This window comes from Lentzea pudingi (genome assembly GCF_014646255.1).
Lineage (GTDB): Bacteria > Actinomycetota > Actinomycetes > Mycobacteriales > Pseudonocardiaceae > Lentzea > Lentzea pudingi.
In genome coordinates this window covers 1-55,478 of the sequence record NZ_BMNC01000015.1, presented here as the reverse complement: position 1 = coordinate 55,478, position 55,478 = coordinate 1, and the positions used below count along the sequence as shown (strand labels likewise).

Annotated in this window: 60 protein-coding genes (1 of these 60 running past the window's edge); 32 read left to right on the top strand and 28 right to left on the bottom strand. The window is 69.8% G+C overall.

Going from position 1 to position 55,478, the window contains the following annotated elements; translation table 11 throughout:
• Positions 1-399: the final stretch of an LLM class F420-dependent oxidoreductase gene (locus tag IEY88_RS35035; protein WP_189159204.1), read on the top strand. The gene continues 531 nt to the left of window position 1, outside the view; only the last 399 of its 930 coding nucleotides appear in the window; its start codon lies off the left edge, out of view; it ends in the stop codon at positions 397-399.
• A 27-nt stretch (positions 400-426) separates the two neighbouring features.
• Here the strand turns inward: IEY88_RS35035 and IEY88_RS35030 are convergent, their stop codons facing one another.
• The 6 genes from IEY88_RS35030 to lpdA form a co-directional block, all read right to left on the bottom strand.
• A complete protein-coding gene (locus IEY88_RS35030) occupies positions 427-921 on the bottom strand; it encodes a hypothetical protein (RefSeq protein WP_189159203.1) in 495 nt (164 codons plus the stop codon).
• A gap of 43 nt (positions 922-964) precedes the next feature.
• Positions 965-1,705, bottom strand: coding sequence for a lipoyl(octanoyl) transferase LipB (lipB, locus tag IEY88_RS35025; RefSeq protein ID WP_189159202.1), 741 nt, complete (start codon positions 1,703-1,705; stop codon positions 965-967).
• Positions 1,662-2,240, bottom strand: coding sequence for a phosphatase PAP2 family protein (locus IEY88_RS35020; protein ID WP_189159201.1), 579 nt, complete (start codon positions 2,238-2,240; stop codon positions 1,662-1,664). Before IEY88_RS35020 ends, lipB begins: the two co-directional genes overlap by 44 nt.
• Positions 2,237-3,127 (bottom strand): TIGR01777 family oxidoreductase, encoded by an 891-nt coding sequence (locus tag IEY88_RS35015; RefSeq protein ID WP_189159200.1) that lies wholly within the window; start codon positions 3,125-3,127, stop codon positions 2,237-2,239. The genes IEY88_RS35020 and IEY88_RS35015 overlap by 4 nt, the downstream gene beginning before the upstream one ends.
• Positions 3,128-3,249: 122 nt before the next feature.
• Entirely contained in the window at positions 3,250-4,998 is a 1,749-nt protein-coding gene (gene sucB / locus IEY88_RS35010) for a 2-oxoglutarate dehydrogenase, E2 component, dihydrolipoamide succinyltransferase (RefSeq protein ID WP_189159199.1), read from the bottom strand.
• A gap of 51 nt (positions 4,999-5,049) precedes the next feature.
• The gene (gene lpdA / locus IEY88_RS35005; RefSeq protein WP_229694062.1) at positions 5,050-6,438 is read right to left on the bottom strand and encodes a dihydrolipoyl dehydrogenase; all 1,389 of its coding nucleotides are present in this window, start codon (positions 6,436-6,438) and stop codon (positions 5,050-5,052) included.
• A 179-nt stretch (positions 6,439-6,617) separates the two neighbouring features.
• Here lpdA and IEY88_RS35000 point away from each other — a divergent pair, with 179 nt between their 5' ends.
• Positions 6,618-6,944 (top strand): oxidoreductase, encoded by a 327-nt coding sequence (locus IEY88_RS35000; RefSeq protein ID WP_189159198.1) that lies wholly within the window; start codon positions 6,618-6,620, stop codon positions 6,942-6,944.
• A gap of 27 nt (positions 6,945-6,971) precedes the next feature.
• Here IEY88_RS35000 and IEY88_RS34995 read toward each other — a convergent pair whose 3' ends face one another.
• On the bottom strand, positions 6,972-7,433 hold the full coding sequence (locus tag IEY88_RS34995; RefSeq protein WP_189159197.1) for an OsmC family protein: 462 nt from the start codon (positions 7,431-7,433) through the stop codon (positions 6,972-6,974).
• A gap of 286 nt (positions 7,434-7,719) precedes the next feature.
• On the opposite strand from IEY88_RS34995, the gene IEY88_RS34990 reads away from it, so the two are divergent.
• Entirely contained in the window at positions 7,720-8,316 is a 597-nt protein-coding gene (locus IEY88_RS34990) for a nucleotidyltransferase family protein (RefSeq protein ID WP_229694061.1), read from the top strand.
• Between the two features lie 56 nt (positions 8,317-8,372).
• Here the strand turns inward: IEY88_RS34990 and IEY88_RS34985 are convergent, their stop codons facing one another.
• Positions 8,373-9,845, bottom strand: coding sequence for a leucyl aminopeptidase (locus IEY88_RS34985; protein WP_189159195.1), 1,473 nt, complete (start codon positions 9,843-9,845; stop codon positions 8,373-8,375).
• Between the two features lie 199 nt (positions 9,846-10,044).
• On the opposite strand from IEY88_RS34985, the gene IEY88_RS34980 reads away from it, so the two are divergent.
• Positions 10,045-11,280, top strand: a complete 1,236-nt coding sequence (locus IEY88_RS34980; protein WP_189159194.1) for an APC family permease — start codon at positions 10,045-10,047, stop codon at positions 11,278-11,280.
• Here the strand turns inward: IEY88_RS34980 and IEY88_RS34975 are convergent.
• Entirely contained in the window at positions 11,219-11,491 is a 273-nt protein-coding gene (locus IEY88_RS34975; RefSeq protein WP_189159193.1) for a hypothetical protein, read from the bottom strand. The two genes, IEY88_RS34980 and IEY88_RS34975, sit on opposite strands and share 62 nt — an antisense overlap.
• 92 nt (positions 11,492-11,583) lie before the next feature.
• On the opposite strand from IEY88_RS34975, the gene IEY88_RS34970 reads away from it, so the two are divergent.
• Complete coding sequence (locus IEY88_RS34970; RefSeq protein ID WP_189159192.1) at positions 11,584-12,675, top strand: branched-chain amino acid aminotransferase; 1,092 nt, start codon at positions 11,584-11,586, stop codon at positions 12,673-12,675.
• Here IEY88_RS34970 and cobS read toward each other — a convergent pair.
• The 3 genes from cobS to cobU are packed head-to-tail and all read right to left on the bottom strand — an operon-like array spanning position 12,672 to position 15,015.
• Positions 12,672-13,373 (bottom strand): adenosylcobinamide-GDP ribazoletransferase, encoded by a 702-nt coding sequence (cobS, locus tag IEY88_RS34965; protein ID WP_189159191.1) that lies wholly within the window; start codon positions 13,371-13,373, stop codon positions 12,672-12,674. The genes IEY88_RS34970 and cobS overlap by 4 nt on opposite strands.
• Positions 13,370-14,464 (bottom strand): nicotinate-nucleotide--dimethylbenzimidazole phosphoribosyltransferase, encoded by a 1,095-nt coding sequence (cobT, locus tag IEY88_RS34960; RefSeq protein WP_189159190.1) that lies wholly within the window; start codon positions 14,462-14,464, stop codon positions 13,370-13,372. The genes cobS and cobT overlap by 4 nt, the downstream gene beginning before the upstream one ends.
• A gap of 11 nt (positions 14,465-14,475) precedes the next feature.
• Positions 14,476-15,015 (bottom strand): bifunctional adenosylcobinamide kinase/adenosylcobinamide-phosphate guanylyltransferase, encoded by a 540-nt coding sequence (gene cobU, locus IEY88_RS34955; protein WP_189159189.1) that lies wholly within the window; start codon positions 15,013-15,015, stop codon positions 14,476-14,478.
• 18 nt (positions 15,016-15,033) lie between these two features.
• Here cobU and IEY88_RS34950 point away from each other — a divergent pair, with 18 nt between their 5' ends.
• Positions 15,034-15,234, top strand: a complete 201-nt coding sequence (locus IEY88_RS34950) for a hypothetical protein (protein ID WP_189159188.1) — start codon at positions 15,034-15,036, stop codon at positions 15,232-15,234.
• 17 nt (positions 15,235-15,251) lie between these two features.
• Here IEY88_RS34950 and IEY88_RS34945 read toward each other — a convergent pair whose 3' ends face one another.
• Genes IEY88_RS34945 through IEY88_RS34935 form a run of 3 tightly spaced genes read right to left on the bottom strand, consistent with a single transcriptional unit; the run spans position 15,252 to position 17,559 of the window.
• The gene (locus IEY88_RS34945; RefSeq protein WP_189159187.1) at positions 15,252-16,238 is read right to left on the bottom strand and encodes an aldo/keto reductase family protein; all 987 of its coding nucleotides are present in this window, start codon (positions 16,236-16,238) and stop codon (positions 15,252-15,254) included.
• Between the two features lie 33 nt (positions 16,239-16,271).
• Complete coding sequence (locus IEY88_RS34940; protein ID WP_189159186.1) at positions 16,272-16,904, bottom strand: class I SAM-dependent methyltransferase; 633 nt, start codon at positions 16,902-16,904, stop codon at positions 16,272-16,274.
• A gap of 4 nt (positions 16,905-16,908) precedes the next feature.
• Complete coding sequence (locus IEY88_RS34935) at positions 16,909-17,559, bottom strand: DUF3043 domain-containing protein (protein ID WP_189159185.1); 651 nt, start codon at positions 17,557-17,559, stop codon at positions 16,909-16,911.
• 42 nt (positions 17,560-17,601) lie between these two features.
• Here IEY88_RS34935 and IEY88_RS34930 point away from each other — a divergent pair, with 42 nt between their 5' ends.
• Entirely contained in the window at positions 17,602-18,636 is a 1,035-nt protein-coding gene (locus IEY88_RS34930; protein WP_189159184.1) for a glycerate kinase family protein, read from the top strand.
• Positions 18,637-19,295: 659 nt separating this feature from the next.
• Complete coding sequence (locus tag IEY88_RS34925) at positions 19,296-19,670, top strand: HesB/IscA family protein (protein ID WP_189159183.1); 375 nt, start codon at positions 19,296-19,298, stop codon at positions 19,668-19,670.
• A 109-nt stretch (positions 19,671-19,779) separates the two neighbouring features.
• Here IEY88_RS34925 and IEY88_RS34920 read toward each other — a convergent pair whose 3' ends face one another.
• Positions 19,780-19,953 (bottom strand): hypothetical protein, encoded by a 174-nt coding sequence (locus IEY88_RS34920; RefSeq protein WP_157512842.1) that lies wholly within the window; start codon positions 19,951-19,953, stop codon positions 19,780-19,782.
• Positions 19,954-20,110: 157 nt separating this feature from the next.
• Between IEY88_RS34920 and IEY88_RS34915 the strand changes: the two genes are divergently transcribed.
• Both IEY88_RS34915 and IEY88_RS34910 read left to right on the top strand, forming a co-directional pair.
• Entirely contained in the window at positions 20,111-21,043 is a 933-nt protein-coding gene (locus IEY88_RS34915) for a carbohydrate kinase family protein (RefSeq protein ID WP_189159324.1), read from the top strand.
• Between the two features lie 7 nt (positions 21,044-21,050).
• Positions 21,051-21,815: a class I SAM-dependent methyltransferase gene (locus tag IEY88_RS34910; RefSeq protein WP_189159182.1), complete on the top strand. Its 765-nt coding sequence runs from the start codon at positions 21,051-21,053 to the stop codon at positions 21,813-21,815.
• A gap of 39 nt (positions 21,816-21,854) precedes the next feature.
• Here IEY88_RS34910 and asnB read toward each other — a convergent pair whose 3' ends face one another.
• Positions 21,855-23,783 carry an asparagine synthase (glutamine-hydrolyzing) gene (gene asnB / locus IEY88_RS34905; protein ID WP_189159181.1) on the bottom strand — a complete coding sequence of 643 codons (1,929 nt, stop codon included), beginning with the start codon at positions 23,781-23,783 and terminating at the stop codon, positions 21,855-21,857.
• A 193-nt stretch (positions 23,784-23,976) separates the two neighbouring features.
• On the opposite strand from asnB, the gene ctaC reads away from it, so the two are divergent.
• Together ctaC and IEY88_RS34895 are read left to right on the top strand one after the other, a co-directional pair.
• Positions 23,977-24,909 carry an aa3-type cytochrome oxidase subunit II gene (gene ctaC / locus IEY88_RS34900; protein WP_229694060.1) on the top strand — a complete coding sequence of 311 codons (933 nt, stop codon included), beginning with the start codon at positions 23,977-23,979 and terminating at the stop codon, positions 24,907-24,909.
• A gap of 14 nt (positions 24,910-24,923) precedes the next feature.
• The gene (locus IEY88_RS34895; RefSeq protein WP_189159179.1) at positions 24,924-25,340 is read left to right on the top strand and encodes a cytochrome c oxidase subunit 4; all 417 of its coding nucleotides are present in this window, start codon (positions 24,924-24,926) and stop codon (positions 25,338-25,340) included.
• A 123-nt stretch (positions 25,341-25,463) separates the two neighbouring features.
• Here the strand turns inward: IEY88_RS34895 and IEY88_RS34890 are convergent, their stop codons facing one another.
• The 4 genes from IEY88_RS34890 to IEY88_RS34875 all read right to left on the bottom strand — a co-directional run bounded on the left by IEY88_RS34890 (position 25,464) and on the right by IEY88_RS34875 (position 28,224).
• On the bottom strand, positions 25,464-26,156 hold the full coding sequence (locus IEY88_RS34890; protein WP_189159178.1) for a lysophospholipid acyltransferase family protein: 693 nt from the start codon (positions 26,154-26,156) through the stop codon (positions 25,464-25,466).
• 143 nt (positions 26,157-26,299) lie between these two features.
• Positions 26,300-27,340: an anthranilate phosphoribosyltransferase gene (gene trpD, locus IEY88_RS34885; protein ID WP_189159177.1), complete on the bottom strand. Its 1,041-nt coding sequence runs from the start codon at positions 27,338-27,340 to the stop codon at positions 26,300-26,302.
• A 6-nt stretch (positions 27,341-27,346) separates the two neighbouring features.
• Complete coding sequence (locus tag IEY88_RS34880; RefSeq protein WP_189159176.1) at positions 27,347-27,757, bottom strand: hypothetical protein; 411 nt, start codon at positions 27,755-27,757, stop codon at positions 27,347-27,349.
• Positions 27,758-27,822: 65 nt separating this feature from the next.
• Positions 27,823-28,224 carry a hypothetical protein gene (locus IEY88_RS34875; RefSeq protein ID WP_189159175.1) on the bottom strand — a complete coding sequence of 134 codons (402 nt, stop codon included), beginning with the start codon at positions 28,222-28,224 and terminating at the stop codon, positions 27,823-27,825.
• Between the two features lie 82 nt (positions 28,225-28,306).
• Here IEY88_RS34875 and ctaE point away from each other — a divergent pair, with 82 nt between their 5' ends.
• From ctaE to qcrB, 4 genes are read left to right on the top strand one after another with little or no spacing between them, the layout of a single operon-like run.
• A complete protein-coding gene (gene ctaE / locus IEY88_RS34870) occupies positions 28,307-28,915 on the top strand; it encodes an aa3-type cytochrome oxidase subunit III (RefSeq protein ID WP_189159174.1) in 609 nt (202 codons plus the stop codon).
• A 51-nt stretch (positions 28,916-28,966) separates the two neighbouring features.
• Complete coding sequence (gene qcrC, locus IEY88_RS34865; RefSeq protein WP_189159173.1) at positions 28,967-29,779, top strand: cytochrome bc1 complex diheme cytochrome c subunit; 813 nt, start codon at positions 28,967-28,969, stop codon at positions 29,777-29,779.
• Positions 29,776-30,903: a cytochrome bc1 complex Rieske iron-sulfur subunit gene (gene qcrA, locus IEY88_RS34860; protein WP_189159172.1), complete on the top strand. Its 1,128-nt coding sequence runs from the start codon at positions 29,776-29,778 to the stop codon at positions 30,901-30,903. Before qcrC ends, qcrA begins: the two co-directional genes overlap by 4 nt.
• Positions 30,900-32,564, top strand: a complete 1,665-nt coding sequence (gene qcrB / locus IEY88_RS34855; protein ID WP_189159171.1) for a cytochrome bc1 complex cytochrome b subunit — start codon at positions 30,900-30,902, stop codon at positions 32,562-32,564. Before qcrA ends, qcrB begins: the two co-directional genes overlap by 4 nt.
• A gap of 86 nt (positions 32,565-32,650) precedes the next feature.
• On the opposite strand, the gene IEY88_RS34850 is transcribed toward qcrB, so the two are convergent.
• Positions 32,651-32,938, bottom strand: a complete 288-nt coding sequence (locus IEY88_RS34850) for an Lrp/AsnC family transcriptional regulator (RefSeq protein WP_045309335.1) — start codon at positions 32,936-32,938, stop codon at positions 32,651-32,653.
• A gap of 283 nt (positions 32,939-33,221) precedes the next feature.
• Positions 33,222-34,919, bottom strand: coding sequence for a DEDD exonuclease domain-containing protein (locus IEY88_RS34845; RefSeq protein WP_229694059.1), 1,698 nt, complete (start codon positions 34,917-34,919; stop codon positions 33,222-33,224).
• 183 nt (positions 34,920-35,102) lie between these two features.
• Between IEY88_RS34845 and IEY88_RS34840 the strand changes: the two genes are divergently transcribed.
• From IEY88_RS34840 to IEY88_RS34825, 4 genes are all read left to right on the top strand, one after another.
• Positions 35,103-36,461 (top strand): NYN domain-containing protein, encoded by a 1,359-nt coding sequence (locus IEY88_RS34840; protein ID WP_189159169.1) that lies wholly within the window; start codon positions 35,103-35,105, stop codon positions 36,459-36,461.
• 65 nt (positions 36,462-36,526) lie between these two features.
• Positions 36,527-37,531, top strand: a complete 1,005-nt coding sequence (locus IEY88_RS34835; protein WP_189159168.1) for a C40 family peptidase — start codon at positions 36,527-36,529, stop codon at positions 37,529-37,531.
• A 10-nt stretch (positions 37,532-37,541) separates the two neighbouring features.
• Complete coding sequence (locus tag IEY88_RS34830; protein WP_189159167.1) at positions 37,542-38,309, top strand: basic secretory protein-like protein; 768 nt, start codon at positions 37,542-37,544, stop codon at positions 38,307-38,309.
• A gap of 10 nt (positions 38,310-38,319) precedes the next feature.
• Positions 38,320-39,423, top strand: a complete 1,104-nt coding sequence (locus IEY88_RS34825; protein WP_189159166.1) for a glycosyltransferase family 4 protein — start codon at positions 38,320-38,322, stop codon at positions 39,421-39,423.
• A gap of 308 nt (positions 39,424-39,731) precedes the next feature.
• Here IEY88_RS34825 and IEY88_RS34820 read toward each other — a convergent pair whose 3' ends face one another.
• Both IEY88_RS34820 and IEY88_RS34815 read right to left on the bottom strand, forming a co-directional pair.
• A complete protein-coding gene (locus tag IEY88_RS34820; RefSeq protein WP_189159165.1) occupies positions 39,732-42,599 on the bottom strand; it encodes an AfsR/SARP family transcriptional regulator in 2,868 nt (955 codons plus the stop codon).
• Positions 42,600-42,848: 249 nt separating this feature from the next.
• Complete coding sequence (locus tag IEY88_RS34815) at positions 42,849-44,645, bottom strand: AMP-dependent synthetase/ligase (protein ID WP_189159164.1); 1,797 nt, start codon at positions 44,643-44,645, stop codon at positions 42,849-42,851.
• A gap of 98 nt (positions 44,646-44,743) precedes the next feature.
• On the opposite strand from IEY88_RS34815, the gene IEY88_RS34810 reads away from it, so the two are divergent.
• The 6 genes from IEY88_RS34810 to IEY88_RS34785 are packed head-to-tail and all read left to right on the top strand — an operon-like array spanning position 44,744 to position 49,004.
• Entirely contained in the window at positions 44,744-45,124 is a 381-nt protein-coding gene (locus tag IEY88_RS34810; protein ID WP_189159163.1) for a polyketide cyclase / dehydrase and lipid transport, read from the top strand.
• Between the two features lie 58 nt (positions 45,125-45,182).
• Positions 45,183-45,971 carry a metallophosphoesterase family protein gene (locus IEY88_RS34805; protein ID WP_189159162.1) on the top strand — a complete coding sequence of 263 codons (789 nt, stop codon included), beginning with the start codon at positions 45,183-45,185 and terminating at the stop codon, positions 45,969-45,971.
• Between the two features lie 23 nt (positions 45,972-45,994).
• Positions 45,995-46,435, top strand: coding sequence for an SRPBCC family protein (locus tag IEY88_RS34800; protein ID WP_189159161.1), 441 nt, complete (start codon positions 45,995-45,997; stop codon positions 46,433-46,435).
• Positions 46,432-47,652 carry an ArsA family ATPase gene (locus IEY88_RS34795; RefSeq protein ID WP_189159160.1) on the top strand — a complete coding sequence of 407 codons (1,221 nt, stop codon included), beginning with the start codon at positions 46,432-46,434 and terminating at the stop codon, positions 47,650-47,652. Before IEY88_RS34800 ends, IEY88_RS34795 begins: the two co-directional genes overlap by 4 nt.
• 15 nt (positions 47,653-47,667) lie before the next feature.
• Positions 47,668-48,018 carry a hypothetical protein gene (locus tag IEY88_RS34790; RefSeq protein ID WP_189159159.1) on the top strand — a complete coding sequence of 117 codons (351 nt, stop codon included), beginning with the start codon at positions 47,668-47,670 and terminating at the stop codon, positions 48,016-48,018.
• Positions 48,018-49,004 (top strand): ROK family glucokinase, encoded by a 987-nt coding sequence (locus IEY88_RS34785; RefSeq protein WP_189159158.1) that lies wholly within the window; start codon positions 48,018-48,020, stop codon positions 49,002-49,004. Before IEY88_RS34790 ends, IEY88_RS34785 begins: the two co-directional genes overlap by 1 nt.
• 22 nt (positions 49,005-49,026) lie before the next feature.
• Here IEY88_RS34785 and IEY88_RS34780 read toward each other — a convergent pair whose 3' ends face one another.
• Complete coding sequence (locus IEY88_RS34780) at positions 49,027-49,359, bottom strand: DUF3140 domain-containing protein (protein ID WP_189159157.1); 333 nt, start codon at positions 49,357-49,359, stop codon at positions 49,027-49,029.
• Positions 49,360-49,409: 50 nt separating this feature from the next.
• Here IEY88_RS34780 and IEY88_RS34775 point away from each other — a divergent pair, with 50 nt between their 5' ends.
• Positions 49,410-49,628: a hypervirulence associated TUDOR domain-containing protein gene (locus IEY88_RS34775; RefSeq protein ID WP_189159156.1), complete on the top strand. Its 219-nt coding sequence runs from the start codon at positions 49,410-49,412 to the stop codon at positions 49,626-49,628.
• 187 nt (positions 49,629-49,815) lie between these two features.
• Here IEY88_RS34775 and IEY88_RS45180 read toward each other — a convergent pair whose 3' ends face one another.
• Positions 49,816-49,941, bottom strand: coding sequence for a hypothetical protein (locus IEY88_RS45180; protein ID WP_268241278.1), 126 nt, complete (start codon positions 49,939-49,941; stop codon positions 49,816-49,818).
• 44 nt (positions 49,942-49,985) lie between these two features.
• Entirely contained in the window at positions 49,986-50,453 is a 468-nt protein-coding gene (locus IEY88_RS34770) for a hypothetical protein (protein ID WP_189159155.1), read from the bottom strand.
• A gap of 221 nt (positions 50,454-50,674) precedes the next feature.
• On the opposite strand from IEY88_RS34770, the gene IEY88_RS34765 reads away from it, so the two are divergent.
• The 5 genes from IEY88_RS34765 to IEY88_RS34745 all read left to right on the top strand — a co-directional run bounded on the left by IEY88_RS34765 (position 50,675) and on the right by IEY88_RS34745 (position 55,395).
• Positions 50,675-51,406, top strand: coding sequence for a lysophospholipid acyltransferase family protein (locus tag IEY88_RS34765; RefSeq protein WP_189159154.1), 732 nt, complete (start codon positions 50,675-50,677; stop codon positions 51,404-51,406).
• Between the two features lie 21 nt (positions 51,407-51,427).
• Positions 51,428-51,940: a polyadenylate-specific 3'-exoribonuclease AS gene (locus IEY88_RS34760; protein WP_189159153.1), complete on the top strand. Its 513-nt coding sequence runs from the start codon at positions 51,428-51,430 to the stop codon at positions 51,938-51,940.
• A gap of 75 nt (positions 51,941-52,015) precedes the next feature.
• On the top strand, positions 52,016-53,044 hold the full coding sequence (locus tag IEY88_RS34755) for a 6-phosphofructokinase (protein ID WP_189159323.1): 1,029 nt from the start codon (positions 52,016-52,018) through the stop codon (positions 53,042-53,044).
• Between the two features lie 195 nt (positions 53,045-53,239).
• A complete protein-coding gene (locus IEY88_RS34750; RefSeq protein WP_189159152.1) occupies positions 53,240-53,596 on the top strand; it encodes a putative quinol monooxygenase in 357 nt (118 codons plus the stop codon).
• A gap of 2 nt (positions 53,597-53,598) precedes the next feature.
• Positions 53,599-55,395 (top strand): FAD-dependent oxidoreductase, encoded by a 1,797-nt coding sequence (locus tag IEY88_RS34745; protein ID WP_189159151.1) that lies wholly within the window; start codon positions 53,599-53,601, stop codon positions 55,393-55,395.
• Positions 55,396-55,478 lie beyond the last annotated feature (83 nt).

The window sequence follows — 55,478 nt, the reverse complement described above, 5'->3', positions numbered from 1 at the left end:
GGCATGGGCGCTCGCCGCACCCCGGCGCTGGCCGCGTCCTACGCGACCGAGTTCAACCTGCCGTTCGTTCGCATCGACGCCGCCGTCGAGCAGTTCGCCCGCGTCGACGCCGCGTGCGAGGAGATCGGCCGCGACCCTAAGGAGCTCATCCGCTCCGTCGCCCTCGTCGCGTGTGTCGGCCGCACCGACGCCGACGTCGCCCGCCGTGCCGCCGCGATCGGCCGCGACGCCGCCGAGCTGCGGGAGAACGGTCTGGCCGGCACCCCCGCCGAGGTCGTCGACCGCATCGCGTCCTGGCGGGATGCGACCGGTGTACAGCGCGTGTACCTGCAGGTTCTCGACCTGTCCGACCTCGACCACATCACCGAGATCGCGTCGGACGTCGCTCCCCAGCTCTGATTTGTCGCAGCTCTGATCTGTCGGACATCAGGCGAGTGCTTTGCGGACCGCGGCCGGCATCGGCAGGACGTGGTTCGCGAAGCGCCGCCGATGTCCGATGTAGCGCAGCTGCAGTCCCGGGTCGTCGAGGTAGCGCTTCTCCAGCCCGTCCCGCCCGAGCACCAGCCTGAGCCCGCGTCCGAGCATCGACGGCGAGTCGAGGCCGAACCGGGCCCGCAGCACGTCGGCCGCCGCGTGGTCACCGAACTCCAGCGCGGCCCGCCGCACGGACTCGACCGGCACCATCAGGTACTGCTCGTCGGCGTGCACCCCGTCGCGGTGGGCGATGCCCAGCGCGACGAGTGCTTTCTGGTGCGCTCCACCGTCGAGCCCGAGGTGGTACTGCTCCCAGTCGCTGACCTGGATCTCACCGGACCACGTGCGGACAGGTGCGGCCACCGCCACCGAACCTGTCGCCAGTCCTGTGGACGCTAGTGCCGTGACTCCGGCAGCCGTGAACAACTGGCGTCGGGACAACCTCACGACGCACCCTCCTCCGAATGTCCGCGGGTTCCCCGCCGCGGAGCTACGGCATGCTAGCGAAGGTGATCCCCGGCGCGACGGGTCCAGAGCGGGTCAAAGTGCGGTCCGTCAGGGGGAGCGTTCCGTCGAGCGCCGCGAGCACAGCGTCACGGGCGAGCGGCAGGACCTCGGCGACGGTGACGTCGCGCCCCAGCTCGTGCGAGAGAGAAGCGACGCCCGCGTCCTTGATGCCGCACGGGATGATGTCGCCGAACGCGTCGAGGCTCGCGTTGCAGTTGATCTCGAAGCCGTGCATCGTCACGCCGCGCTGCACGCGGATGCCGATGGCGGCGACCTTGCGCTCCGGGCCGCGGTCGTCGGCGGGCAGCCACACGCCGCTGCGGCCCTCGATCCGGCCGGTGTGCACGCCCAGCTGGTCGCACACGTCGATCAGGCCCTGCTCGACGCGCCGCACGTACTCCACGACGTCGATGGGGTCGGCGAGCTTGACGATCGGGTACCCGACCAGCTGGCCGGGGCCGTGCCAGGTGATCTTGCCGCCGCGGTCGACGTCGATGACCGGGGTGCTGCCCCCGCGCGGGCGCTCCTCGTCGAGGGTGCGCTTGCCGCAGGTGTAGACGGGCGGGTGCTCCAGCAGCAGGAGGGTGTCGGGGCCGGTGCCGTCACCATCTTTGGCGGCACGCGCCTCCGCGATCTCCTTCTGGAGGTCCCACGCCGCCGTGTACTCGATGAGCCCCAGCTCACGGATGACGACGGGGTCTGACGAGGTCCGGCACGAGTTCACGACCCGACGTTACCAACCCCAGAGCCATGGCCGCCAAGAGCCCGACGCCCGTCACACCCAGCACGGCGCCGACGACGTCGGTGACCCAGTGCATCTGCAGCACGATCCTCGCGAACCCCGCCACGAGCACCGCGAGCACCGCCCACAGCACGCCTCGCCTCAGCAGGACGACCAGCGTGAAACCGGTCGACGCGACCGCCACCGTGTGCCCGCTCGGATAGCTCGGCAGGTGGTACTCGATGGGCCGGACCCGGTCGAACAGGAACCTCGTCAGCAGCGTCGCGCAGCACAGGCCGTGCAGTGCGAGCGCCTTCCACAACCGCGGGTCGCGCCGTTTCCACGCGAGCACGAACAACACGGCCGCGAACGTCCAGCCGATCGTCGGCCCGAGCACCAGGCTCACCGCGAACGCCGTCGCCCGCAGCCACTCCGGCCGTGGCAGCTCGTCGTGCACCCACACGTCGAGTCCGGTCACCTCGGGGAGTCCCACCAGGATCCACGAGACGACCAGCACCGCCGCCACCGCTCGCGTCATGCGACCGCCGCGTTCAGTGCGGCCGGCAGCGTGGGGTGCAGGAAGTGGAACCCGTGGCTCTCCAACGCCTTCGGCGTGAGCCCCGGACCGCTGAGCAGCAGTTCCTGAGCCATCTCGCCGCCGAGCAACGCCTTCAGCGCGAACGCGGGCACCACCCACGGCGTCGGCCGGCCCAGTGCCGTGCCGACGGCCTTGGTGAACTCGGAGTTCGTCACCGGCGCCGGACCCGCGACGTTGACCGGCCCGCGGATGTCCTCGTGCTCGACGACGAACCGGTACGCCGACACGATGTCGTCCAGCGACACCCACGGGAAGAACTGCTCACCGGTGCCGAGCTTGCCGCCCAGGAAGAACTGGAACACCGGCTTCAACCGGCCGAACACACCGCCCGACGGAGAGATGACGACAGCGGTGCGCATGAGCACGACCCGCACGCCGCCTTCCTGCGCCACGGACGTCGCCGCCTCCCAGTCCTGGGTCAGTCGCGACATGTAGGTGTGGCCACCCGGTGCGTCCTCGTCCGCGAGGCGCGAACCGGTGTCGCCGTAGAAGTGGGCGCCCGACGAGCTCACCAGCGTCGGCACGCCGTGCTCGACGCACGCCGCCGACAGCACCTCGGCCGGCACGATCCGGCTGTCGTGCAGCACCTGCTTGCGGGCGTCGTCCCAGCGCTTGTCGCCGATGCCCGCGCCGCAGAGGTTGATGACGGCGTCGACACCGTCGAACGTGCCGTCGTCGATGCGACCGGCGTACGGGTCCCAGCCGCGTTCGTCCGGCGCGACCGCTTTGCGGCGCACCAGCCGCAGCACCTCGTGGCCGGCGGCGCGCATGGACGCCACCAGGCTCGTGCCGATCAGTCCCGACGATCCCGCGATGACGACTCGCATACGTAGATCGTTCCCCACTGTGTCATTGCGTGCACAGCCACAGCACACATATCGGACCCAGGATGTGCCGAAGGCCACCCCGGCAAACCGGGGTGGCCTTCAGATCACACTCTTCGGTGCTGTCAGAGACCGAGGTCGGCCTCGAACGCGCCCTCCTCGAGACGGTTCTTGACCGTCGTGAGGAAGCGGCCCGCGTCGGCACCGTCGACCAGGCGGTGGTCGTAGGTGAGCGCGAGGTACATCATCGAACGGATCGCGATGGTGTCGTTGCCGTCCTCGTCGGTCATGACGACCGCGCGCTTCTTCACGACGCCGACGCCCAGGATGCCGACCTGCGGCTGCTGGATGATCGGGGTGTCGAAGAGGGCGCCGTTGCTGCCGAGGTTGGTCAGCGAGAACGTGCCACCGGCGAGCTCGTCCGGCGTGAGCTTGTTCGAGCGGGCGCGCGCCGCCAGGTCGCCGATCTTGTGGGCGATGCCCGACAGGTTCAGGTCACCGGCGTTGTGGATCACGGCGTTGAGCAGGCCGCGCTCCGTGTCGATCGCCAGACCGAGGTGCTCGGCACCGTGGTAGGTGACCTCCTTGCGCTCCTCGTCGATCGACGCGTTGAGCACCGGGTGGGCCTTGAGCGCCTCGATGGCGGCCTTGGCGAAGAACGGCAGGAACGTGAGCTTCGCGCCCTCACGAGCCTCGAACGCCTTCTTGGCCTGGTTGCGCAGCCGGGCGATCTTGGTCACGTCGACCTCGAACACCTGGGTGAGCTGGGCCGAGCCCTGCAGCGACTCACGCGTGCGCTGCGCGACGATCTGACGCAGGCGCGGGAGCTTCTGCACGGTGCCGCGCTTGCCCGAGTTGTCGACCGAGGCCGGGGCGGCGGTGCGAGCTGCGGGCGCCGAGGCGGCCTGCGCGGCAGGGGCGGCCGGTGCCGGAGCCGGGGCCTTCTTGGCCTCGACGGCGGCGAGCACGTCCTGCTTGCGGATGCGGCCACCGACGCCGGTGCCCTTGAGCGAGCCCAGGTCGATGCCGTTCTCCGACGCGAGCTTGCGCACGAGCGGAGTGACGTACGGCGTGCCGTTGGCGTCGTCCGAGGAGGAGGCGGCCGGAGTCTGCTGCTGCGGCGCGGCCTGCTGGGCAGGAGCCGGAGCGGCCTGCGCCGGGGCCTGCTGCTGCGGGGCCGGTGCCTGCTGGGGAGCCGGCGCCGGGGCGGACTGCTGCGGCTCGGGCTTCTTCTCCGGGGCCGGGGCGGACTGCGCGGGGCTGCCCGAACCGATGACGGCGAGCTTGCCGCCGACCTCGACGGTCTCGTCCTCGCCGGCGCTGATCTCGAGCAGCGTGCCCGCGACCGGCGACGGGATCTCGGTGTCGACCTTGTCGGTCGAGACCTCGAGCAGCGGCTCGTCGACCTCGACGCTGTCGCCGACCTGCTTGAGCCAGCGGGTCACGGTGCCCTCGGTGACGGACTCACCGAGCGCGGGCATCGTGACGTCGGTGCCCTCGGCCGAACCACCGGACTGCGCGGGGGCCGGAGCCTCCTGCGCCTCCTCGGCGGGCTGCTGCGTCTGCTGCGGCTGCGCCGGTTCCTCGGGAGCGGACTCCTGGGCCGGGGCGGGCGCGGGCTCGGACGGAGCGGCGTCGCCGTCACCGATGACCGCGAGCTCGCCACCGACCTCGACGGTGTCGTCCTCCTGCGCGACGATCTTCTGCAGGACGCCGGCCGCCGGGGACGGGATCTCGGTGTCGACCTTGTCGGTGGACACCTCGAGCAACGGCTCGTCCACCTCCACCCGGTCGCCTTCCTGCTTCAACCACCGGGTGACCGTGCCCTCGGTGACACTCTCACCGAGTGCGGGCATCTGGACGGAGAAGGCCATTGTTCGCTGACTCCTCGTGCTCTCGTGTGGCTGACTTTGTGTGGGGATCGGTCAGCCGTGCACGTGCAGCGGCTTGCCGGCCAGGGCGAGGAACGCCTCGCCAAGGGCTTCAGTCTGGGTCGGGTGGGCGTGGATCAGCGGAGCCACGTCCTCCGGGAAAGCCTCCCAGCTGTAGATCAGCTGTGCTTCACCGATGAGTTCGCCGACGCGCTCGCCGACCATGGTGATGCCGACGACCGGGCCGTCGGGAGCCTTGACGAGTTTCACGCCACCGGCCGTCTTGAGGATCTGGCTCTTGCCGTTACCCGCGAGGTCGTAGACGAAAACCTCGGCGGAGCCGTACTTCTCCTTCGCGGCGGCCTCGGTGAGACCGACGGAGGCGACCTCGGGCTTGCAGTAGGTGACGCGCGGGATGCCCGCCTCGTCGATCACCTTCGGGTTCTGGCCCGCGATCTCCTCGGCCACGAAGATGCCCTGCTGGAAACCGCGGTGCGCGAGCTGCAGACCGGGGACGATGTCGCCGACGGCGTAAACGTTCGGCAGGTTCGTGCGCAGGCGCTCGTCGGTGACGACGAAGCCGCGGTCGATCTTGACGCCGGCCTCCTCGTAGCCGTGACCCGCGCTGTTCGGGCCGCGGCCGACCGCGACGAGCAGCAGGTCGGCGTCGAGGACGTCGCCGTTCTCCAGCGTGACCGAGACGCCCGAGTCCGACTGGGTGGCGCCGGTGAACTTCACGCCGGTCTTGAACTTGATGCCGCGCTTGCGGAACGCGCGCTCCAGCTGCTTGGACGCGTACTCGTCCTCGGCCGGGACCAGGCGGGGCAGGGCCTCGACGATGGTCACGTCGGCGCCGAACGAACGCCACACGCTGGCGAACTCCACACCGATGACGCCGCCGCCGAGGACGACGACCTTCTCCGGGATGAAGTCCAGGTTGAGCGCCTGGTCACTGGTGACGACCCGGCCGCCGATCTCCAGGCCGGGCAGGCTGCGGGCGTACGAACCGGTCGCGAGGACCACGTTCTTGCCCGTGTACCGCTGGCCGTTCACCTCGACGGTGTTCGGGCCGACGAACGTGCCCGCACCCTCGACGAACGTGACCTTGTTGGCCTTCGCGAGACCCTGCAGACCCTTGTAGAGCCGCGAGACGACGCCGTCCTTGTACGAGTTGACGCCGGCGATGTCGATGCCCTCGAGCGAGCTCTTCACACCGAACTGGTCGCCCTCGCGGGCGTTGTCCGCGACCTCGGCCGCGTGCAGCAGCGCCTTGGTCGGGATGCAGCCGCGGTGCAGGCAGGTGCCACCCAGCTTGTCCTTCTCGACCAGGACGACGGACAGGCCGAGCTCGGCCGCGCGGAACGCGCAGGCGTAGCCACCTGAACCACCGCCGAGGATGACGAGATCGGCGTTGGTGGCCGACTCCAGTTCCGGCGAAGTCACTTCGGATCTCCTCGGGATTACTTACTACGCGCGGGTGCGCGCGAGGTACGCGGCCATCTTGTCACTAGTTGCCGAAGCGCGGTGATCCGGCATGGGACACCACCTCCGAAACTGATCATTCACCTACTCATAACACCCTTACCTGGCACCATGGTGGAGGGAAGCACAGGAGGTGCTCGATGGGGCTGTTCGACCGTTTCCGCAGGAAGCCGCGCCCAGGTGTGCTGCGTACCGCCTCGAACCAGGACACGAGTCACCTCGAACAGTGGGTGAAGAGCCGCCACGGCGTCGAGGCCTATGTGGAGCCGAAGACGACGGTGACCGAGACCACTGTGGTCCTGGTCGCCCACGACGGCGAGTGGACCCGCCGCCGGGTCGCGTCACCGGACGCCGCGAGGTCGTTCGCGCGCAAGCTCGGCATGCCGATCTACGACGCGGGCATCGTCGGTTACCCGAAGCGCATGCGCGACTACACGGCGCGGCAGAAGAAGCTCGGCAACGGCTAGGTCCTCTTCGGACACTGCGGCCTGCTTTCAGGCAACGGTCGGTTCGTGCCGCACGGGGAAGTTGACGCTCGCCGCGATGAAGCACATCGAGTGCGCTTTCTCGTGCAACGCCTGCGCCGTCTCCCGGGTCTCCGGATCGGCGACGGTCACGACGGGGTTGAGCACCACCCCGGTCATCCGCCCGGACCCGTCGGGGTGCTCGGCCATCGTGCCGGTCGCGTGGTCGCGGTAGCCGGTGACGACGACGCCGTTGACCGAGGCGAGGTGCAGGAACCAGAGCATGTGGCACTGCGAGAGCGACGCGACGAGCAACTCCTCCGGGTTGTACCGGCTCGGATCACCCCGGAACGACGGATCGGACGACCCGAGGATCGTCTCCTTGCCCTCGATCCGCACCTCGTGCGCGCGTTCGTAGGAGTTGTAACCGGAAGTCCCGTTCCCGGTGTTCCCGGTCCAAATGACATCGGCCTCGTAGTGATGCGTCCCCATGTGGAAATACTCCTCTTCCCGGGCCCGAACACCTAGCCCGCCGAGACGTGCTTCACAGCGCGACCGTCGCCCGTTCGTGCCCGGCCAACCGATATATCAGTTCGGTCGGACCCTCTGACCTGCGCCCTAGCAATGACTCTTTGGACTTCGTCTGCAAAACACTCGTTGCAAAGGCGTTGGCGGCCCGGAGCGGGAGAATTTCGGCGGGTGCGGCCGTGGCGGTTTTCGAGAAGATTTCCCAGCGTGCGGCGGAGGCCGTGGGAATCGCGGAGAAATGGGTGGGGACGTGGAACTGGGACGATTGTTCATCGACGACCAGGTGGAGGCGTTGCGCGACATACTCAGCCGCAACGAGGTGCTGACCGACGTCCTGGCCGGAGCGTCCGAACTGCGCCTGCCGGGCTGGAACCTGACGGCGGGATGCGTGTTCCAGACGGTGTGGAACGTCGTCACCGGCAGGCCCGCGACCGAGGGCGTCCTCGACTACGACCTGTTCTACTTCGACGCGTCGGACCTGTCCTGGGAAGCGGAGGACGCGGTCATCCAGGCCGGCCGGGCCCGGTTCGCCGACGTGCCCGCGACCGTCGAGATCCGCAACGAGGCCCGCGTCCACCTCTGGTACGAGGAGAAGTTCGGGGTCCCGTGCCCGCCCCACAGCTCCACCGAGTCGGCCATCGACTCGTTCGCCGCCACCACGTGCTGCGTCGGCGTCCGGACGGACCCCGACGGGCGGTGGCGGGTCTACGCGCCGCACGGCCTGTCCGACGTGTTCAACCTCGTCGTCCGGCCGAACCCGGTGCTCGCGCCCCGCGACGTCTACGAGACCAAGACGGCCAGGTGGCGCACGCAGTGGCCGTCGCTCACGGTCCTTCCCTGGCCCTGACAGCGGAACGGGCGGAGACCCCGAAGGATCCCCGCCCGTTCCCAGGAGTCAGCGGCTCAGCCGTTGGCCGCGATGTCCGCCAGCACGGCCGCGATGGTCCGCACCGGAACACCAGTGCCGCCCTTCGAGGTGTAGCCGTACGGCCCGCCCGTGTGGAACGCCGGACCGGCGATGTCGATGTGCGCCCACTGCACGCCCTCGGCCACGAACTCGCGCAGGAACAGACCGGCCGCGAGCATGCCGCCCCAGCGGTGGCCCGTGACGTTCGCGAGGTCGGCCAGGCGCGAGTCGAGGTCCGCGCGGAGCTCCTCGGGCAGCGGCATCGGCCACGCCGACTCGCCGACGGCGGTGCCGATGGCGGCCACGCGGTCGCGGAACTCGTCGGAGCCCATGACGCCCGAGGTGCGCTTGCCCAGGGCGACGACCTGCGCGCCGGTCAGGGTCGCGGTCTCGATCAGGTAGTCCGGGCCGTCCTCGCACGCGCGCACGATGGCGTCGGACAGGATCAGGCGGCCCTCGGCGTCGGTGTTGAGCACCTCGACGGTCTTGCCGCCGTACATGGTCAGCACGTCGCCGGGGCGGTACGCGTCGCCGGACGGCATGTTCTCCGCCATCGGGATCGACGCGATGATCTCCAGCGGGTACTTGAGCTTCGCGGCGAGCACCATCGTGGCGACGATCGCGGCGGCACCCGACATGTCCGAGGTCATCTCGTCCATGCCCGCGGCCGGCTTGATCGAGATGCCGCCGGTGTCGAACGTGATGCCCTTGCCGACCAGGGCGACCTTCTTGACGGCCTTCGCGCCCTTGTACGAGATGCGCACGAGGCGCGGCTGGCGGGTCGAGCCCACGCCGACGCCGAGGATGCCGCCGAAGCCCTGCTTCTTCAGCGCCTTCTCGTCGAGGATCTCGACGTCGAGACCGGCGGCGGTGGCGAGCTTCTCCGCGCGGGCGGCGAACGAGGCGGGGTAGAGGTCGTTCGGCGGCGTGTTGATGAAGTCACGCGCGATGGCGACGGACTCGGCGATCGCGACGGCGGCCTTCAGCGCGGCCTTGTTCTCCTTGGAACCGGCGGCGTGCAGGTCGACCTTGACGACCGCGCCCTCGCCCTTGTCCGACTTGTACTCGGTGAACGAGTACGCGCCGAGCAGCGTGCCCTCGGCCGCGGCACCGACGTGCAGCGCGGCGAGCGTGTTGATCGCGCGCTTCTTGCCGGCCAGGGCGCGGGCGGCGACACCGGACGCGCGGCGCACCTGCTCCTCGCCCGCCGTCTTGCCGAGGCCGACGGCCAGCACGAGCGGGGCGGCGATCTTGCCGAAGGTCGGCACCTTCACCAGTTCGTCGGCCTTGCCGGACGCGCGCAGCGTGCCGAGCACGTCGAGCAGTGCGCCGTCGAACGCGGCGGCGACAGCTTCGGCACCGGGGGCGAGCTCCAGCCCGTCCGCACCCTGCAGGGTGCCCACGACGACTGCGTCCGCGGCGGTGGTGCTCAGGTCACCTTCGGTGAGGGCCAGCTTCGGGGCTGTCACGTGCTGCTCCAGGGTTGTTGCGGGCGGGGCTCGGAATCGTGACCCATGCTAAAGGTCGGACTGTCCCACCAATGCCCAGCCCCGCCACGTTCGCCGCAATCCGTGACGTTGACAGTTGCGCACAGTGGCGATTCGCCCGTTTCACGCATCAGTCGACCGGGTGGTTACGGCCGGATGCCGCATCTGAGAACGTGTACCGGTGACCCACACGCCTCGCGAGATCGTCACTACGGTCGCGCTCGGTCTTCCCGCGGTGCTCGGAGCAGGGGTCTTCGCCGGATTCGCCCCAGCGGCAAGCCTTGCCGGCTGGTGGGTGCTCCCGGCGCTGGCCATTTCCGCGCTCGCCGCCCTGTGCTCGGCCTTCTCCACGGCGGACCAGTCCCGGGCCTACCCGGACGTCGGCGGCGGTTACGGATACGTACGAGCGCAACTCGGCGTGTGGCCCGCAAGGATGACAGCGAGTGCGCACCTGCTCGGCCGGTTCGCCATGGCGGCGGCGGTGGCGTTGATGTTCGGCGCGTACGTCGTGCCCGGCCAGCCGATGGCCGGCGCGCTCATCCTCGTCGTCACGACGGCGTTGCTCGGCGCGGCCGGGTTCCGCTTCACCGCCGGTGTCAGCGCGCTGGTGTCGGTGGTCGTCCTCGTCGTGCTGGGGCTGGTCGTCGCGGCGAGCTTCTCGATCGCGCCCGTGCCGTCGGCAGGCGAGGCCGGCACCGTCAACGAACTCGTCGGCGTCGCCGGACTGATGTTCATGGCGTTCGCGGGCTTCGAACGCATCACCGCCCCGGCCCGCGGTGAGAAGCCGCACCCGGTGGCCGTGCTGAGGGTCGCGATCCCAGTCCTGATCGGACTGTCGTTCCTCGTCTACCTGGCCGTGGGCGCCGGAGTGCTCCGTCAGCTCGGCAGCGCGCGCCTCGCGTTGTCGCCGGCGCCGCTGCGGGACGCGCTCGTCGCGGCGGACTCGGCCGCGCTCGTGCCTCTGGTGCAGATCGCCGCCGCGGTGGCCGGTGTGGCCGCGCTGCACTTCGTCCTCGCGTCCGCGCACCGCACGCTGACCGGCCTGACCGAGGACGGTGACCTGCCGACCCGGCTCAGGCCCGGTGCGTTGTCGCTGGTCGTGGTGCTCGCTTCCGCGCTCGCCGTCGTGCTGATGCCGCTGGGGACGGCGCTGGGAGTGGCGGCCTGCGGGACGTTGTTCTACTACGCCTTCACGAACGCGTCGGCCAGGGTGCTGCTGCAGAACGACCGCACGTGGCCCATGCGCACCGCGTGTCTCGGGCTCGGGCTCTCGGTGCTGCTCGCCATGAGCCTGCCGATCCCCGCGATGCTGATCTCCATCGCGGGGCTCGGCGCCGGCACCGGGCTCATCGGCCTCACGTCTGCGTTGAGAGGAAGACGAGCAGCGTCACGCCAACGCCAACCGCAAGGCCGATGATCCTGCCGTTGGTGATGTCGGGCTTCTCCCTGGTGAGCGCCCAGTAGACGAACAGGAAGGTCCCGGCGGTGAACACGGCGGCCACGATGCCGCCGCCACCCCACAGCGACCAGCCGTCCAGAAACGTCATGCCGGTGCCCAGAACGAGCAGCGCGGCCTGTAAGACGGTGCGGACGTCGGAACCTCTGGAAGATCTTTTCGGCTCGGTCATGGCCGGGGACTCTATCGAGCTTCACTTAGTAGGACGTCCGAGTTTTGGGAAGAGGATTTTCCGTATCCCGACCAGCGGGTTACCGTGCTCACATGACGAGCGAGTTGCCTTTCACCCGGACTTCCCACCCGCACCCGGCGACCCCGGAACGCGTAGCGGAAGTACTTGCCAAGCCGGGCTTCGGGCAGCACTTCACCGACCACATGGTGACGATCCGCTGGAACCGCGAGAAGGGCTGGCACGACGCTGAAGTCGGCCCGTACTCCACCCTCGCACTGGACCCCGCGGCAATGGTGCTGCACTACGGCCAGGCGATCTTCGAAGGGCTCAAGGCCTACCGGCAGCCCGACGGTTCGATCGCGTCCTTCCGCCCCGAGGCGAACGCCGAGCGCTTCCGCGCGTCGGCCCGCCGCATGGCGATGCCCGAACTCCCCGACGAGCTCTTCCTGGAGTCCGTGCGGCAGATCCTCGCGGTCGACGACCGCTGGGTGCCCTCGGCCGAGGAGGAGTCCCTCTACCTGCGGCCGTTCATGATCTCCACGGAGAAGGGCCTCGGCGTGCGACCCGCGACCGAGTACCTCTACGTGCTGATCGCCTCTCCCGCCGGCTCCTACTTCGCGGGCGGCGTCCGCCCCGTGAGCGTGTGGCTCTCGACCGAGTACGTCCGCGCGGCCCCCGGTGGCACCGGCGCGGCCAAGTTCGCGGGCAACTACGCCGCGTCCCTCGTGGCGCAGGCGCAGGCCGCCGAGAAGGGCTGCGACCAGGTCGTCTGGCTCGACGCGGTGGAACGCCGCTGGGTCGAGGAGATGGGCGGGATGAACCTGTTCTTCGTCTTCGGGGACAAGGTGATCACGCCCGAGCTGACCGGCACGCTGCTTCCCGGCATCACCCGGAACTCGTTGCTGGCGCTGGCCTCCGACCTCGGCCTGTCCGTGGAGGAGCGCCGCATCTCGACCGAGGAGTGGGAGAAGGCCAACGCCTCCGGTGAGCTCACCGAGGTCTTCGCCTGTGGCACGGCGGCGGTCATCACGCCGGTCGGCCACGTCAAGCACGCCGGTGGCGAGTTCGACATCGCCGACGGCGGCACCGGACCGGTGACGAAGAAGCTGCGCGAGAGCCTGACCGGCCTCCAGCACGGCCACGTCGCCGACACCCACGGCTGGATGACGACGCTGAAGTCCTAAGCGATCACCAGCACGGCCAGGAGCGCGATTTCGGCGGCAGCACCGAGCACATCACCGGTGATGCCGCCGAAACGCTTTCCGGTGTGCTTCACCAGCAGCCACACGAGCGCGAACGCGACGACGACGGCGACAACCGCACGCCACCCGAGCGGAATCGCCGCAGCAGCGAGCACCACCCACGTGCCGATGACCAACCACGGATGCTGTGTGCCCGCAACGAGCGCACCAAGCCCCTCAGACCGTGCCGCGGGCACGCCGCGCATGCAGCAGATCCCGAACGCCGCCCGGCTCGTCGCGAACGCGAGCAGCACCACGCCCCAGTGAGCGTGGGGGAGTGCGGCGGCCTGCGCGCCGAGCACCACGATCAGCGAGACGACGCCGAAAGGCCCCGCGCCGCCGTCCTTCATGACCTCGAGCGCGCGCTCCGGCGGTCCGTAACACCCGAGCCCGTCGGCGACGTCGGCCAGCCCGTCGAGGTGCATACCGCGTGTGGACAGCGCGACGACGCCGACGACCAGGAACCCGGCCACGAGCGCCGGTGTGTTGGACATCGCCAGAAGCTCGAGCACGCCGACGACGAAGGCGCCGAGCACGACGCCGACGACGGGTGTCCACGCGATGGCCCGCCCCGCCGCTTTGCGGTCTACGTGGTCAACGCGCAGCGGCAGGACCGTCAGCCAGGAGAAAGCGAGCTTCACGCAGTCGTGTCTTCTTCGGGTTCAGGCGCTGTGTTGTCGCGGTTCGTGTCTTCCCGGTTGGTGACACCGGCGCTCTCGAACGTCGCCATCTCCGCGAGCACCTTCACCGCCGAGATCAGCAACGGCAGCGCCGCCACGGCACCAGACCCCTCACCGAGCCGCATCCCGAACTCGAGCAGCGGCTTCAGGTTGAGGTGTCCGAGAGCGATCGCGTGCGCGGGCTCGGCCGACTCGTGCCCGGCCACCCACCACTCCCGCGCACCCGGTGCCAACTCCTCAGCGACGACAGCGGCCGCACCGACGACGACGCCGTCGAGCACGACGGGCGTCTTGCGCACCGCGGCCTGCGCCACGAACCCGGCCATCGCGGCGATGTCGGCGCCACCGGCCGTGGCCAGCAACGACACCGGGTCGCTGATCACCAGGCGGGCCCGGCGCAGCGCGTCCCGGATCGCCGCCGTCTTGCGCATCCACGCCTGGTCGTCGATGCCGGTGCCGCGCCCGACGACCGCGACGGGCTCCGACCCGGTCAGCGACGCGATGAGCACGGCGGCGGGCGTCGTGTTGCCGATGCCCATGTCGCCCGCGACGAGCACGTCGGCGCCCGCGTCGACCTCCTCGTCGGCGATGGCGCGACCGGCCGCGATCGCGAGTTCGCACTGCTCACGGGTGAGCGCGTCCTCGCGGTCGATCGAGCCGGACGAACGCCTGACCTTGTGCTGGCTGACCGCCGCCGGGGTGTCCGCGTCGACGGCCATGTCGACGACGCGGACCGTGGCACCGGCGACCTGCGCGAGCACGTTGACCGCGGCGCCACCGGTCAGGAAGTTCGCGACCATCTGGCCGGTCACCTCGCTCGGGAACGCCGACACGCCCTGCGCGGTGATGCCGTGGTCGCCCGCGAACACGACGACCCGCGGCCGCACGAACGGCTTCGGCGGCACGACGCCCTGGCAGGCGGCGATCCAGTTGCCCAGCTCCTCGAGCCTGCCGAGCGAGCCGACCGGCTTGGTCAGCACCGCGTGCCGGGCCTCGGCCTCGCGCAGAACGGTCTCGTCCGGCGGTTCAACCGACGGGAACTCGGTGCTCACCTGGTCGCTCCTTAACGCAGTGTCAACGGGATGCCGGCGACGAGCAGGGTGACGTCGTCGCACACCTCGGCGACGCGCGCGTTGAGCGCACCGAGGTGATCGCGGAAGAGCCTGCCAGAGCGCGTCGACGGAATGACGCCGAGGCCGACCTCCGCCGTCACGAGCACCAGCCGGGCCCGGCACGTGGCGACCGAACGCACGAGCTGGTCGACGGCGCGCGTGATCGCGTCGGTGCCGTCGCCGTCCCAGGCTCCGGCGTCGTCGAGCACGCCGACCAGCCAGGTCGAGAGGTCGTCGACCAGGATCGGCGGGTCCTCGTACTGCGTCGCGGTGAGCAACGCGGGCAGGTCGTCCGGCGTGGACGCCTCGACCGTGTGCCAGGTGGACGGGCGTCGCGCGACGTGCAGCGCGATGCGGGCGTCCCAGTCGGGGTCGTCCGGGTAGCGGCGGGCGGTGGCGACGTAGGTCACGATCGGCTCGGTGAGCAGACCTTCCGCATGCGCTGACTTGCCCGAACGTGCTCCACCGAGCACGAGCGTGCGACGTGACAAGAGAGTTAGCCTTCGTCCGTGGAATACCGCTGGCGCTACCAGGATGCACAGGGACGCGACGTCGCGGGCCCGGATGTGATGTTCGCCGACCAGTCCGAGGCCGAGGAGTGGTTGAGCAACGAGTGGCGTGACCTGCCCGACGCCGGGGTCGAGCAGGTCACGCTGCTGAACTCGGGGACCGAGGTCTACGGCCCGATGAGCCTGCGCCCTGCTCAATGAGAACAGGGCCGAGTGGCTCAGCCCTGGGCGGTGAGCCTCGGGTCGTCGGTGATGACGCCTTCCAGCACGCCGTCGATCCGCTTGAGGACGTCGTCGCCGAGCTCGACGTCGATCGCCTTGACGTTCTCGACGACCTGCTCCGGACGGGACGCGCCGATGATCGCGGACGCGACGTTCGGGTTCTTCAGCACCCACGCGACGGCGAGCTGCGCCAGCGTGATGCCGGCCTCGTCCGCGATCGGCTTGAGCTGCTGAACGGCGTTGAGCACGTCGTCCCGCATCCAGCGCGAGATCATCTGTGAACCCCGCGCGTCGGCCAGGCGTGAGCCCTCCGGCGCCTCGGCGCCCGGCAGGTACTTGCCGGTCAGGATGCCCTGGGCGATGGGCGAGAAGACGATCTGGCTGATGCCCTCGCGCTCGCACGCGGGGACGACCTGCGGCTCGATGACGCGCCACAGCATCGAGTACTGCGGCTGGTGCGACACGAACGGCACGTTCAGCTCGCGGGCCAGCGCGGCACCGCGGGTGATCTGGTCTGCGGTCCACTCGGACACGCCGACGTAGAGGACCTTGCCCTGGCGGACCAGGTCGGCGAACGCCAGCATCGTCTCCTCGAGCGGGACGCTGTGGTCGTACCGGTGCGCCTGGTAGAGGTCGACGTAGTCGGTCTGCAGGCGCTTGAGCGACGCGTTGGCCGACTCCATGATGTGCTTGCGGCCGAGCCCGCGGTCGTTGGGACCGCCGGGGCCGGTCGGCCAGTAGACCTTGGTGAGGATCTCGAGCGACTCGCGCCGCTGCCCCTGCAGCGCCCGGCCGAGCACCGACTCCGCGGCCGTGTTGGCGTAGACGTCGGCGGTGTCGAAGGTGGTGATCCCCGACTCCAGCGCCGCCTTCACACAGGCGTGAGCCTGCTCCTCCTCGACCTGGGAACCGTGCGTGAGCCAGTTGCCGTACGAGATCTCACTGATGGACAGGCCGCTGCGGCCGAGTCGACGGAACTTCATACATCCGAGCTTAAACCGAAATCGTTCGTGCTGCTAATGAACTTCGGGCGCGTGCCACACCATGGAATACCGCCAGAACAGGCGCCTGCGCACCCGCACCCCGGGCAGAACCTCCCGCGCCGCCACCCGGATCTCGGGCAACGTCGGAGCGGTCATCACGACGAGCATCTCGGGGTCGTGCGGCCTCTCGCTCCGGCCGCTCACGGCCTTCACGAGACCGACGAGTGCGTTCGCGGGCAACGTCACGAGCTCCATCGCCCTGTCCGCCCACGTCGCCGTCATGTAGAGCCCGACGACGATGAGCCGCCCGCCGGGCCTGGTGAGTTCCGCGAGCCGCGTTAGACCCTCTCGCAACGGCAAGTGGTGCAAGCTCGCCTCGGCGGTGACGACGTCGTACTGCCCGAGGTCGTGGGTGAGCACGTCGCCGTGGATCCATCGGACCTCGTCGCTCGTCGAGGCGGCCCGTTCGATCATGCGCGCGCTGGCGTCGATGGCGGTGACCTCGCGGGCGCCGAGCGACCGCGCCAGGTCACCGAGCCCGCACCCGACGTCGAGCGCCGAACTGGCCTCAGACGGCAACTGCCGGAGCAGCCACCGGCGGTACCACGCGTTGTGGTCCCATCGGAGCCTCTCCGGCAGCTGAAGCCTGCGCTGCTTCTCGCGCACCCGCTTACTTGATCGCGTCGCCCGGCTTCACGCGCGGCTTGGGCACGCGGAGCTTGCGGATCTGGCTCGCGCGGATGAACGAGTACCAGCCGATCGACAGGCCCTTGATCGGCTCGGTCGGGAACTTCGCCCGCACCTTCCTCGTGACGAGGCGGCCGAGCACGATGCCCTCGATGACCATCGCGATCAGCATGAACGTCGTCGCGAGCGTCGCGTACCGCTGCACGGCCAGCGACGGCGTCAGCAGCGCCACGAACACCAGGATCGCGAGCGGCATGAACAGGCCCATGAGGTTGCGCCGCGAGTCGACCAGGTCGCGGATGTACGCCTTGACCGGACCGCGGTCGCGCGGCAGCAGGTACTTGTCCTCGCCCGCCATCATGCGCTGACGGCGCTCGGTGGCCGCGGCACGGCGCTCTTCCTTGCTCACCTTGTTGCCGCGCATGCGCTTGAACGCCTCGCGCTGCGTCTGGGGAGGCGGCGGGACCGGACCGGTGCGCCGCCCCTGCGCCTCACGCCGCTTGGGCGTCGCCTTGCCCTTGGCCGCCGTGCGCGCCCTGTCGAGCGGCTCGACGAGCTCGGCACCGGACTCGGGTGCCGACGCGTCTTTGGTGGCCGTGGCGGTGTCGTCGGAGTTGCGGCGCAAGAACCTCACACCACCAGGGTAGGGCAGCGGGTTTTCTGTACCTTTCGCGAGGTGCGCGTACTCATCGCTCCGGACTGCTTCGGCGGCACCCTGACCGCCCGCGAGGCCGCCGACGCCATCGCCACCGGCTGGCGCGAGGCCAAGCCCGACGACGTCGTCACCCAACGCCCGCTGGCCGACGGAGGCCCCGGCTTCATCGACGTCCTGCACGCGGCCATAGGCGGTGATATCCGATATATCAGTGTCACCGGCCCGCTAGGTGACCTGGTCGAAGCCCGCTGGCTCAGCGTGCACACCGACGGTGTACGAGTTGCATACATCGAGTCCGCGGAGGCCTGCGGCCTCCACCTCATCCCTGCCGACCTCCGCCCGCAAACCTGCGAGACGGCGACAACGCAAGGCGTCGGTGAGCTCATCGCGGCAGCCGCGGGTGACAACGATGTCATCACGGTCGGCCTAGGCGGCTCCGGCACGACCGACGGCGGCGCCGGCATGCTCGCCGCACTGACGGACGCGGGCGTCGACCTGACCGGCACCTCACTGGTGGCCGCCTCCGACGTCGAGAACCCGCTCCTCGGCCCGCACGGCGCCGCGCACACGTTCGGCCCGCAGAAGGGCGCGTCCCCGGAAGCCGTCGAACGCCTCGAAGCCAAGCTCGCCGCGATGGACGTCCTCAAGCCCGTGTTCGACACACCGGGTGCCGGAGCGGCAGGCGGCCTGGGCGCGGCACTCCTCTCGCTGGGAGCGACGGTGACGTCAGGCGCGGGCCTGGTCCGCGCACTCACCGGACTCGACACCGCCCTCGACGAAGCCGACGTCGTCATCACCGGCGAGGGCAGCTTCGACTGGCAGTCACTCCGAGGCAAGCTCATCACCGCCGTAGCGGGCGGCGCCGCCGAACGCGGCATCCCGTGCCTCGCCATCGCGGGCCAGGTCACCGTCGGCCGCCGCGAGATGGGCGCTGCGGGGGTGCACGCCGCCTACTCGGTGTCCGAACACGTGGGCTCTGTGCACAAGTCGATTGCGGACGCCCGCAAAAGTGTCATTGCAACGGCAGGCCACGTCGCCCGGCAGTGGTCGCGTTAGACCCTCTAACCAGAGGTCCACCGAGGCAGCCGCCCGCCCACCCGCCTGGCGTTCGCCCAGCCACCCGCCACGACATCCGCTTGGCGTTCGCCCAACCGACCGTCTGGCTGTTCGCCCAACCAGCCGTCTGGCTGTCCGCCAAGACAGCCGCCCGGTCACTTACCAAGCCACCCGCCCGCCAATCGCCGAGCCACCCGCCCGCCGAGCCACCCGCCCGCCGAGCCACCCGCCCGCCGAGCCACCCGCCCGCCGAGCCACCCGCCTGGCGAGCCACCCGCCTGGCGATTGCCCAGCCACGTGTCCAGCCGCCGTCCAGCACCCCCGCCCCAGCACCCCTGCCCCAGCACCCCTGCCCCAGCACCCCTGCCCCAGCACCCCTGCCCCAGCACCCCTGCCCCAGCACCCCTGCCCCAGCGACCCCGCCTAGCCACCCTGCCCAGCGACCGCCCCGACGATCACCAGCAACACTCCCGGCGATCACCAGCAGCGCCCCCCAAAGCGCGCACCGACATATCGGCCGGCCCGAAGGTGGTCTACGTGACAGTCGACACCCAGGGCGTCATGAGGTGCCGTTGTGGGACCATGGGTGGTGGAACAAGGCGGGGCACGCCCGTGTTGTTGATGGGTGAACCGCCCGCAAAGGACCTCTTAGGAGAGCCATGACGACCGCTCAGGATGCCGCTTCGACCTCCGAGTCCGAGGCGCCCAGCCACGGCGTGACGCTGACCGATGCGGCCGCCGTCAAGGCCAAGGCGCTGCTCGACCAGGAGGGCCGCGACGACATGCACCTGCGCATCGCCGTCCAGCCCGGTGGGTGCGCCGGCCTTCGCTACCAGCTGTTCTTCGACGAGCGCGCGCTCGACGGTGACGCGATGGTCGACTTCAACGGCATGAAGGTCGCCGTCGACCGCATGAGCGCCCCGTACGTCGAGGGCGCTGTCATCGACTTCGTGGACACGATCGAGAAGCAGGGCTTCACGATCGACAACCCGAACGCTGGCGGGTCTTGCGCCTGCGGCGACTCGTTCCACTAAGGCGAACACGCGGAGAGGCCGCGTTCCCGCATCGATGGGAACGCGGCCTCTCCGCGTGCGGACCACAAAATCCGTCAGGTATGAACCGGACGAACCGGGAATCCGGAAGCTAGACGCCGTATTCGGCGAGGCCCTCGACCTGGTGGGCGCACCGCTCGTCGACCTGCCAGGGCGCGGCGGCGCGCGGGGCGGGGAGAGGGTGCTCGGGGTGGGTCAGAGCGAAGGGGAGCTGCGCGCAGTCCTCGATCAGTTCACTCATCGTGGTGGCCTCTGGAATCGTCACTTCCTGACCGTATGACGGCGGTCTGACCTGCGGTAGCCCTACCAAACAGTAGTCTTCTCGGCGGTACTCGTCCGGGTGAGTTGTCACCTAGCGCAACAAGAAAAGAGGAGCCGACGTGCCCCTAGCCGTGTGCGGCAGCATCGCGACCGACCATCTGATGCACTTCCCGGGTCGTTTCGCGGACCAGCTGGTCGCGGAGCGTCTCGACCGTGTGTCGCTGAGCTTCCTGGTCGACGACCTCGTGGTCCGCCGCGGTGGCATCGGCGCGAACATCGCGTTCGGCCTCGGTGTGCTCGGGGTCCGGCCGGTGCTCGTCGGTGCCGTCGGCAAGGACTTCGACGACTACCGCTCGTGGCTCGAGCGGCACGGTGTCGACACGTCCGGCGTGTACGTGTCCGACGTCGCGCACACCGCGCGGTTCGTCTGCACGACCGACGACGACATGTGCCAGATCGCGTCCTTCTACGCGGGTGCGATGGCCGAGGCGCGCAACATCGAGCTCGCGCCGATCGCGGACCGCGTCGAGAACCTCGAGCTCGTGGTCATCAGCCCCGACGACCCCGCGGCCATGCTCCGGCACGCCGAGGAGTGCCGTCAGCGCGGCTACAAGTTCGCCGTCGACCCGTCGCAGCAGCTCGCCCGCATGGACGGCGACCAGGCGCGCGCGTTCGTCGAGGGCGCCGAGTACCTCTTCAGCAACGACTACGAGTGGGAACTGCTGCTGCAGAAGACCGGCTGGACCGAGGCCGACGTCCTCGCCCGCGTCGGCAAGCGCGTCACCACGCTCGGCGCCAAGGGCGTCGAGATCGTCGACCGCGACGGTTTCTCGCTGCACGTCCCCGCCGTTCCCGAGGTCGCGAAGACCGACCCGACCGGCGTCGGCGACGGCTTCCGCGCGGGTTTCCTCGCGGGCCTGACGTCGGGTCTGAGCATCGAACGCTCTGCTCAGCTCGGTTCGTTCATCGCCGTCGAGGTGCTCGAGACCGTCGGCACGCAGGAGTGGGTGCTGGAGCGCGAGTCGGCGCTCGCCCGCATTCGTGGCGCGTTTGGTGCAGAAGCCGCTGAGGAGATCGCTCCCGTCCTGCCATGATCGGACAATGGGGACGTACCTGTTCGGCGGCACCGGTGAGTCGCTCGATCCGAAGTTCGACGCGCTGAGCTCACTGCTCGACGCGGGCACGTTCGTCCGCGTCGAGCAGCTGGGCGTCTCGGACGGCTGGCGCTGCCTCGAGGTCGGGGGTGGCGGGGGATCGGTCGCGACCTGGCTGGCCGACGTCGTCGCCCCGTCCGGGCACGTGACGGTCACCGACATCGACGTGACCCGGCTCGAGGAACGCGACAACGTCACCGTCCTGGAGCACGACGTGGTGTCCGGCATCCTGCCGGGCAACGCGTTCGACCTGGTCCACGCCCGTCTGGTGCTCTTCTACCTGCCCGCCCGCGAACTCGTGCTGCGCAAGCTGCGCGACTCGTTGCGCCCCGGCGGCTGGCTCGTGCTCGAGGAGTTCGACTGCCTGCCCCTCGAAGTCCTCGCCGCGGCACCCGACGACGCGAAGCTGATCATGCGGGTGAAGAACGCCCTGCTGACGTTGCTCGACCAGGCCGGCGCCGAACTGGCGTGGGGTGCCCGGATCGAGAGGACCCTGCTCGACGCGGGCCTCCACGACGTGAGCGGCTCGCGTGAGGTGCAGGAGTGGGAGGGCGGCTCTGCGGGCTGCCGCCTGCTCGCCACGACCGCACGCCTGGTGCGCGCGAAGCTCCCGCTCACCGACGACGAGTTCGACCGCTACCTGGAGCTCATGGCGTCCCCGGAGACGGTCGTCAGCTCGTACGCGATCTGCAGCGCGCAGGGTCGCCGATAACGCGGAAGGGCCCCTCCGGAGAGGGGCCCTCACGACCGTCTAGAGCTTGACCGGGTAGTGCGGTTCCGGCACCACCGGGTGGATGCGGCTCTCGACGAAGATGCCGTGCCAGATCATGAACACCAGCAGCGCCCAGATCCGGCGGCTGTGGTCGAGCACGCCCGAGCGGTGCTCCTCGATCAGCCGCAGCACTGCGGTCTTGTCGATGTACTGGTCGGTCTGGGAAGCACGCACGATCTCGACGGCCCAGTCGTGCATCTCGTCCTTGAGCCAGTGCCGGATCGGCACCGGGAAGCCGAGCTTGCGGCGGTTCAGCACGTGCGCCGGCACGATGTCGCGGATCGCCTTGCGCAGCGCGAACTTCGTCGTGTCCTTCGTGATCTTCAACTCACTCGGGATCTGCGACGCGATCTTGAAGACCTCGGGGTCGAGGAACGGGACGCGCAGCTCCAGCGAGTTCGCCATGGTCATCTTGTCGGCCTTGACCAGGATGTCCCCGCGCAGCCACGTGAACAGGTCGACGTGCTGCATGCGCGTCACCGGGTCCCACGCCTGCGACTCGCGGTACGGCTGGGCCGTCGCGTCCATGTGGGACACCGCCGGGTCGTACGTCCTGAGCACCTGGCGCAGGTGGTCGTCGAGGAAGATCCGCGCGTTGCCGTAGTAGCGCTCTTCCAGCGTCAAAGCGCCGCGCCGCAGCAGGTCCTTGCCGCGCACGCCGTGCGGGATCTTCGTGGAGACCTTGCCCATCGCCTTGCGCAGCGCGCCCGGCACCTTCTCGAAACCCGCCAGCGACAACGGTTCGCGGTAGATCGTGTACCCGCCGAACAGCTCGTCCGCGCCCTCACCCGACAGCACGACCTTCACGTGCTGGCGCGCCTCACGTGCGATGAACCACAACGGCACCAACGCGGGGTCGGCCACCGGGTCGTCGAGGTACCACGTGATCAACGGCAGGGAGTCCATCATCTCCTGCGCGCTCACCGTGCGGACCACGTGCTTCACGCCGATCAGCGCTGCCGACTCCGCGGCCACGTCGACCTCGGAGAACCCCTGGCGCTCGAACCCCGTCGTGAACGTGATCAGGTCCGGGTTGTGCTCCTTGGCCAGCGCCGCGACCACCGTCGAGTCGATGCCGCCGGACAGGAACGAGCCGACCGTCACGTCCGCGCGCATGTGCTTGGCGACCGAGTCGCGCAGCGCGGCGGTGATCTCGTCGTACAGCGCGTTCGCCTCGGCCTCGTCACGGACCGTGCGGACCTTGAAGTGCGCCGGGAAGTACCGCTCGAACTTCGGCGACTCGCCGGGGACCAGCGTGAACGAGTGGCCCGACTCGACGCGGAAGATCGAGTCGTGCAGCGAGGCGGGCTCCGGCACGTACTGCAGCGTCAGGTAGTGCTGCAGCCCCTTGACGTTCATCTTCGGCGCGATGCCGATCGAGGAGGCGATCTCCAGGAGGATCTTCTTCTCACTGGAGAACGCGACGCCGCTCTGGCCCTGCGCCCAGTACAGCGGCTTGATGCCGAACGGGTCGCGGCCGCCGAACAGGACCTCGCGCTCGGCGTCCCAGATGATGAACGCGAACATGCCGCGCAGCTTCGTGATCGCCGCTGGTCCGTAGTAGTGGTACGCGGCGACGATCGTCTCGGTGTCGCCGTCGGTGTGGAAGACGGCGCCGTGCTTCTCGGTGAGCTCGGCGCGCAGCTCCAGGTAGTTGTAGATCTCGCCGTTGAAGTTGATCGTGTACCGGCTCGGCGACTCCGCCGGACCCCAGGTCAACGGCTGGTGGGAGTGCTCGATGTCGATGATGGCGAGCCGGTTGAAGCCGAACACGACCTCGTCGACACGCCTGGTGCCGCTCTCGTCGGGCCCGCGGTGCCGCATGCAGCGCAGCGCCGCCTCCACGGCCGGACGGGCGTTCTCGGCCTCAGTCTCGCTGGGGCAAACAAGTCCTGCCAGGCCGCACAAGGCTCTCGCACCTCTCAAGAAACACGAAGGAGAAGACCACGGGGAAGTCCTCAGTATGCCGAAGGGGCTCTGTGTGACCGAAACTGCACCGCAGCGGCGGTGCCCCCGAGGGGTGAGCGCGGGTGCGCTGGGCTACGCTCCCGCTTGATCCGTTGGCATGGCCAGTAGTTGTGAACGAGGAGGCGGGCGAGCAGTGGGCCTGAAGGAGGGCACCAGGGCATCCCGGCTGGTGAAGACCGCTGGGCTTGTGAGCCTGGTCGGTATCGGGGCCACCGGTTGCTCCACGGACGAGGTGCTGCGCTTCGGATGGCCGCAGGCCGTCACGCCGCAGGCCGAGAAGATGCGCGAGCTCTGGACGTGGTCCGTGATCGCCGCGCTCGTCGTCGGCGTCATCGTGTGGGCACTGATCCTGTGGTCGGTGGTCTTCCACCGCAAGAAGTCCGAGGAGCTGCCGCGTCAGACGGCGTACAACCTCCCGCTGGAGATCGTGCTCATCGTCGTGCCGACGGTGATCGTGGCGGTGTTGTTCTACTTCACCGCCGTGACGCAGAACTACGTCACGGACAAGTCGAAGACGCCGGACGTGAACATCGACGTCATCGCGTTCCAGTGGAACTGGGAGTTCCAGTACCCGGACCACAAGACCGAAGAGGGCAACGTCGTCAGCACGGTCGGCACCTCGGGCGAGGTCCCGATCATGGTGCTGCCGGCCGGCAAGCGCATCCAGTTCAAGCTGCGCTCCACCGACGTCATCCACTCGTTCTTCGTGCCGGAGTTCCACTTCAAGCGCGACGTCTTCCCGATGCCGGAGAAGAACAACCAGGACAACGTCTTCCAGGTCGACCAGATCGACCGTCCCGGTGCGTTCGTCGGGCGTTGCGCCGAGCTCTGCGGCTCGTACCACGCGGTGATGAACTTCGAGGTCCGGGCGCTAGAGCAGGCCGACTTCGACAAGTACATCGAGCTCCGCAAGGAGATCAACGAGAAGACGGGCAAGCCGTACACCACGGCCGAGGCCCTCTCTCAGGTGAACTGTGACGAGTGGTGCTCACCGCTGGCCACGACGACCACCCCGTTCAACACCGACCGGACGGCCCGCGAGGCCTCCGGCGCGGGCCAGAAGTAGGGACACGCCCCGCGATGAAGATCGAAGCTCGCGTATTCGACCTGGTGATGGCCTTCTCGTTCCTGATGGCCGTCGTCTACGGCTACTGGACGCACTTGGCGACCGGCCACGTCGAGCCCACCGGCACGGTGGCACTCGCGCTGACCGGTGGCCTGGCCCTCATCACCGGCACCTACTTCCGGTTCGTCGCCCGCCGCATCGAGGTGCGGCCGGAGGACAACCCCGACGCCGAGGTCTCCGACGGTGCCGGCGAGCTGGGCTTCTTCAGCCCCGGCTCGTACTGGCCGGTCGGCCTCGCCGCCGCGGCGGCGACCACGGGTGTCGCGCTGGCGTTCTGGCACGTCTGGCTGCTGGTGATCGCAGTGGTCATGGTGCTGATCGCGGTCGGCGGCCTGGTGTTCGAGTACCACACCGGCCCGAACCACGACTGATCCCGTCAGTTCACGACAGAGGCCCCCTCCACGCGGAGGGGGCCTCTGTCGTGTGTGGGACAACGAAAAGGCCCTCCCCACCTCGTGCAGCAGGCGGGGAGGGCCTTCGACGTGTCCCGCGAGTTACGCGGCCGCGGTCGCCGGGGTCTTCTCCGGCGTCTTCTGGTACGCGTCGACGTACTCCTGGCCGCTCAGGTCCAGGATGCGGTAGATGATCTCGTCGGTGACGCTGCGCAGCACCGGCAACGACTCCTGCATGCCGTCGTAGCGGCTGAAGTCGAGGGGCTCACCGAAGCGGACCGTGACCGGGACGATCTTCGGGAACCTGCTGCCCACCGGCTGCACCTTGTCCGTGCCGATGATGCCGACCGGGATGACCGGGGCGCCGGACTCCAGCGCCATGCGCGCCACACCCGTGCGGCCGCGGTGCAGCATGCCGTCGAGCGAGCGCGTGCCCTCGGGGTAGATGGCGAAGGCGTCCCCGCGCGCGAGGATCTCGGCGGCCGTGTCGAGCGCGGCGCGGGCGTCACGGCCCTTGCCGCGGTGCACCGGCACGTGGCCGAGCGAGGAGAAGAACCAGCGCGACAGCGAGCCCTTAAGGCCGGTACCCGTGAAGTACTCCGCCTTCGCGAGGAACGAGACGCGACGCGGCACGACCATCGGGATGACGACGCTGTCGATGAAGCTGAGGTGGTTGGCCGCCAGGATGACGGGGCCGTCGGTGGGGATGTTCTCCAGACCGTCCACCACCGGGCGGTAGACGAGACGGGCTGTGCGCGCGACGACGTGCTTCATCACCGGGTAGAGGAAGGCCATGGCACCAGCATTCCAGGTGAGGATTGCCACCGCGTTACCACGTGAGGCGCATCTCGGGCCCATCACTCGCTCGGACTACGCCGATGCGGCGGTCGTGCGAGTTCGGTCACGCGCCGGCGACGACGCGTGACCGAACCGGTCGGCTAGCCCTTCAGGGCCTGCGAAAGCTCCACCCAGCGGCTCAGCAGCGCCGCCGCCTTGCCCGAGTCGATGGCGTCGGCCGCACGGCTCAGCGAGGCCGTCAGGTCGGCGTGCAGGTCGTCGGAGAACCCGCCGTGCGCCGCGATCGCGCCCGCGGCGTTCACGAGCACCGCGTCCCGCACCGACCCCGTCCTGCCGGCCACGAGGTCGCGGACCACCTGGGCGTTGACCGACGAGTCGCCGCCCTTGAGGTCCTCCTCGCGCGCGGGCTTCACGCCGAGCACCACCGGGTCGATGGTCTCCGTGCGCACCACACCGTCCTGCGCGAGCCAGGCCGACGTCGTCGTGGTCGTGGTGATCTCGTCGAGACCGTCGTCGCCCCGCACCACCAGCGCGGTGTTGCGGCGCCGTGCGAACACGCCGGCGATCAGCGGTGCCGCGGCCGCCCGCGCGCAGCCGATCAGGCCGACGGTGGGCTGCGCCGGGTTCGTCAGCGGGCCGAGCAGGTTGAACGACGTCGGGATGCCGATCTCACGCCGCACCGGGCCCGCGTGCCGGAAGCCGGGGTGGAACACCGGCGCGAAGCAGAACCCGATGCCCAGCTGGCGCACGGTCTCCCGCACGCCGTCGGCGGGCAGGTCGATCGCGACGCCCAGCGCCTCCAGCACGTCCGCCGTGCCGCACTGCGACGACGCCGCCCGGTTGCCGTGCTTGACCACGGGCACGCCCGCGGCCGCCGTGATGATCGCGGCCATCGTCGAGATGTTCACCGAACCGGAATGATCGCCGCCGGTGCCCACGATGTCGGTCGCCCGCACGTCCACCGTGAACCGGTTCGCGTGCTCGAGCATCATCGTCGCGAGGCCGTCGACCTCCTCCGGCGTCTCGCCCTTGGCCCGCAGCGCGACGATGAACGCCGCGATCTGCGCCGCGGTCGCCTCGCCCGACATCACCTGGTCCATGCCCCAGGCTGTGTCGTCGGCGGTCAGGTCGACGCCGTCGAGCAGGCGGTTGAGCAGCGAGGGCCAGGTGCGCTGGCTCATGGCCGATCAGCCCTTGACGACGGGCACTGCCGAGCCCCGCAGCACCTCGGCCACGGTCTCGGCGGCGGCCAGCGGGTCGAGCGGGTGCACCAGCACCGCGTCCGCCTGCGACCAGGTCGCGAGCCACCTGTCGTCCTTGCGGCGCACCGCGACGACGATCGGCGGGCAGTTCGTGATCTCGTCCTTGAGCTGGCGGGACAGGCCCATGCCCCCGGTCGGCTGCGCCTCGCCGTCGAGGATCAGCAGGTCGACGGTGCCGGCGTCCGCCTCGTAGAGGACGTCCGCGATCGTCGCGGCCTCGACGTACTCGACGCGCGCGAGGTCCGGCGCCGGGCGGCGGCCGACCGCAGTGATGATCGTCTCACGCACCTCGGGCCGGTGGCTGAACACCAGGATCTTCGTGGTCTGCGTGCTCATCTCTCGATCCTCCGCTGCGACTGCCCGACTGCGGCCACCGGAAAGTGACCAAGGTCGCCGTGATGCTATCGGGCTGGCTCGTGCGCCTTCTGCAGGGCGTCCCACCCCAACGCGTCCCCGCCGAGCCGTTGCGCCAGCGAGGCCATCCGCGACCGCTCCTGGGCGCAGTGCAACGCGTCCAGCTTCTGCACCCGGCTGACGAGCGTTATGTCACCGGCGACGAGCACCCAGCCGTCGGGGCTCAACAGCTCCCGCGCGCGTTCTACCTGTTCAGCGGGGATGCGCACGTGGTGCCGGAGCACCGCGAGCTCGTCCGCGCGCCACCGCGGGGAACGGGCCAGGGCGGCCGAATCGGCTTCCGCGAAGTCGAACGCCTCGACCACCACGACCAGGTCCGGGTCGTCCACCGACAACGCCGGCCCGTCCTGTCGGTGCAGCAAGTCCCGCAATCGGCCCAGCAAGCCCATTCGTTGATCTCCTCGCGTGTGACCCAGCCGACCCATGATCTGCCCAGGACCCGATGGGCGGGCGGAAATAGCGCAGGCAATAATGCTGCTCGTGACCACGGCAGCGCCTTCAATCGGCCAGCGCGTGCACTCGCTGAACCGCCCGAACATGGTCAGCGTCGGCACGATCGTCTGGCTGTCCAGCGAGCTCATGTTCTTCGCTGGCCTCTTCGCCATGTTCTTCACGGTGAAGGCCCAGAACGAGGGGCCATGGCCTCCTCCTCCCACGCACCTGAACATCCCCTACGCGTCGGCCTTCACGATCATCCTGGTCGCGTCGTCCTTCACCTGTCAGTGGGGCGTGTTCGCGGCGGAGCGGGGTGACGTCTTCGGTCTTCGTCGCTGGTACATCGTGACGCTGATCATGGGCGCGATCTTCGTCGGCGGGCAGGCAGGCGAGTACATCGAGCTGGTCGAGCACGGCACCACGATCCCGTCCTCGGCGTACGGCACGGTCTTCTACCTCACGACCGGCTTCCACGGCTTGCACGTCATCGGCGGACTGATCGCCTTCGTCTACCTGCTGATCAGGACGAAGCTGAGCAAGTTCACGCCCGCGCAGGCCACCTCCGCGATCGTCGTGTCGTACTACTGGCACTTCGTCGACGTCGTGTGGATCGGGCTGTTCGCCATCATCTACATCGTGCCCTGACCTGCTCCCAGCCACGAGCTCCCGAACTGACAGCAAGGGTTGCCGCACACCATGACCACCACGACGAAACGCCCCCGCGGCGCCCGCACCAAGCTGCGCCGCCGGGTCGCCGGACTGCTCGCACTGGGCTTCGGCCTGCTGAGCGCCGGCATGCTGTTCGCCGCCTTCGCGCCCCAGGCGCAGACCGCCCAGGCGCAGCAGCAGGACGCCCTCGTCCGCCAGGGCGAGCAGATCTACCTGAACACCTGCCAGAGCTGCCACGGCAAGTCTCTCGAAGGTGTGCAGGACCGCGGGCCGAGCCTGATCGGCGTCGGCGACGCCGCGGTCTACTTCCAGACTTCCTCCGGCCGCATGCCCATGGCGCGGCAGGAGGCGCAGGCCATCCGCAAGCCCGCGAAGCTCTCCCCCGAGGAGATCAACGCGCTGATGGCCTACATCGACGCGAACGGCGGCGAGGGCCCGAAGAAGCCCTCCGAGACCGGTGAGGCCCTGCGCGGCGAGAACCCTGCACGCGGTGGCGAGCTCTTCCGCCTCAACTGCTCCAGCTGCCACAACTTCACGGGTCGTGGTGGCGCGCTGTCGTCCGGCAAGTTCGCGCCGGCGCTCGACGGGGTGTCCGAGGAGCAGATCTACACGGCGATGCTGAGCGGCCCGCAGAACATGCCGAAGTTCGGCGAGCGCCAGCTCACGCCGGAAGAGAAGAAAGACATCATCGCGTACGTCAAGTCGGTCACCGACGGAAACAACAACTCCGGCGGCAACCCCCTGGGCGGGTTCGGACCCGTCACCGAGGGCATGATCGCGTTCATCGTGGGCATCGCCGCGCTCATCGGCGTGACCCTCTGGATCGGAGCCAAGGCATGAGCGGCGACAAGCCGATCGAGCTGCCCAGCGAGGCAGAGCTCGCGGAGATGAGCCGGGACGACCTCGTCAAGCTCGGCACGAGGATGGACGGCGTCGAGCTCGTCCACTACGAGGAGAAGTTCCCGGTCCCCGGCACCCGTGCCGAGCGCCGGGCCCAGCGCTCGGTCGCGCTGTGGTTCGTGATCTCCGCGCTGGCGGGCCTCGCCTTCCTCGGCGTGTTCCTGTTCTGGCCGTGGCAGTACGAGTCGCCGTCGAACGAGACCGGCCACCTGCTGCACATGCTCTACAACCCGCTGATCGGCCTGTTCCTGGGTCTGTCGGTGACGGGCCTGGGCGTGGGCGCGCTGCTCTACACCAAGAAGTTCATCCCGGACGAGCTCGCGGTGCAGCAGCGCCACGACGGCCCGTCGGCCGAGGTCGACCGCGCCACCCTGGTCGCGGAGCTCGCCGACGCCGGTGACCGCAGCGGCATCGCCCGCCGCAGCCTGATCAAGCGCACCGCGGGCCTCGGCGCCGGCGTGCTGGGTCTCGGCGTGGCGGCCGTGCCGCTGGGCGCGCTGATCAAGAACCCGCACGCCGACAGCGAGACCAAGAACTCGCTGTGGCACACCGGCTGGAAGGCCGAAAAGGGCGAGAAGGTCTACCTCCGCCGCCACACCGGCAACTTCCACGAGGTCTCCCTGGTGCGTCCCGAGGACGTCGAGCCGGGCGGCTTCGAGACGGTGTTCCCGTTCCGGGAGTCCGAGCGCGACGACGAGCACGCCCTGGTCGCGGCCCTCAAGCGGGCCGACGCGCCGGTCATGCTCATCCGCCTGCGCCCGAACCAGGCCGTCACCAAGCGTGCAGGTCAGGAAGACTTCAACTACGGTGACCTGTACGCGTACTCGAAGATCTGCACGCACCTGGGTTGCCCGACGTCGCTGTTCGAGCAGCAGACCGGTCTGCTGCTCTGCCCGTGCCACCAGTCGCAGTTCGACGTCTTCGAATACGCCAAGCCGCGGTTCGGCCCGGCGACCCGTCCTCTTCCGCAGCTTCCGATCACTGTGGACGAAGAGGGATACTTGGTAGCCCGCAGTGACTTCATCGAGGCTGTGGGTCCGGCGTTCTGGGAGCGGAAGTCATGAGTGCCATCACCACGCCGACGAAGCCGGCCAACGCGGCCGCGCGCGTCGCAGGGGCGGCGGCCAACGCTGCCGACGAGCGGTACCACGCGGCCTCTGGCCTGCGCAAACAGCTGAACAAGGTCTTCCCGACGCACTGGTCGTTCCTGCTCGGTGAGATCGCGCTGTACAGCTTCATCGTCCTGCTGCTGTCCGGTACGTACCTCGCGCTGTTCTTCGACCCGTCGATGACCGAGGTCACCTACAACGGTTCGTTCGAGAACCTGCGCGGCATCGAGATGTCGCGGGCGTTCGCGTCCACGCTCGACATCTCGTTCGAGACGCGGGGCGGCCTGTTCGTCCGCCAGGTGCACCACTGGGCGGCGCTGCTGTTCATGGCCGCGATCGTCGTGCACATGTTCCGGATCTTCTTCACCGGCGCGTTCCGCAAGCCGCGTGAGATCAACTGGGTCATCGGCATCGTGCTGTTCATGCTCGGCGCGATCGAGGGCTTCCTCGGCTACTCGCTGCCCGACGACCTGCTCTCGGGTACCGGTCTCCGCGTCATGGCGGCGCTGCTGATCTCGTTCCCGGTCATCGGCACGTGGCTGAACTGGCTGATGTTCGGCGGGGAGTTCCCCGGCACGGACATCATCCCGATGCTCTACACCGCGCACATCCTGATCATCCCGGCGATCATCCTGGGTCTGATCGCGGCGCACCTCGCGCTGGTCTGGTACCAGAAGCACACGCAGTTCCCGGGCGTGGGCCGCAAGGAGACCAACGTCGTCGGCGTCCGCATCATGCCGGTGTTCGCGGCCAAGGGCGGTGGCTTCTTCGCCATCGTCGTCGGTGTCATCGCGATCATGGGTGGCGTCTTCCAGATCAACCCGATCTGGAACTTCGGCCCGTACAACCCCGCGCAGATCTCCGCCGGTTCGCAGCCCGACTGGTACATGGGCTGGACCGACGGCCTGGTCCGCATCTGGCCCGCGTGGGAGTTCTACCTGGGCAACTACACGATCCCGGCGCCGTTCCTGCCGTTCATCCTCGGTCTGCCGCTGCTGACCGGCATCGCGGCGGCGTACCCGTGGATCGAGCGCAAGATGACCAAGGACTACGCGCACCACAACCTGCTGCAGCGCCCGCGCGACGTCCCGGTCCGCACCGCGCTGGGCTGGATGTCGATCACGTACTTCATGGTGCTGCTGCTCATGGGCGGCAACGACATCTTCGCCTACCAGTTCGACATCTCGTTGAACCTGACGACGTGGATGGGCCGCATCGGCATGCTGGTGCTGCCTCCGATCGCGTACTTCGTCGCGTACCGGATCTGCATCGGCCTGCAGCGCGGCGACCGCGAGGTGCTCGAGCACGGTGTCGAGACCGGCATCATCAAGCGCCTGCCGCACGGCGAGTTCATCGAGATCCACCAGCCGCTCGGCCCGGTGGACGACCACGGCCACCCGTTGCCCCTGGCCTACCAGGGCACGTCGGTGCCGAAGAAGATGAACAAGCTCGGCTCGGCCGGTCACCCCGTCGTGGGCAGCACGTGGTCGCCGGACCCGGTCGAGGAGACCGTGGCCCTGCAGAACGCGCGCAAGCACATCCACGCCTCTGAGGGCCTGAGCTCTCAGGACGAGGCCAGCGAGCTCGCGGGCAAGCCTTCCGACCCGAAGGCCTGATCCACAGCTGGACATGACGAAGGCCCCCGTGAACTTCCACGGGGGCCTTCGTCATGTCTGCGGCCCCTCGTCGGGGCGCCTCTGGCCTACTGGGCGTCGTCCAGGCCGATGGCGAACGCGGCCTCGTCGTCGCGCTTGGAGTAGCTGCGGAACGCGATGTGCGTGTCGGTGTTCAGCACGCCCGCGACCTTGCTGATCTTGCCCGGCACCAGGGCGGCGAGGTCCTCGTGCTTGCTGACCCGCACCAGCGCGATCAGGTCCACGTCACCGGCGCAGGAGTACACCTCGGTGACTCCGTCGATGTCGGCGATCTCCTGCGCGGCCTCGGGAATGCGTTCGGCGGCGGCCTGGATCAGCACGATGGCGGTGACCACGGCGTCCTCCTCGGGGTCTGGGCTCCGGTGTCTCAAGCACCCGTAGTCTGCCCTACCGCCTGATCACCGGCGTGAGGACGTCGCCAGATCCCATTCGTATCGCTTTGTCGACATCCCAACTGATATATCGGTTGCCCACACAGCCTCTGACCTGTGCTTACGTCCCTTATGCAAAAGACGTTTGCGGACGTCCGCAAACGTCTTTTGCATAAGGCCCCAGTTTTGGGGGCAGAACTCGACTCGTCGCGCACGCGGAATCGGCGTGCGGCGAGGGTGTGCGGGATCAGTTCCAGTCGCGGAGCGGGCGGGCGCTCGCGGCTTGTTCGGCCCACGGGACCCAGGCCGCGGCGGCACCGGCGGGGGAGGACCACGGCTCGTCGGCGTAGACGAGGCGGGTGCCCGGCTGGTCGAGCCAGCGCAGGACGACGCCGGCCTCTTCCGGCGGTGCGCCGCGCAGCGGGCCGGGGGTCGGGATGACCGTTTCCGCGGAGGCGACGAGTGCGTCGACCACCGGCATCGGGCGGGTGCCCCGGCGGGCGACCCCGGCGGAGGCGAGGCGGCCGTAGCGGACTACTGAGAACTCCCAGCCGCCTTCGCGGTCGGGTCTCGCGGCGACCAGTTGGGGAAGCGCGGCGAGGGCCGCCAGGCGCTGGGCCCTGTCCAGGGACCGGACGAGGCCTGCCAGGCGGTCGCGGCGGCGGGCGGCCTCCTCGAACCTTTCGGCCGAGGCCAGGCCGCCGAGCTGGGAGATGAGCGTGCGCAGCGGGTCGGCGCTGCGGCCGACGACCAGGTCGCGCACGGCGACGACGGCGGGGGAGTACTCGTCCACGGACTGCTTGCCGGCGCACGGGGCCTTGCACCGGTCCAGCTCGGCCAGCGCGCACGGCGAGGCGCGCTGGTTCGTCGCCGGGATCTTGATGGTGCACGAGCGCAGCGGTACGGCGTCGAGCAGCGCGTCCGCGACCGACTCGGCCGCCTTGCGGGTGCGGAACGGGCCCAGCGCGCCGTCCCGGGGGACCTTGACCAGCGAGATCCGGGGGAACGGCTCGTCGGTCAGCGTCAGCCACCAGGCGTGGTGGGGATTCTTCGAGCGCCGGTTGTAGGCGGGGCGGTGGGCGCGCAGCAGCCGCAGCTCGCGCACCTCCGCCTCCAGCGGGTGGGAGCACTCCACCGCGTCGACGCGCACGGCGAGGGACACCATCTCGCGCAGCCTGCGCCTGCCCTCGCTGGCCGTGAAGTACTGGCGGACCCGGCGGCGCAGGTCCGATGCCGTGCCGACGTAGAGGACCTCTTCCTTCGGACCGCGGAAGAGGTACACGCCCGGTGTGGACGGCAGGTGGGCGGCCAGCGAGCGTTTGCGGCGTTGTTCCGGCGTCACCTCGGGCAGGTACGCCAGCAACTCCTCGAGGGAGTGCACGCCGACGTTGCCGACGCGCTCCAGCAACGCGTGCAGCACTTCCACGGTCGTGCGGGCGTCGGCCAGCGCCCGGTGCGTCGGCTTCGTCTCCGTCTGGAACAGGTCCGAGAGCGCCGACAGCCGGCACGACGGCGCCTCGTCGCGGCTGAGCACCCTGCGGGCGAGCTTCACCGTGCACACGACGGACGGCTTGGGCCAGCGGTAGCCGTGCCGTTCGCAGGCGGCCTTCATGAAGCTGACGTCGAAGCCCGAGTTGTGCGCCACCAGGACCGATCCGGCCGCGAACTCCAGGAACGCGGGCAGCACCGTCTTCATGGTGGGCGCGCCCGTGACCATCAGCTGCGTGATCCCGGTCAGCTGAGCCACCATCGGCGGGATGCCGCGCTCCGGGTCGACGAGCGTGGCGAACTCTCCGAGGACCTGCCCGCCGCGCACCTTGACCGCGCCGATCTCGGTGACGGCGTCCTCCTCGGCGCTGCCACCCGTCGTCTCCAGGTCGAAGACGACGAACGTCGTGTCGCGCAGGGGCGTCCCGAGCTCGTCGAAGGACAGTTGTCCGGTCACGTGGCTGACGTTAGCGACGGGGTCTGACAATTTTTCGAGCTGATCTCCGGGAGTGGCCTGACCTGCGGTTGCTCCATTGGAGTGGTGATCAGGTGATCTTTTCCAGATCGTTGTTCCGAAGGGCGGACACGTCCATGCGGTGCTCGAGTCACGGGGCTCTAGCCTGATGGGGTGCCAGACCCGATGCCCGAGCCCGAGTTCGACCATCCTGCCGATGGGGCAGGTGAGTCCGCCGATGATTCCGCTGGTGAATCCTCTGTGGACTGGTCGGCCCTGCCGGAGCCGTTGCGGGTGCGGCTGGCGGAGCTGGGCGCGGACGCGCTGGGCGAGATGGCGAAGGTCGACGTGCCCCAGCACCTGCGGCCCGTGGCGAAGTTCGCACCGACCAAACGCGCCCGGCTGGGCGGCTCTCAGGTCGTCGCCGGCCTGCGGGACTCGGCGAACTTCCGCACCGCGGTGGTCGAGTGGCTGCGCAAGAACAGGCCGTCGACGCTCGAGGTGACCTCGCCGGACCCGGTGACGGCGGCCGCGGCGGCGGTGCTGACCGGAGACGACGTCGCGCCGCACTACGTCGAACTGGTCTCGCGGCGGGTGGGTGACGCGACTCTGCGAGCCGAGCGGGACGCGGCCGTCGTGCGCGCCGAACGGACGGAAAGCGAGCTGGAACGGCTGCGGTCCGAACGCACCCAGCTCGACGGCGCCGCCGAACGCGTCCGCGCGGACGCCGAGATCGAGCTCGAACGCCTGCGCAAGCGGTTGCGCGAGCAGGGCGTGAAGCTGCGCGAGGCCAAGGACGCCGCAGAGGCCGCGGCGGGCGAGGTCGAGAAGATCCAGCTGCGCACCGCGGACGAGGTCAAGCGCCTGGTCGCCGAGCGCGACCGGGAGCGGGAACGCGCCGAGACCGAGCGCGGCAAAGCGCAACGGGCGATCGCGGACGCAGAGGTGGCGCGGCAGTCCGCGCGGGAGGCCCGGCAGGCAGACGAGGTGCGGCTCGCGTTGCTCGTGGACACCCTCGACGGCGCCGTGACGGGCCTGCGCCGCGAACTGGCCCTGGGGGGCGGCACCGGACCGCGTCCCGCTGACCTCGTGCGGGGCGCCAGCGCGTCGCAGGGGACCGTGGGCCGCGTGGAGGACCCGGCGGCGCTGGACCGGCTGCTGGCGTTGCCCGCGGTGCACCTGGTGGTCGACGGCTACAACGTCACGAAGACCGGTTATCCGGAGCTGTCGCTGTCGGATCAACGCGATCGGCTCGTGCACCAGCTCGCGGTCCTGGCCGCGCGCACGGGCGCAGAGGTGACGTTGGTCTTCGACGGCGCAGGAGTGGTCGCGGTGCCCGCGGCGGCCCCTCGGGGCGTGCGCGTGCTCTTCAGCGACCCCGGTGTTCTGGCCGATGACGTGATTCGCGCGCTGGTCACGGCAGAGCCCGAGGGCCGGCCGGTGGTGGTGGTGACGTCGGATCGCGCGGTCGCGGACTCGGTCCGACGCAGGGGCGCGCACCCCGTGCCGTCCGCTGTGTTGCTGGCCCGTCTCGGGCGCGTTTGATCACCCGGTAGCCTGACGCCGTCGATCTTGGCGGTCTTGTTCTGGCGAGGGGGATCGGCGACCTCATGTCGCGCAACTTCACCCGTGTTCTCGTGGTTCTCCTGCTGTTGGTCCCGGTCACACCGGCGGTGTCCTCCGCCGCGCAACCGGCCGATCCCGCGCGCGCGTACGCGGAGCTGACAGCGCAGGCGACGAAGCTCAACGAAGAGGTCCTGCGCGCGCAGGAAGACCTCACCCAGCGCCGCGCCGAGCTCGAACGCGCGACGGCGACGGTGGCGGCCGCGCAGCAGATCGAGCGGCAGGCCAAGCGCGACGAGGACGACTTCCAGGGGCAGGTCGACCTGATCGCCCAGGCGTCGTTCGAGGGCGCGCGGTTCAACCAGCTGTCGGCGCTGCTCGTCGCCGACTCGCAGCAGGACTTCCTGCACCGCCTCGAGATGATGCGGGTGCTGGCCGCCGACAACGCGGAGTCGCTCGCGCGCCTGTCCGCCGCGGTGGAGAAGGCCCGGCAGGCGCACCAGGTGGCGGAAACCGCGCGTGCCCGTGCCGCGGAGACCACGGCGGCGGCCGAGAAGCTGAAGAGCGACCTGGACGGCCGCAACCAGGCGTTGCAAGCGCAGATCACCGAGGTGCGGACGGCATTGACGCGGTTGCCCGCACCCGTCGTGAACCAGCTGCGCGACCCCGGCGACCGCTCGCCGATCAGCGCGCCCTCCGGGGTGGCGGGCATCGCGCTGACCTTCGCGCTGGCGCAGCGCGGGGACGAGTACAGGTACGGCGCCACGGGTTTCGACCAGTGGGACTGCGCCGGGCTGACCATGAAGGCGTACGCGGCCGCCGGGATCGCGATCCCGCGCACGTCCGGCGGACAGGCCGGTGTCGGCCGCGCCGTGTCGCGGTCCGAGGTCCGGGCAGGCGATTTGCTCATCTACTACTCGAGCCGGTCGCACGTGGCCATGGCCGTGGACAACGCACGGGCCGTGCACGCCTCCACGGAGGGCCAGCCGGTGAAGATCGCACCGATCGACGCCATCGGGCCCATCGCGGTGATCCGGCGCATCGAGGGCTAGCGTTGCGCCGGTGAAGCACCTCCGGACGTTGCTGGCGATCACCGTCGCCATGACGTTCCTGCTGGGTGTCAGCGTTGCATTACGGCCCGTTCAGTTGCAGTCGACCGCAACTGTCCATTGCAATGGGGCGGTGCTGACGGCCGCGTCCGGCACTGTGACCAGCAGTTCTTGTGATGGCGAGTTGGCGTCGCGGGTGTCGGGGTTGCTGGACGACTCGGTGCGCGAGGTCGGCGATATATTGGATATCAGCTGGAGCCGCCGGGTCGACGTCGTCGTTCCGGCGTCGGACACCGAGCTCGTGTCGCTCGTCGGGCCCGCCTTCGCGGACATGGCCGGGATCGCCATCCGGGACGGTTCCGGGCAGCGCGTCGTCATCAACCGAGTGCGGGCCGCGGCGTTGTCGGACGTGGAGCTGGGCGTGCTGTTGCGGCACGAGATCACGCACGTCGCCACGCGCGACCTGACCTCCGACTCGGCTCCGCTGTGGCTGGTGGAGGGGTTCGCGGACTGGGTGGCGTTCCACAGCACGGGGCTGTCGCTTCGTCAGGCCGCGCCGCTGCTGAGACCGGACGTCTCGGCGCTGCCGGCCGACTTCGGCGGTGCCGGGCGGGACCTCGCCTACCAGCAGGCGTACTCGATCATGGTCTACCTTGAGTCACGGCTGGGGGAGCGTGGTGTCGTGGACTTCTTCCTGCGGCACGCGTCGTCGTCCGCAGTGGACGCCGGCGCCGTCGACGTGGCGGGCTGGCGTGAGTTCCTGAGAACGAGCATCGGATAGCGTTGGGTTCGTGCGCCGAACCCTGCTGGTGACCAACGACTTCCCGCCCCGCCCCGGTGGCATCCAGTCCTACCTGCACGCGTTCGCGACACGGCTGCCCCAGGACTCGCTCGTCGTCTACGCGCCGAAGTGGAAGGGCGCGGAGGAGTTCGACGCCGAGCAGCCGTTCCCGGTGGTGCGGCATCCCACGTCGCTGATGCTGCCGACGCCGGACGTCCTGCGCCGTGCCCGCGACATCGCCCGCGCCGAGTCGTGCGAGGCGGCGTGGTTCGGGGCGGCGGCACCGCTCGCGTTGCTGGCGCCGTCGCTCGGGTTGAGCCGCTCGGTGGCGTGCACGCACGGGCACGAGGTCGGCTGGTCGATGCTCCCGGTGGCGCGTCAGGCGTTGCGGGCCATCGGGTCCGGTGTGGACGTCGTGACCTACGTCAGCCGCTACACCCGCTCGCGGTTCTCGGCGGCGTTCGGGCCGATGGCGGCGCTGGAACACCTCCCGTCCGGTGTGGACACCGAGCAGTACCGCCCCGATCCCGCCGCGCGCGCCGAGATCCGCCGGCGCCACGGGCTGGGCGACCGGCCGGTGGTCGTGTGCGTGTCGCGCCTGGTGCCGCGCAAGGGGCAGGACGTCCTGATCCGCGCGCTGCCGTTGATCCAGCGTTCGGTGCAGGACGCCGCTCTGCTGATCGTCGGCGGCGGGCCGTACCGCAAGACGCTCGAGAAGATGGCCGCCGGCTCACGCGACATCGTGCTGACCGGCTCGGTGCCGTGGGAGGAACTGCCCGCGCACTACAACGCCGGCGACGTCTTCGCGATGCCCTGCCGCACGCGCGGCCGCGGCCTCGACGTCGAAGGGCTCGGCATCGTCTACCTGGAGGCCTCGGCGACCGGGCTGCCCGTCGTGGCCGGACGCTCCGGTGGCGCTCCCGAGACCGTGCGGGACGGCATCACCGGCAACGTCGTCGACGGCCTCGACGTCGAGAACGTCGCCTCGCGGATCGCCTCGCTCCTCGCCGATCCCGAGACCGCGGCCAAGATGGGGCGCGCCGGCCGGGAGTGGGTCAGCGACCACTGGCGCTGGGACCAGCTCGCACACCGCCTCGAAAATCTCATCGGCTGAACTCGGTACTCGATGTCCTGGTCGGGTGACCAGCGATATCCGGAACGCGATATCCGATGTACCGGCTCTGTGTGCGAGGTGCATGCGCTCGGCATTCGGAGCGTGCGCAGTCGGTATGACCGTTGTCTGAACGCTCCATGCTGGATGTCGACCGCCTGTATACAGGGCGTATTGCGGCTGGATGGCGTTCTGGCGGTTTCACTCCTGCAGTCTCTGAACATCGCTAAGCGCCACGGAAGACAACGTTGTCATCCCGGGTACGCCATATATGGCATATCGCGAGGTGAAAGCCGAAGAGGGCGGAACGATCAGGCGAGTTCGCGGGCTCGGTTCTCCAAAGCGCGCAATCCCAGCTCGGCACTGCGCCGCGCGGCCCGGTCGGCGGCGGCCTGGGCATCGGCGGGGCGGTCGAGATCGCGCAACACCCCGGCCAGGGCGATCAGCGCGCGGACCTCGCCCGAGGCGTAACCGATCCGCCGGGCCGTCGTCAGGGCCTGCTCGAACAGTCCGGCGGCGGCGTCGAAGTCGAGGAAGGCCCGGCGGGTCTCGCCGAGCGTGATCCGGACCGAGGTCGCCACCTGCGGGTCACCGCCGTCGGCCACGAGGGACAGGGCGCGGGTCGCCAGGGACAGGGCCGCGCCGGTGTTGCCGGCGGCGAGTTCCAGGGCGGCGAGGTTCTCCAGGGTCTCGGACTCGCCGGCGGGGACGTTGCCGATCTCCAGGGCGCGTTCGAGGTGGGCCCGTGCCTCGACCGGACGGCCCTGCAGGCGCAGGGCCATGCCGAGGTAGGTGTGGCTGTCGGCGTTCGGGGCCAGTGCCAGCGCCTGCGAGAAGTGCTCGACCGCGCCGTCGATCTCGCCGAGTTCCACGGCGAGCTGGCCGAGGTTGTACAGGCCGGTGCTGACGCTGTCCGCCGGCGCCGAGCGCAGCATGTCCAGGCAGCGGACCAGGGTGTCGCGCGCGGCGACCAGGTCGCCGGAGCGGCGGTGCACGAGGCTGAGATTGTTGAGCGCGCCCGCCTCGGCGTCCTTGTCGCCCAGTTCCCGGTACAGGTCGATGGCGCGGTTGTGGTGCTCGACGGAGCGTGCGTACTCGCCCAGCCGCAGGTAGAGGGTGCCGAGGTTCGCGTGCATCGCGGCCTCGGCCGGGCGGTGCGCGGACTCCTGGGCGGCCTGCAAGCCGTGGTGGGCCGTCGCGAGCCATTCGCCGACGTGCTGGCCGATCCAGAGGTAGCCGCGCAGCGCGTCCGCCAGCTGCCACGCCATCACCGCGGGGCCGTGCTCGGCCGCGTGCCGGATGGCGGCGATCAGGTTCGGGCGTTCCGCGTCGAGCCACGCCAGGGCCTCGGCCGACGTCGAGATCCGCGGCGAGGGTCCCGCCGCGGGCGACGGCAACCGCACGATCCCGGGGTAGAGCAGCTCGGCGCAGCGTTCGACGCCGCGCAGGTAGTGGTTCACCAGCGCCGTCCACGCCACCTGCTGTTCCGCCGGGCTGTCCGCCTTCTCCCGCAACGCGGCGGCGTACCGGACCAGCTCGTCGTGGAACCGGTAGCGGCCGGGTGCCGGCGACACCACCAGTCCCGCGATCGCCAGCACCGTCAGCAGGCCCTCGGCGTCGGCGTCGGCCAGCGCGGACGCGGCTTCCGGCGTGAAGTCCGGCCCCGGCACCAGCGACAACAGCCGGAACAACCGTTGCGGCGCGGGAGGCAGCGCGGCGTAGGCGAGCTCGATGGGCGAACCGGAGATCGTCACGTCGTCACGCCCGGCCAGGTACGCCGCCGCCACCCGCAACGCGAGCGGCAGGTGCCCGCACCGCGCCGCCAGCTCCGCGTGGTCGCCCGGCCCGAGCAGCTTCTCCAGCAGCGCCGCCGACTCCGCCGCCGAGAACACGTCCACCGGCACGGTCCGCGCGCCGTTCAGGGCGATCAGCCCGCGCAGGTCGTCCCGCGACGTCACGATCACCCGGCACGACGCCGTCCCCGGCAGCAACGGCCGCACCTGGTCCGGCGCGGACGCGTTGTCGAGCACCAGCAACATCCGCCGCCCCGACAGCAACGACCGCAGCATCGTGCTCTGCTCGTCCGCGTCCGGCGGGATCTCGTCCGGCGGCACCCCGAGCGCCCGCAGGAACCGCGACAGCACGTCCACCCCGTCCGCAGGGGCCCCCAGCGCGTAGCCGCGCAGGTCGACGTGGAGCTGCCCGTCCGGGAACCGGTCCCGCAGCAGGTGCGCCACGTGCACCGCGAGCGTCGTCTTGCCCACCCCCGGCGGTCCCGCCAGCGTCACGATCGGCACCGACCCGGCCGTGATCAGCCCCGAGACCCGTTCCACGTGCCAGGACCGCCCGGTGAAGTCCGCGATGTCGTCCGGCAGCCGCATCGGTGACGACGGCACCCGTTCCGGCTCCCGCTCCACCACCGGCGCGGCCAGCCCCGGCGCCCCCACCAGGATCGCCTGGTGCAACGACCGCAGCTCCCGCGACGGGTCGATGCCCAGCTGCTCGTCGAGCGTCCGGTCGAGCTGCCGGAACGCCTCCAGCGCCTCCGCCTGCCTGCTGCCGCGGTAGAGCGCGAGCATCAGCTGCGCCCAGAACCGCTCGCGCAACGGGTGGTCCCGCGTCAGCCCGAACAGCTCCGGCACCAGGTCCGCGTGGTTGCCGAGCGCGAGCTCGACGTCGATCCGCTGCTCGTGCAGCGTCATCAGCAGCTCGGTGAGCCGTGGCGCGTGCTCCGCGTACAACGTCTCCGAAGGCACGTCCGACAACACCGGACCACGCCACAACTCCAACGCCTCGGCAAACGCTTTCCGCGCTGTGACCAGGTCGCCCGACGACACCGCCGCACGTCCGCGGGCCGCCGCGTCCGCGAACAGGTGCGCGTCCACTGCCAGCGGATCGACCCGCATCCGGTAGCCGTCCGCGGCCGTCTGGATCAACGACGGGTCACCCAGCGCCGCCCGCAACCGCATCACGTACGTCTGCACCGTGCCACGCGTGCGCGCCGGCGGTGTGTCGCCCCACACGTGCTCGACGAGTTCCGTCACGGGCACGACGCGGTTCGGCCGCAGCAGCAACGCCGCCAGCAACGCCCGGTGCTTGCCCGCGCGCAACACGACAGCGGAGGTCTCCAGGCGTACTTCCATCGGGCCGAGCAGCCGGAACTGCGGACCCGAAGCCATCGTCTGCCTCTCGTGCGAGCCGGATCTTCCCCGTCCGGCCCACAGCCTATTGGCGCTCTGTCGCCGAGTGACATCGGCGCGTCAGCGATACGTCAGCGCCGTACGGCAATCTTCTTCATGTCCCGGTCGGGGGGCCGGGGCAACAACTTCTCGGGTTCGGCGGAGAGTTCCGCGGATCACGATCGCTGGGGGTCGAAAGGCCCAGGAGCACTCTTCAGCTCCTGGGCCTTTCGCGCATTCGACCTGCAGTTACTTCGCGTAGATCGCGTCGATGTCCGCCGAGTAGGTCGTCGCCACGACCGAGCGCTTCAGCTTCAGCGACGGCGTCATCTCGCCGCCCGCCTCGGTGAAGTCGACCGGCAGCACCCGGAACTTGCGGATCGCCTCGGCCTTGGACACCGACTTGTTCGCGTCGTCCACCACGGCCTGGATCTCGGCCAGCAGGTCCGCGTCCTCGATCAGGTCGGGGACCTCGGCGCTCGCCGGCTTGCCGTGCGACTCCTTCCACGACGGGAAGAACTCCGGGTCGATCGTGATCAGCGCGCCGATGAACGGCTGCTTGTCGCCGACGACCATGCACTGCGAGATCAGCGGGTGCGCCCGGATCCGGTCCTCGAGCTGCGCGGGGGAGACGTTCTTGCCACCGGCGGTGACGATGATCTCCTTCTTGCGGCCCGTGATCTTCAGGAACCCGTCGGTGTCGAGCTCGCCGATGTCACCGGTGTGGAACCAGCCGTCCTCCAAGGCCTCCTTGGTGGCGGCCTCGTTGTTCCAGTAGCCGGTGAACACGATGTCGCCCTTGATGAGGATCTCGCCGTCCTCGGCGATCTTCACCGACGTGCCGGGCACCGGCAGGCCGACCGTGCCGACCTTCTCCTGACCCCGGAACGTCACGCACGCCGCCGCCGACGTCTCGGTCAGGCCGTAGCCCTCGTAGACCGGGATGCCCGCGCCGCGGAAGAAGTGCGACAGCCGGGCACCCAGCGGAGCACCACCGGAGACCGCCGCGACCGCACGACCGCCCAGGGCGGCCCGCAGCTTCGTGAACACCAGCTTGTCGAACACCGCGTGCTTGATCCGCAGGCCGAGGCCGGGACCGCCGTTGTCGAGCGCCGTGCTGTACGCGACCGACGTGGCCTCGGCGGCGTCGAAGATCTTGCCCTTGCCGCCGGCGTGCGCCTTCTGCTTGGCGCCGTTGTAGACCTTCTCGAACACGCGCGGCACCGCGACGACGAACGTCGGGCGGAACTGGCCGAGGTCCTCGACGAGGTTCTTCACATCGGCGGTGTGGCCCAGCGTCGCCCGCGAGTACACGCACGCGAGGTACAGGGCACGCGCCAGGATGTGCGCGAGCGGCAGGAACAGCAGCAGCGAGTTGCCGGCCGTGAGGATCTCCGGGAACCGCGACAGCGCCGACCGCACCTCGGACAGCAGGTTGCGGTGCGTCAGCGTGCAGCCCTTGGGACGGCCGGTGGTGCCGGACGTGTAGACGAGCGTCGCCGTGTGGTCCGCCTGGACCTGCTTGCGGCGCTCGTGCACCTGCTCGTCGGTGATCTCGGCACCCAGCGCGGTCAGTTCGTCGACGGCGGGGGCGGAGCCGTCGATCTGCCACACGTGGCGCAGTTCGGGCAGCTTGCCGACGACGTCGTCGACCATCGCGCGGTGCGACGACGCCTCGACGAACACCGCCGTCGCGCCCGAGTCGGACAGGATCCACTCGATCTGGTCCGCCGACGACGTCTCGTAGATGGGCACCACGACGCCGCCCGCCGCCCAGATGGCGAAGTCGAGCAACGACCACTCGTAGCGCGTCTTGGAGACCAGTCCGACGCGATCGCCCAGTTCGAGACCGGCTGCGATCATGCCCTTCGCGACCGCCATGACCTGCGCGGCGAAGTCACGCGCGGTGATGTCGATCCAGGTGCCGTCGACCTGCCTGCGGAAGCTGACGGCGTTGCCGAAGCGCTCCGCGTTGGCCCACACCATGTCGGTGAGGTTTTCCTCCGGAGCCACAGCGGCGGTGGCGGGGACGCTGAACTCGCGCACGTCAACCTCCGTACGGTGAAATGTTACTGGTGGGGAAACCTAGCGTGTGATTCCGGCGATACAAAGGTGGGTACGCCCTTCCGTTACCTTTTGTCCTCATGGCCAGCGTGGACGTCGTCGACGAGACTTTCCTCGCGGTACCACCCGGAGTGGTCGCCGCAGCCTTCGCCCCGCCTGCCTCCTGGCGGGCGTTCTGGCCCGATCTGGAGCTCGACGTCTACGCCGACAGGGGCGACGAGGGCCTGCGCTGGACCGTCGGCGGCGCGCTCGTCGGCACGATGGAGGTCTGGCTCGAGCCCGTGCTCGACGGCACCGTGGTGCACTACTTCCTCCGCGCTGACTCGCCCACCGGGTCGTTCACACCGCGCGACGCCCGCCGCGAGGTGCAACGCCGTCAGCTCGACGCGAAGTCCGTCTCGCTGGGGCTCAAGCTGACCCTGGAGGACGGCCGTCCGGCCGGCTGCCCGCCGGCAGGGTGATCTTGCTTGACGCGCGTCTCGCAGAACACCCCCATGCGGCGTCAACTAAGTTGGAAGCGTGCGGGTTCACGTGGTTTCCGATGTGCACGGCAACGCGGAGGCGCTCGCGCGCGCCGGTGACGGCGCGGACGCCCTCGTCGTCCTCGGCGACCTGATCGACTTCGTCGACTACCACGACCATTCCAAGGGGATCCTCGGCCGCGTCTTCGGGCCGGAGAAGGTCGGGATCTTCGCCGAGCTGCGCCGCGGCACGAAGCGTGCCGACACGGCGGGCTACATCCGGTCGCTGTGGGACGGGCTCGCCGACGCCCGTTCCGTCGTGGAAGAAGCGGTGCTGGAGCAGTACCACGCGTTGTTCGGCGCCATGTCCGCGCCGACGTACGCGACACCGGGCAATGTGGACAGTCCGCAGCTGTGGCCGCAGTTCGCCCGCGACGGCGTGCACGTCCTCGACGGTGAGGCGGCGGAGATCGGCGGGCTCAGATTCGGGTTCGCCGGCGGCGGGCTGATGGTTCCTGGACTGGTCCGCAACCCCAACGCGCCGTGGTACCCGTACCTGCGCACGGAGGAGGACATGGCCTCGGCGCTGGAGCGGATGGGGCAGGTCGACGTGCTCTGCACGCACATCCCGCCGCTCGTGCCGGAACTGACCTACGACGTCGTCGCGCGCCGTCCCGAGTGGGGGTCACGGGCCGCGCTGGACAAGATCGAGCGCGAACGCCCCCGCTGGTCGGTGTTCGGGCACGTGCACCAGCCGTTGGCCAGGCGCGTGCGCGTCGGCTACACCGAGTGCGTCAACGTCGGGCACTTCCAGCGCAGCGGCAAGCCTCACGTCCTGAATTGGTAGCCACGCGAGTAGCCTCCACGTCTATGGCCGACGAGTCCACTCAGTCCATCGTCATCGACGCTCCGCCTGAGAAGATCATGGCGATCATCGCGGACTTCCCGTCGTACCCGGACTGGGCGAACGGGATGAAGGAAGTCGAGGTCCTCGACACCCGCGACGACGGCCGCGCCGAGCAGGTGCGGTTCGCGATCGACCAGGGTCCCGTGAAGGACGAGTACACCCTGAGGTACGACTGGTCCGCCGACGGTCTTTCGGTGAAGTGGGAGCTCGTCAAGGGCACCATGCAGAAGGCGCAGCAGGGCAGCTACGTGCTGGCGCCGTCCGGTACCGGCACCAAGGTCACCTACACGTTGTCGGTGCAGCTGGTGATCCCGATGATCGGGCTGTTCCGCCGCAAGGCCGAGAAGCTGATCCTCGACACCGCGCTCAAGGAGCTCAAGAAGCGCGCGGAGAAGGCGGCTTGAGCCGGGTCCTGCTCTTCACCGGCAAGGGCGGGGTCGGCAAGACGACGCTGTCGGCCGCCACCGCCGCCTCGCTGGCCGCGCACGGCCGCAAGGCGCTGGTCGTCTCCACCGACCCCGCGCACTCGCTCGGCGACGCGCTCGACACGCGTCTGGGCGCCGAACCGTCCGAAGTAGACGGATCAGACGGCCTGTTCGCCTGCCAGATCGACCCGCGCGGCCTCGTCGACGAGGCGTGGGGCGACCTGCGCGGCCACCTGCGGACCGTGCTCGCGGGCGCCGGTGTCGACGAGCTCGACGCCGAGGAACTCACCGTGCTGCCCGGCGTCGAGGAGCTGCTGGCCCTCGCCGAGGTGCGGCGGCTCGCCGCGTCCGGGCCGTGGGAGGTCGTGGTCGTCGACTGCGGGCCGACCGCGGAGACGTTGCGGCTGCTGTCGCTGCCCGAGGCGTTCGCGGGGTACCTCGAACGGCTCTTCCCGACCCACCGGCGCGTGGTGCGAGGCCTGCTCGCGGGCGTCGCGGGCACCGGGACCGTCGAGAAGTGGGACGCGACCGCGGACGCGCTGAGCCGGCTCGCCGAGCGGCTCGACGCATTGCGCTCGATGCTCACCGACGCGTCGTCGTGCTCGGTGCGGCTGGTGCTGACGCCCGAACGCGTCGTCGCCGCCGAGACCCGTCGCACCCTGACCGCGCTCGCGTTGCAGGGCATCCGGGTGGACAGCGTGATCGCGAACCGGCTGGTGCCCTCGCCGGGTGCCGCGCGCGGTGCCGCCGCCACGTGGCTGCGGACCCGCCGGCACGAGCAGGACGCCGTGCTGGCCGAGCTGACCGGCATCGGTGAGATCCGCACGGTCGACCACCGCGCGTCGGAGCCCGTGGGCGTGCTGGCGTTGCTGGAGGTCGCCGGGCAGCTCTACGGCGACACCGACCCGCTGCCCGTCGCGGAGCCCGCTCCCGGTGGGTCCGGATCGCTGCTGGAGGTGTCGGGCAGCGGGCGCGGGCTCGACGCCCGGTACTCGCTGCGGATCGCGTTGCCGCTGGCGGACGACACGGAGCTGGACCTCGCACGCGTGGGCGACGACCTGGCGCTGACGGTGGACGGCCGGCGCCGGCTCGTGGCACTGCCGTCGTTGCTGAGGCGCTGCATCGTCACCGGTGCGGAGATGGACTCGGGTGGCGTCACGGTGGGGTTCCGCCCGGACCCTTCCCTCTGGCGCTGATTCAGGAGCTTGCAGATGACCCAGGACAACAACGGCAAGCTCGCCGAGGAGCTGCGGCTGCTCATCGACACGGCCGCCGAACGCATGCAGCCGTGGCTGCAGCGCGTCTCCGAGGCGGGCGACGGCTCGCACACGCCCGAGACGTGCGGCTGGTGCCCGTTGTGCAACGGCGTGGCGCTGCTGCGCGGCGACCGCTCCGAGCTGGCCGCGAAGGCCGCCGAACACGCGGCGGGCCTGGTGGCGGTGCTGCGTGCGGCCCTGCGCGAGCCCGGCACCCCGCCACCGGCACCCTCGGCCGGTGACGAGCCCGCGCCGGACGCGGGCCAGCGCGTGCAGCACATCAAGGTCGTCAGGAAGTCCGACTAGTGCTCACCGTCGGAGTGGACATCGGCGGCACCAGCGTGCGCGCGGGAGTCGTGGACCCGCGTGGCTCGGTGCTGGACACCTCCCGCGCCCCCACGCCCGCGGGTGAACGCGCCCTCGAAGACGCGATCGTCGCCGCCGTGGAGGAGGTGGCGGCCCGCCACGCGGTGAACGCCGTCGGACTGGCCGTCGCGGGCTTCATCGCCTCGGACCGCCGCACGGTCCGGTTCGCGCCGCACCTGGCGTGGCGGCAGGCCGACGTGGCGGACCGCATGAGCGACCGCCTGGGCATGCCGGTCGTGCTGGAACACGACGCGAACGCCGCCGCGCTGGCCGAACACCGCTTCGGCGCGGCCCGCGGCGCCAAGACCGCCGTGCTCGTCGCCATCGGCACGGGCATCGGCGCCGCGCTGCTGCTGAACGGCGAGGTCTTCCGCGGCGCGCACGGCGTGGCCCCCGAACTCGGTCACCTGCGCGTCGTCCCGGACGGCCGGCCCTGCCCGTGCGGCAAGAACGGCTGCTGGGAGCGCTACTGCAGCGGCACGGCCCTGAGCGCGACGGCAGTGGAGCTGCTCGCCAAGCACCCCGGCGTCTCGACCGTCCTCGCCCGCGAGGCGGCAGGCGACTCGCGCGCGGTGACCGGCCGCCGGGTGGCCGGAGCGGCGCGCGACGGCGACCCGCTGGCCAAGCGCGCGATGGCCGACCTGGCCCGCTGGCTCGGCGAGGGCCTGGCCCTGGTCGCGGACGTGTACGACCCCGAGGTGATCGTCATCGGGGGAGGCGTGTCGACCTCGGCGCCGCTGTTCCTCGACGACGCCCGCGAGCGCTACGCCTCCGTCGTGACGGGAGCGGGCCACCGCCCGCTGGCCCGGATCCGCACCGCCCAGCTCGGCGACGACGCGGGCATCGTGGGCGCGGCGACCCTGGCCCGCGAGTCGGCGGCCCAGATGGCCACGCGAGCGGCCAAGAACCACTCGCGTCGGTCCTGAGCTGCTTCTCGCCGGTTCCGAACTACTTCTCCAGGGGGTCGTGGCCCCAGTTCATCAGCGAGTAGCGCCAGCGGGTGTCCGCGACGTCGCCGTCGGGACGCTGGGCGAGGTGCCGGTGGACGTAGCCGACGACCTTGCGCATGTGCTCGAGGTCGGCGCCGGTCAGGTCGTCGCGCTTGGTCTGCAGCAGCTCCACGATGCGGCGGCCGGACGCGTGCCCGGTCGACTCGCCGGACCGCTTGTCGCCGACCTGCTTGGACTCGTCGCAGTCGAGCCACTTCTCGAGCTTCGAGGCGGTCATGTTGACCACGGCACCGAAGTCCTTCCGCGTCTGCTCCTGCTCGTCGTCGCGCACGTTGGTCCTCCCGCTCGGGTTGCTTCGTCCGAGTGGGGTACCCGCGTGCCATGACGAAGCATCCCTACAAGCCGGGTGACGAGGTCGAGTGGTCGAGCCACGGCTCGACGACCCACGGCGAGGTGAAGGAGGAGATCACCGAGGAGAAGGAGGCGGCGGGCCGCAAGGTGAAGGCGTCCAAGGACGAGCCCCAGTACCGCGTCGAAAGCGCGAAGAGCGGCAGGGACGCGGTGCACAAGCCGTCCGCGTTGCGGAAGCGCTCCAGCTGACCCGCCCGCCCGTTTCAGGAGCCTTTGCAACAGGTCTTTTGCGGACGAAGTCAAAAGACCTGTTGCAAGGGTGCAGGTCAGCGCGACTGATATATCGATTTGAGGGCGTGTCGCGGCGGGCGTGTCGGGGTGTGTTCGCCCGCCGCGAACACCCGGTCGAGCGGCCGGCGGATCGCCGGCGAGGCGACTAACGGCCGAGCAGGCGAAGGATGCGCGGACGACGGCGCTTGGCCGCGTCCTTCTTGCTCAGGGTCGCCATGGCGCGGGCCATCATCAGGTGCTGCATCTGGTCCATGCCGCACACGGTAGGCATGACCCAATCGTTATCTGAAGGTTTGAGTGGCCGTTATCACGCCGTTACACCTGAGCGCCGTCGTCCCATCCCGAGTCCGGCGGCGGGGTGTTGCGCATGCGCAGGATCAGCCAGCCGACGCCCGCGCACAGCGCCACCAGTGACAGCGGCGTGCCGATGCGCGCCTGCAGGCCGAAGATGCCGGGTGCGACCAGCAGCAGGATGCCCAGCACGAACAGGCCGAGGGCCGCGAGCGTCGAGGCGCGCAGCACCGGGAACGGCGGCGGCTCCGGCGGGACGTAGTGGTCGTCGTCGGCCGGATCTCGCAGTTCGGGCTCGTCGACGGGGTCCGGCGCGGGGTCGTCGGCCACGACCGTGCGCGGCTCGGGCTCGCCGCGCCCGTTCTCCGGGCTCGCCTCGTCGAGGTCGAGCCAGTCCTTGCCGACCCCGTCCCGTTCGAGACCCGCGACGATCTCGGCAAAGAGCTCGTCGACGTTCTCGGGTCCGTCGGTCGAGTCGCGCCGGGCGTTCATTCAGAGCCTCTCCACAAAGCCGCAACCCTCTGACCCCTCATCGTTGCACGGACGGGATGTGTTGCGGGTTACGGCAGTTGGCCCAGTCGCGTTCCCGGTTCCGGCCTTTCGGGACGGCCGTGACGCCCAAAACTGGGACTCGTTGTGTGAGATGCGGTGGGCTCCGTAGGCTGGATGTCGGGAGCAAGGTTCGCGGGGTCTTTAGGGAGGCGCTTCCCAAGGTGCTGTACTGGTTGATGAAGCACGTCCTCCTGGGTCCGATTCTGCGGTTGTTCTTCCAGCCGAAGATCATCGAGGGCGCCGAGAACATCCCGAAGGACGGCGGCGCCATCCTGGCGAGCAACCACCTCGCCGTCTCCGACTCGTTCTTCCTGCCGCTGATGCTGTCGCGGCGGGTGACGTTCCCCGCGAAGATCGAGTACTTCACGGGCACGGGGCTCAAGGGCAAGCTGCAGAAGTGGTTCTTCTCCGGCGTCGGCCAGGTGCCGATCGACCGATCCAGCGCGTCCGCCGCGCAGGGAGCGCTCGACACCGGCGTGCGGATCGTGCGCGAGGGCAAGCTGCTCGGCATCTACCCCGAGGGCACGCGGTCGCCCGACGCCCGCCTCTACAAGGGCAAGGTCGGCGTCGCGTGGATCGCGCTGGAGTCCGGTGCGCCGGTCATCCCCGTGGCCATGTTCGGCACGGACAAGGCGAACCCCATCGGCTCCAGGATGTGGAAGCCGCACCCGATCCGCATCAAGATCGGCAAGCCGCTCGACTTCTCCCGCTACGAGGGCCTGTCGGGTGACAGGTTCGTGCTGCGGTCCATCACCGACGAGATCATGTACGCGCTGATGGAGCTCTCCGGCCAGGAGTACGTCGATGTCTACGCGTCCAAGGCCAAGGAACAGCCGGCCGTGCCCGAACAGGGCAAGAAGAGCGACCGGGTGCCCGAGAAGAAGGCGAGCTGACCGCACCCCTAGGGTGTCGCGGTGCGGTTTTTCTACGACTGTGAGTTCATCGAGGACGGGCTGACCATCGACCTCGTGTCGATCGGCGTGGTCGACGAGGAAGGCCGCGAGTTCTACGCCGTGTCCACCGAGTTCGACCCCGATCGCGCGGGTCCGTGGGTGCGGCAGAACGTCCTCAACCAGCTGCCCTCGCCCGCGGACAAGGCGTGGCGCAGCCGCGCGCGCATCCGCGAGGACCTGCTCGACTTCCTCGGCGCCCGCAACGCCGCGCGCGACGAGGTCGAGCTGTGGGCGTGGTTCGCCGCCTACGACCACGTAGCGCTGGCGCAGCTGTGGGGTGCGATGCCCGCGCTGCCGCGCTCGCTCCCCAGGTTCACCCGCGACCTGCGGCAACGCTGGGACGACGTCGGCCGCCCCAAACTGCCGGCCCCTCCGGCGGACGCGCACGACGCACTCGCCGACGCGCGGCACAACCTCGCGCGCTGGAAGGTGATCGAGGAACAGCGGGCGAAAATCGGGTTTCCCGTCCGGTGAGTGAGACCCGCGTTGCTGCACCGATACAGCTCGTGAAAGTCTGCGTGACACAGAACACGAGAGATGGGGAAGCAGATGCGCATCGGTGTGCTCACTGGCGGTGGTGACTGCCCCGGTCTGAACGCTGTGATCCGGGCCGTGGTCCGCAAGGGGATCAAGGCGCACGGCTGGGAGATCGTCGGGTTCCGCAACGGGTGGCAGGGCCCGATCGAGAACCTCACCAAGTCGATCGACCTCGCGGACGTCGAGGAGATCCTCACCCGCGGTGGCACCATCCTGGGCTCGTCGCGCACGAACCCCTACAAGGTCGAGGGCGGTGTCGACCGGATCCGCGAGACCATCGCGGAGAACCAGATCGACGCCATCGTCGCGATCGGCGGCGAGGACACGCTCGGTGTCGCCAAGCGCCTGACCGACGACGGCATCGGCGTCGTGGGTGTGCCGAAGACGATCGACAACGACCTCGGCGCCACGGACTACACGTTCGGCTTCGACACGGCCGTCCACATCGCGACCGAGGCCATCGACCGCCTGCGCACCACGGCCGAGTCGCACCACCGTGCGCTCGTCGTCGAGGTCATGGGCCGTCACGCCGGCTGGATCGCGCTGCACTCGGGTCTCGCGGGTGGCGCGAACGTCATCCTCGTCCCGGAGCGCCCCTTCAACGTCGACAAGGTCGTCGAGCACGTCGAGCGCCGCTTCGAGAGCGAGTTCGCGCCGATCATCGTCGTCGCCGAGGGTGCGATCCCCGAGGGTGGCGCCGAGGTGCTGCACTCCGGTGAGCGCGACGCCTTCGGTCACGTCCGCCTCGGTGGCGTCGGCCAGTGGCTCGCGGAGGAGATCGCGGACCGCACCGGCAAGGAGTCCCGCGCGGCCGTCCTCGGCCACATCCAGCGCGGTGGTACGCCGACCGCCTACGACCGCGTCCTCGCGACCCGCTTCGGCCTGCACGCCGTCGACGCCGTCGCCGCCGGTGACTTCGGCACGATGGTCGCGCTGCGCGGCACCGACATCGTGCGCGTGAAGCTGTCCGAGGCCACGGCCGAGCTCAAGACCGTTCCGACGGAGCGCTACGAAGAGGCCGAGGTCTTCTTCGGGGCGTGATCCGCGTCTGACCTGGGATTTTGGGCTCATATCCAATATCCGATATATCAGTTGTGCAAAAGACGTTTGCGGACGACCGCAAACGTCTTTTGCATAAGGGGCGACGGGTCCCGCTCGCTGGGACTCGCGCTGGGTGCAGTCTCCCGCCGACTGCGATGGTGAATTCACCATCCGTTGAGCAGTTGAGGAGACCCGATGAGCGACGCGCGAGTCGTCCTGCCCGAGCCGGACGCCGATGAGACCGGGCCGTACACCCACCTCGGTTTCGCCCAGGCCAAGCCGGGCTGCGAGGACCAGGTCGAGGCGCTGATCCTCGGCCTCGTCGAGCCGCTGCGCGCCGAAGAGGGCTCGATCGAGTTCCACGTCCACCGCGACCGCGCGGACCGGTCGCAGTTCGTGATCTACGAGGTGTTCCGGTCGAAGGAGGACCTGGAGAAGCACCTCGCGCAGCCGTACGTGCGGGAGTTCGTCCAGGCGATCCAGCCCCTGGTCGCGGGCCCGCTGCGCCAGCAGTTCCTGCGCATGGCCAGCACCCTGCCGGCGGTGAGGTAGCCGTGGGACTGCTGGTCTTCGCCCTTGTCACCCTGCTGTTCCTGCTCACCCGCAGGATGTGGGGCAGGCTCACCGGCACCCCGTTGCCGCAGGTCACCGCCCGCCCCGGCAGCGGGTTCCTGGCCGGTCTCGGCAAGTCGCGGACCCGGCCGGAGCCCACGGTCGCACCGCCGAAGACCATCGGAGCACGGGCGGCCCGCCACGACTGCGACGTGCTCGTCGTCGGCGCCGGTCCGAGCGGGCTGATGACAGCGGCGCTGCTGGTCCGCCAGGGCATCAAGGTCTGCGTGGTCGACGCCAACGCCGGACCGGCCACGGAGTCGAGGGCGTTCGCCGTCCAGGCCCGCACGATCGAGCTGTTCAGGAGCATCGGGCTCGCTGACGAACTGCTCGGGCGCGGCGTCGTCACCACCGGCATCCGCTTCCACATCAAGGGCAGGCACGTCGGCGGGCTCGACTTCGACCGCGCGAAAGCCGCGACCACGCCGTACCAGTTCATCCTGATGGCACCGCAGTCCGAAGTGGAGGAGGTGCTGCTCCACGACCTCGCCCGGCACGGCGTCACGGTCCGCCGGGACACGAGGCTGACGCGACTGCGCCAGACCGACGACGCCGTCACCGCGGTCGTCGGCGAGCGCACCATCACCGCCCAGTACGTCGTCGGCGCGGACGGCGCCCACAGCACCGTCCGGCAGCAGCTCGGACTCACCTTCGACGGCGACAAGTACGGCCAGCGCTACCTCCTGGCCGACTGCAAGGTCGAGTGGCCGCTCGACCACGCGCACTTCCGGGTGTTCATGAACCGCGACCGCATCGGCCTGTTCCTACCCCTCAGAGGCGCCGAGACCTCACGTGTGATGGTCACCGACTTCGGCGACCCCCAGACCGAGTTCGACCTCGGCGCCCTCCAGACCGAGCTGCGCAGGGCGATGAACCTGGACGTCACCCTCAGCGCACCGATCTGGACCAGCCGCTACCAGGTCCACCTGCGCGGCGTCGACGACTACCGCCGCGGCAGGGGTTTCCTCGTCGGCGACGCCGCCCACATCCACTCCCCGGCGGGCGGCCAGGGCATGAACACGGGTCTGCACGACGCCGCCAACCTCGCCTGGAAGCTCGCCGCGGCGATCACCGAGGGCGTGGACCTGCTCGGCACCTACTCCGCCGAACGGCACCCGGCGGGCGTGCGGCTGCTGAAGTTCACCGACCGCCTCTACCGGGTCGCGGCGGGCCTGCGCGGCTGGCGGGCGTGGCTGCGCGACACCGCGGGACCGTTCCTCGTCGGACGGATGTCGGCGGCCCCGATCCCGCACCGCAAGTCGTTCCACCGCCTCAGCCAGATCAGCCTCGGCTACCGGCCCAGCGAGATCAACGTCAACGAACTGCTGTACTCGCTGAAGGGTCCGCTGGCGGGCCAGCGCGTCCCGGACGCCAGGATCAACGACCGCGAGCAGGTGTTCGACCTGCTGCAGGGCTACCAGCTGCACGTCATCGCGTTGTCCCGCAAGCACCTCACCGCCGACGAGATCACCGCCACGACGACCCGGTTGCAGGAACTCGGCGTCACCGGCCACCTGATCGGCCGCGTCGAAGCCAGGCAGGACGATCGCGTGCACCGAGCCGACTCGCCTCAGGTGTTCGAGCACTACGGCCTCACCGAACCGGACTCGCGGGCCCTCTACGTGATCCGGCCGGACGGCCACGTCGCCTGGCGCTGCGACGAGCTCGACTTCGAGGCGTGCCAGCGCTTCCTCACCCGTCTTCACCGCCCCACCACCCGGCAAGTCCAGGCCGGATGAGGAAAAGGGGCCCGGTGAAAGAATGAACTGGTCCCCGGAAGTTGGACTGGCTAACTGAAGGTTAGGTCGCGAGGGTCTGGGCT

Bases quoted from the DNA above. Each gene is read 5' to 3' on its own strand.
- IEY88_RS35020 (WP_189159201.1), bottom strand. From the start codon at position 2,240: ATGACGCGAGCGGTGGCGGCGGTGCTGGTCGTCTCGTGGATCCTGGTG.
- IEY88_RS35015 (WP_189159200.1), bottom strand. From the start codon at position 3,127: ATGCGAGTCGTCATCGCGGGATCGTCGGGACTGATCGGCACGAGCCTG.
- sucB (WP_189159199.1), bottom strand. From the start codon at position 4,998: ATGGCCTTCTCCGTCCAGATGCCCGCACTCGGTGAGAGTGTCACCGAG.
- IEY88_RS35000 (WP_189159198.1), top strand. From the start codon at position 6,618: ATGGGGCTGTTCGACCGTTTCCGCAGGAAGCCGCGCCCAGGTGTGCTG.
- IEY88_RS34995 (WP_189159197.1), bottom strand. From the start codon at position 7,433: ATGGGGACGCATCACTACGAGGCCGATGTCATTTGGACCGGGAACACC.
- IEY88_RS34975 (WP_189159193.1), bottom strand. From the start codon at position 11,491: ATGACCGAGCCGAAAAGATCTTCCAGAGGTTCCGACGTCCGCACCGTC.
- IEY88_RS34970 (WP_189159192.1), top strand. From the start codon at position 11,584: ATGACGAGCGAGTTGCCTTTCACCCGGACTTCCCACCCGCACCCGGCG.
- IEY88_RS34945 (WP_189159187.1), bottom strand. From the start codon at position 16,238: ATGAAGTTCCGTCGACTCGGCCGCAGCGGCCTGTCCATCAGTGAGATC.
- IEY88_RS34925 (WP_189159183.1), top strand. From the start codon at position 19,296: ATGACGACCGCTCAGGATGCCGCTTCGACCTCCGAGTCCGAGGCGCCC.
- IEY88_RS34915 (WP_189159324.1), top strand. From the start codon at position 20,111: ATGCACTTCCCGGGTCGTTTCGCGGACCAGCTGGTCGCGGAGCGTCTC.
- IEY88_RS34910 (WP_189159182.1), top strand. From the start codon at position 21,051: ATGGGGACGTACCTGTTCGGCGGCACCGGTGAGTCGCTCGATCCGAAG.
- IEY88_RS34895 (WP_189159179.1), top strand. From the start codon at position 24,924: ATGAAGATCGAAGCTCGCGTATTCGACCTGGTGATGGCCTTCTCGTTC.
- IEY88_RS34890 (WP_189159178.1), bottom strand. From the start codon at position 26,156: ATGGCCTTCCTCTACCCGGTGATGAAGCACGTCGTCGCGCGCACAGCC.
- trpD (WP_189159177.1), bottom strand. From the start codon at position 27,340: ATGAGCCAGCGCACCTGGCCCTCGCTGCTCAACCGCCTGCTCGACGGC.
- IEY88_RS34880 (WP_189159176.1), bottom strand. From the start codon at position 27,757: ATGAGCACGCAGACCACGAAGATCCTGGTGTTCAGCCACCGGCCCGAG.
- IEY88_RS34875 (WP_189159175.1), bottom strand. From the start codon at position 28,224: ATGGGCTTGCTGGGCCGATTGCGGGACTTGCTGCACCGACAGGACGGG.
- ctaE (WP_189159174.1), top strand. From the start codon at position 28,307: ATGCTGCTCGTGACCACGGCAGCGCCTTCAATCGGCCAGCGCGTGCAC.
- qcrC (WP_189159173.1), top strand. From the start codon at position 28,967: ATGACCACCACGACGAAACGCCCCCGCGGCGCCCGCACCAAGCTGCGC.
- qcrA (WP_189159172.1), top strand. From the start codon at position 29,776: ATGAGCGGCGACAAGCCGATCGAGCTGCCCAGCGAGGCAGAGCTCGCG.
- qcrB (WP_189159171.1), top strand. From the start codon at position 30,900: ATGAGTGCCATCACCACGCCGACGAAGCCGGCCAACGCGGCCGCGCGC.
- IEY88_RS34840 (WP_189159169.1), top strand. From the start codon at position 35,103: ATGCCCGAGCCCGAGTTCGACCATCCTGCCGATGGGGCAGGTGAGTCC.
- IEY88_RS34835 (WP_189159168.1), top strand. From the start codon at position 36,527: ATGTCGCGCAACTTCACCCGTGTTCTCGTGGTTCTCCTGCTGTTGGTC.
- IEY88_RS34820 (WP_189159165.1), bottom strand. From the start codon at position 42,599: ATGGCTTCGGGTCCGCAGTTCCGGCTGCTCGGCCCGATGGAAGTACGC.
- IEY88_RS34810 (WP_189159163.1), top strand. From the start codon at position 44,744: ATGGCCAGCGTGGACGTCGTCGACGAGACTTTCCTCGCGGTACCACCC.
- IEY88_RS34800 (WP_189159161.1), top strand. From the start codon at position 45,995: ATGGCCGACGAGTCCACTCAGTCCATCGTCATCGACGCTCCGCCTGAG.
- IEY88_RS34790 (WP_189159159.1), top strand. From the start codon at position 47,668: ATGACCCAGGACAACAACGGCAAGCTCGCCGAGGAGCTGCGGCTGCTC.
- IEY88_RS34775 (WP_189159156.1), top strand. From the start codon at position 49,410: ATGACGAAGCATCCCTACAAGCCGGGTGACGAGGTCGAGTGGTCGAGC.
- IEY88_RS45180 (WP_268241278.1), bottom strand. From the start codon at position 49,941: ATGCCTACCGTGTGCGGCATGGACCAGATGCAGCACCTGATGATGGCC.
- IEY88_RS34770 (WP_189159155.1), bottom strand. From the start codon at position 50,453: ATGAACGCCCGGCGCGACTCGACCGACGGACCCGAGAACGTCGACGAG.
- IEY88_RS34755 (WP_189159323.1), top strand. From the start codon at position 52,016: ATGCGCATCGGTGTGCTCACTGGCGGTGGTGACTGCCCCGGTCTGAAC.
- IEY88_RS34750 (WP_189159152.1), top strand. From the start codon at position 53,240: ATGAGCGACGCGCGAGTCGTCCTGCCCGAGCCGGACGCCGATGAGACC.